The organism is Pseudomonas sp. 05N431 (genome assembly GCF_056397005.1).
The window spans coordinates 1-56,403 of sequence record NZ_JBFTMN010000023.1; the positions used below are offsets into that span (position 1 = coordinate 1).

Annotated in this window: 55 protein-coding genes, 2 tRNA genes and 1 pseudogene (1 of these 58 only partly in view); 39 read left to right on the forward strand and 19 right to left on the reverse strand. The window is 60.1% G+C overall.

Features of this window, described 5'->3' with window-relative positions; genetic code table 11:
- Positions 1 to 695: 695 nt before the first annotated feature.
- Positions 696 to 1,280, reverse strand: coding sequence for a YajG family lipoprotein (locus AC1DIG_RS26355; protein ID WP_477769658.1), 585 nt, complete (start codon positions 1,278 to 1,280; stop codon positions 696 to 698).
- 182 nt (positions 1,281 to 1,462) lie between these two features.
- On the opposite strand from AC1DIG_RS26355, the gene AC1DIG_RS26360 reads away from it, so the two are divergent.
- Together AC1DIG_RS26360 and mqo are read left to right on the forward strand one after the other, a co-directional pair.
- Positions 1,463 to 1,687, forward strand: a complete 225-nt coding sequence (locus AC1DIG_RS26360; RefSeq protein ID WP_477769659.1) for a hypothetical protein — start codon at positions 1,463 to 1,465, stop codon at positions 1,685 to 1,687.
- A 749-nt stretch (positions 1,688 to 2,436) separates the two neighbouring features.
- Complete coding sequence (gene mqo, locus AC1DIG_RS26365) at positions 2,437 to 3,945, forward strand: malate dehydrogenase (quinone) (protein ID WP_477769660.1); 1,509 nt, start codon at positions 2,437 to 2,439, stop codon at positions 3,943 to 3,945.
- A gap of 70 nt (positions 3,946 to 4,015) precedes the next feature.
- Here mqo and AC1DIG_RS26370 read toward each other — a convergent pair whose 3' ends face one another.
- On the reverse strand, positions 4,016 to 4,303 hold the full coding sequence (locus AC1DIG_RS26370; protein WP_054595650.1) for a PA4642 family protein: 288 nt from the start codon (positions 4,301 to 4,303) through the stop codon (positions 4,016 to 4,018).
- A gap of 178 nt (positions 4,304 to 4,481) precedes the next feature.
- On the opposite strand from AC1DIG_RS26370, the gene AC1DIG_RS26375 reads away from it, so the two are divergent.
- The 13 genes from AC1DIG_RS26375 to AC1DIG_RS26435 all read left to right on the forward strand — a co-directional run bounded on the left by AC1DIG_RS26375 (position 4,482) and on the right by AC1DIG_RS26435 (position 16,543).
- The gene (locus AC1DIG_RS26375) at positions 4,482 to 5,162 is read left to right on the forward strand and encodes a GntR family transcriptional regulator (protein WP_216741273.1); all 681 of its coding nucleotides are present in this window, start codon (positions 4,482 to 4,484) and stop codon (positions 5,160 to 5,162) included.
- 106 nt (positions 5,163 to 5,268) lie between these two features.
- A complete protein-coding gene (locus AC1DIG_RS26380) occupies positions 5,269 to 6,204 on the forward strand; it encodes a 4-hydroxyproline epimerase (protein ID WP_477769661.1) in 936 nt (311 codons plus the stop codon).
- Complete coding sequence (locus tag AC1DIG_RS26385; protein WP_477769662.1) at positions 6,201 to 7,316, forward strand: NAD(P)/FAD-dependent oxidoreductase; 1,116 nt, start codon at positions 6,201 to 6,203, stop codon at positions 7,314 to 7,316. Before AC1DIG_RS26380 ends, AC1DIG_RS26385 begins: the two co-directional genes overlap by 4 nt.
- Complete coding sequence (locus AC1DIG_RS26390; protein ID WP_477769663.1) at positions 7,313 to 7,549, forward strand: (2Fe-2S)-binding protein; 237 nt, start codon at positions 7,313 to 7,315, stop codon at positions 7,547 to 7,549. Before AC1DIG_RS26385 ends, AC1DIG_RS26390 begins: the two co-directional genes overlap by 4 nt.
- A complete protein-coding gene (locus AC1DIG_RS26395; RefSeq protein WP_477769664.1) occupies positions 7,546 to 8,814 on the forward strand; it encodes an FAD-dependent oxidoreductase in 1,269 nt (422 codons plus the stop codon). The genes AC1DIG_RS26390 and AC1DIG_RS26395 overlap by 4 nt, the downstream gene beginning before the upstream one ends.
- A 28-nt stretch (positions 8,815 to 8,842) precedes the next feature.
- Complete coding sequence (locus AC1DIG_RS26400) at positions 8,843 to 9,589, forward strand: AraC family transcriptional regulator (protein ID WP_477769665.1); 747 nt, start codon at positions 8,843 to 8,845, stop codon at positions 9,587 to 9,589.
- Between the two features lie 280 nt (positions 9,590 to 9,869).
- Positions 9,870 to 10,688, forward strand: a complete 819-nt coding sequence (locus AC1DIG_RS26405) for an ABC transporter substrate-binding protein (RefSeq protein ID WP_477769666.1) — start codon at positions 9,870 to 9,872, stop codon at positions 10,686 to 10,688.
- A gap of 86 nt (positions 10,689 to 10,774) precedes the next feature.
- Entirely contained in the window at positions 10,775 to 11,440 is a 666-nt protein-coding gene (locus AC1DIG_RS26410; RefSeq protein ID WP_477769667.1) for an amino acid ABC transporter permease, read from the forward strand.
- Positions 11,441 to 11,449: 9 nt separating this feature from the next.
- Positions 11,450 to 12,100, forward strand: coding sequence for an amino acid ABC transporter permease (locus AC1DIG_RS26415; RefSeq protein ID WP_477769668.1), 651 nt, complete (start codon positions 11,450 to 11,452; stop codon positions 12,098 to 12,100).
- Positions 12,093 to 12,815, forward strand: coding sequence for an amino acid ABC transporter ATP-binding protein (locus tag AC1DIG_RS26420; protein ID WP_477769669.1), 723 nt, complete (start codon positions 12,093 to 12,095; stop codon positions 12,813 to 12,815). Before AC1DIG_RS26415 ends, AC1DIG_RS26420 begins: the two co-directional genes overlap by 8 nt.
- 27 nt (positions 12,816 to 12,842) lie before the next feature.
- Positions 12,843 to 13,880 carry a trans-3-hydroxy-L-proline dehydratase gene (locus AC1DIG_RS26425; RefSeq protein ID WP_477769670.1) on the forward strand — a complete coding sequence of 346 codons (1,038 nt, stop codon included), beginning with the start codon at positions 12,843 to 12,845 and terminating at the stop codon, positions 13,878 to 13,880.
- 96 nt (positions 13,881 to 13,976) lie between these two features.
- On the forward strand, positions 13,977 to 14,894 hold the full coding sequence (locus AC1DIG_RS26430) for a dihydrodipicolinate synthase family protein (protein ID WP_477769671.1): 918 nt from the start codon (positions 13,977 to 13,979) through the stop codon (positions 14,892 to 14,894).
- A gap of 56 nt (positions 14,895 to 14,950) precedes the next feature.
- Entirely contained in the window at positions 14,951 to 16,543 is a 1,593-nt protein-coding gene (locus AC1DIG_RS26435; protein ID WP_477769672.1) for an aldehyde dehydrogenase (NADP(+)), read from the forward strand.
- A gap of 16 nt (positions 16,544 to 16,559) precedes the next feature.
- On the opposite strand, the gene AC1DIG_RS26440 is transcribed toward AC1DIG_RS26435, so the two are convergent.
- Both AC1DIG_RS26440 and AC1DIG_RS26445 read right to left on the reverse strand, forming a co-directional pair.
- Positions 16,560 to 17,033, reverse strand: a complete 474-nt coding sequence (locus AC1DIG_RS26440) for a WbuC family cupin fold metalloprotein (protein ID WP_427543193.1) — start codon at positions 17,031 to 17,033, stop codon at positions 16,560 to 16,562.
- 3 nt (positions 17,034 to 17,036) lie between these two features.
- Entirely contained in the window at positions 17,037 to 17,594 is a 558-nt protein-coding gene (locus tag AC1DIG_RS26445; RefSeq protein WP_123582808.1) for a hypoxanthine-guanine phosphoribosyltransferase, read from the reverse strand.
- A 165-nt stretch (positions 17,595 to 17,759) separates the two neighbouring features.
- On the opposite strand from AC1DIG_RS26445, the gene upp reads away from it, so the two are divergent.
- Positions 17,760 to 18,398, forward strand: coding sequence for a uracil phosphoribosyltransferase (gene upp, locus AC1DIG_RS26450; protein ID WP_019693615.1), 639 nt, complete (start codon positions 17,760 to 17,762; stop codon positions 18,396 to 18,398).
- A gap of 2 nt (positions 18,399 to 18,400) precedes the next feature.
- Positions 18,401 to 19,675: a uracil-xanthine permease family protein gene (locus AC1DIG_RS26455; protein WP_477769673.1), complete on the forward strand. Its 1,275-nt coding sequence runs from the start codon at positions 18,401 to 18,403 to the stop codon at positions 19,673 to 19,675.
- Positions 19,676 to 19,806: 131 nt separating this feature from the next.
- On the opposite strand, the gene hemH is transcribed toward AC1DIG_RS26455, so the two are convergent.
- Together hemH and AC1DIG_RS26465 are read right to left on the reverse strand one after the other, a co-directional pair.
- Positions 19,807 to 20,829 carry a ferrochelatase gene (hemH, locus tag AC1DIG_RS26460; RefSeq protein ID WP_477769674.1) on the reverse strand — a complete coding sequence of 341 codons (1,023 nt, stop codon included), beginning with the start codon at positions 20,827 to 20,829 and terminating at the stop codon, positions 19,807 to 19,809.
- Positions 20,830 to 20,842: 13 nt separating this feature from the next.
- Complete coding sequence (locus tag AC1DIG_RS26465; RefSeq protein WP_477769675.1) at positions 20,843 to 21,745, reverse strand: TIGR01777 family oxidoreductase; 903 nt, start codon at positions 21,743 to 21,745, stop codon at positions 20,843 to 20,845.
- Between the two features lie 196 nt (positions 21,746 to 21,941).
- On the opposite strand from AC1DIG_RS26465, the gene AC1DIG_RS26470 reads away from it, so the two are divergent.
- From AC1DIG_RS26470 to AC1DIG_RS26495, 6 genes are all read left to right on the forward strand, one after another.
- Positions 21,942 to 22,928, forward strand: a complete 987-nt coding sequence (locus AC1DIG_RS26470; protein ID WP_216741287.1) for an NAD(P)/FAD-dependent oxidoreductase — start codon at positions 21,942 to 21,944, stop codon at positions 22,926 to 22,928.
- A gap of 164 nt (positions 22,929 to 23,092) precedes the next feature.
- Positions 23,093 to 24,055 (forward strand): YbgA family protein, encoded by a 963-nt coding sequence (locus AC1DIG_RS26475; RefSeq protein WP_477769676.1) that lies wholly within the window; start codon positions 23,093 to 23,095, stop codon positions 24,053 to 24,055.
- Entirely contained in the window at positions 24,056 to 24,985 is a 930-nt protein-coding gene (locus AC1DIG_RS26480; RefSeq protein ID WP_477769677.1) for a MerR family transcriptional regulator, read from the forward strand.
- Positions 24,986 to 26,452, forward strand: a complete 1,467-nt coding sequence (phrB, locus tag AC1DIG_RS26485) for a deoxyribodipyrimidine photo-lyase (protein WP_477769678.1) — start codon at positions 24,986 to 24,988, stop codon at positions 26,450 to 26,452.
- Positions 26,453 to 26,465: 13 nt separating this feature from the next.
- The gene (locus AC1DIG_RS26490; RefSeq protein ID WP_477769703.1) at positions 26,466 to 27,248 is read left to right on the forward strand and encodes an SDR family NAD(P)-dependent oxidoreductase; all 783 of its coding nucleotides are present in this window, start codon (positions 26,466 to 26,468) and stop codon (positions 27,246 to 27,248) included.
- A 96-nt stretch (positions 27,249 to 27,344) separates the two neighbouring features.
- Entirely contained in the window at positions 27,345 to 27,650 is a 306-nt protein-coding gene (locus AC1DIG_RS26495; protein WP_477769679.1) for a YkgJ family cysteine cluster protein, read from the forward strand.
- Positions 27,651 to 27,788: 138 nt separating this feature from the next.
- Here the strand turns inward: AC1DIG_RS26495 and AC1DIG_RS26500 are convergent, their stop codons facing one another.
- The 6 genes from AC1DIG_RS26500 to hemA all read right to left on the reverse strand — a co-directional run bounded on the left by AC1DIG_RS26500 (position 27,789) and on the right by hemA (position 33,156).
- Entirely contained in the window at positions 27,789 to 28,307 is a 519-nt protein-coding gene (locus tag AC1DIG_RS26500) for an acyloxyacyl hydrolase (protein ID WP_477769680.1), read from the reverse strand.
- Positions 28,308 to 28,423: 116 nt separating this feature from the next.
- The gene (murI, locus tag AC1DIG_RS26505) at positions 28,424 to 29,215 is read right to left on the reverse strand and encodes a glutamate racemase (protein ID WP_216741291.1); all 792 of its coding nucleotides are present in this window, start codon (positions 29,213 to 29,215) and stop codon (positions 28,424 to 28,426) included.
- Positions 29,208 to 29,963, reverse strand: coding sequence for a molybdopterin-synthase adenylyltransferase MoeB (locus AC1DIG_RS26510; RefSeq protein WP_477769681.1), 756 nt, complete (start codon positions 29,961 to 29,963; stop codon positions 29,208 to 29,210). The genes murI and AC1DIG_RS26510 overlap by 8 nt, the downstream gene beginning before the upstream one ends.
- Positions 29,957 to 30,787 (reverse strand): peptide chain release factor N(5)-glutamine methyltransferase, encoded by an 831-nt coding sequence (prmC, locus tag AC1DIG_RS26515; protein WP_477769682.1) that lies wholly within the window; start codon positions 30,785 to 30,787, stop codon positions 29,957 to 29,959. Before prmC ends, AC1DIG_RS26510 begins: the two co-directional genes overlap by 7 nt.
- Positions 30,788 to 31,870, reverse strand: a complete 1,083-nt coding sequence (prfA, locus tag AC1DIG_RS26520) for a peptide chain release factor 1 (protein WP_019693629.1) — start codon at positions 31,868 to 31,870, stop codon at positions 30,788 to 30,790.
- The gene (gene hemA, locus AC1DIG_RS26525) at positions 31,867 to 33,156 is read right to left on the reverse strand and encodes a glutamyl-tRNA reductase (protein ID WP_145019834.1); all 1,290 of its coding nucleotides are present in this window, start codon (positions 33,154 to 33,156) and stop codon (positions 31,867 to 31,869) included. The genes prfA and hemA overlap by 4 nt, the downstream gene beginning before the upstream one ends.
- A 216-nt stretch (positions 33,157 to 33,372) precedes the next feature.
- On the opposite strand from hemA, the gene AC1DIG_RS26530 reads away from it, so the two are divergent.
- The 8 genes from AC1DIG_RS26530 (at position 33,373) to ychF (ending at position 40,288) form a co-directional block, all read left to right on the forward strand.
- Entirely contained in the window at positions 33,373 to 35,097 is a 1,725-nt protein-coding gene (locus AC1DIG_RS26530) for a tetratricopeptide repeat protein (RefSeq protein ID WP_477769683.1), read from the forward strand.
- Positions 35,098 to 35,101: 4 nt separating this feature from the next.
- Positions 35,102 to 35,719, forward strand: coding sequence for a lipoprotein insertase outer membrane protein LolB (gene lolB, locus AC1DIG_RS26535; RefSeq protein ID WP_477769684.1), 618 nt, complete (start codon positions 35,102 to 35,104; stop codon positions 35,717 to 35,719).
- 1 nt (position 35,720) lies between these two features.
- The gene (gene ispE, locus AC1DIG_RS26540) at positions 35,721 to 36,572 is read left to right on the forward strand and encodes a 4-(cytidine 5'-diphospho)-2-C-methyl-D-erythritol kinase (protein WP_477769685.1); all 852 of its coding nucleotides are present in this window, start codon (positions 35,721 to 35,723) and stop codon (positions 36,570 to 36,572) included.
- 36 nt (positions 36,573 to 36,608) lie between these two features.
- Positions 36,609 to 36,683: transfer RNA gene (locus tag AC1DIG_RS26545), tRNA-Gln, on the forward strand.
- A gap of 46 nt (positions 36,684 to 36,729) precedes the next feature.
- The gene (locus AC1DIG_RS26550; RefSeq protein ID WP_003171603.1) at positions 36,730 to 37,671 is read left to right on the forward strand and encodes a ribose-phosphate pyrophosphokinase; all 942 of its coding nucleotides are present in this window, start codon (positions 36,730 to 36,732) and stop codon (positions 37,669 to 37,671) included.
- Between the two features lie 142 nt (positions 37,672 to 37,813).
- Positions 37,814 to 38,410 carry a 50S ribosomal protein L25/general stress protein Ctc gene (locus AC1DIG_RS26555; protein ID WP_145019846.1) on the forward strand — a complete coding sequence of 199 codons (597 nt, stop codon included), beginning with the start codon at positions 37,814 to 37,816 and terminating at the stop codon, positions 38,408 to 38,410.
- 169 nt (positions 38,411 to 38,579) lie between these two features.
- Entirely contained in the window at positions 38,580 to 39,164 is a 585-nt protein-coding gene (gene pth / locus AC1DIG_RS26560) for an aminoacyl-tRNA hydrolase (RefSeq protein ID WP_145019849.1), read from the forward strand.
- Positions 39,165 to 39,187: 23 nt separating this feature from the next.
- Positions 39,188 to 40,288: a redox-regulated ATPase YchF gene (gene ychF, locus AC1DIG_RS26565; RefSeq protein ID WP_096509090.1), complete on the forward strand. Its 1,101-nt coding sequence runs from the start codon at positions 39,188 to 39,190 to the stop codon at positions 40,286 to 40,288.
- 185 nt (positions 40,289 to 40,473) lie between these two features.
- On the opposite strand, the gene AC1DIG_RS26570 is transcribed toward ychF, so the two are convergent.
- A complete protein-coding gene (locus tag AC1DIG_RS26570) occupies positions 40,474 to 41,691 on the reverse strand; it encodes an MFS transporter (RefSeq protein WP_477769686.1) in 1,218 nt (405 codons plus the stop codon).
- A 332-nt stretch (positions 41,692 to 42,023) separates the two neighbouring features.
- On the opposite strand from AC1DIG_RS26570, the gene AC1DIG_RS26575 reads away from it, so the two are divergent.
- Positions 42,024 to 44,081: a methyl-accepting chemotaxis protein gene (locus AC1DIG_RS26575; RefSeq protein ID WP_477769687.1), complete on the forward strand. Its 2,058-nt coding sequence runs from the start codon at positions 42,024 to 42,026 to the stop codon at positions 44,079 to 44,081.
- Positions 44,082 to 44,197: 116 nt separating this feature from the next.
- A tRNA-Met gene (locus AC1DIG_RS26580) sits at positions 44,198 to 44,274 on the forward strand.
- A 123-nt stretch (positions 44,275 to 44,397) separates the two neighbouring features.
- Here the strand turns inward: AC1DIG_RS26580 and AC1DIG_RS26585 are convergent.
- Positions 44,398 to 45,501, reverse strand: a complete 1,104-nt coding sequence (locus tag AC1DIG_RS26585) for a DUF2817 domain-containing protein (protein WP_477769688.1) — start codon at positions 45,499 to 45,501, stop codon at positions 44,398 to 44,400.
- 189 nt (positions 45,502 to 45,690) lie between these two features.
- On the opposite strand from AC1DIG_RS26585, the gene ggt reads away from it, so the two are divergent.
- Positions 45,691 to 47,535: a gamma-glutamyltransferase gene (gene ggt / locus AC1DIG_RS26590; protein WP_477769689.1), complete on the forward strand. Its 1,845-nt coding sequence runs from the start codon at positions 45,691 to 45,693 to the stop codon at positions 47,533 to 47,535.
- A 46-nt stretch (positions 47,536 to 47,581) separates the two neighbouring features.
- Here the strand turns inward: ggt and AC1DIG_RS26595 are convergent, their stop codons facing one another.
- Positions 47,582 to 48,415, reverse strand: coding sequence for an alpha/beta hydrolase (locus tag AC1DIG_RS26595; RefSeq protein WP_477769690.1), 834 nt, complete (start codon positions 48,413 to 48,415; stop codon positions 47,582 to 47,584).
- Between the two features lie 102 nt (positions 48,416 to 48,517).
- A complete protein-coding gene (locus tag AC1DIG_RS26600) occupies positions 48,518 to 48,871 on the reverse strand; it encodes a gamma-glutamylcyclotransferase family protein (protein WP_477769691.1) in 354 nt (117 codons plus the stop codon).
- A gap of 174 nt (positions 48,872 to 49,045) precedes the next feature.
- Between AC1DIG_RS26600 and AC1DIG_RS26605 the strand changes: the two genes are divergently transcribed.
- The gene (locus AC1DIG_RS26605) at positions 49,046 to 49,855 is read left to right on the forward strand and encodes an AraC family transcriptional regulator (protein WP_477769692.1); all 810 of its coding nucleotides are present in this window, start codon (positions 49,046 to 49,048) and stop codon (positions 49,853 to 49,855) included.
- Between the two features lie 76 nt (positions 49,856 to 49,931).
- Positions 49,932 to 50,300: a cupin domain-containing protein gene (locus AC1DIG_RS26610; RefSeq protein ID WP_477769693.1), complete on the forward strand. Its 369-nt coding sequence runs from the start codon at positions 49,932 to 49,934 to the stop codon at positions 50,298 to 50,300.
- A gap of 21 nt (positions 50,301 to 50,321) precedes the next feature.
- Here AC1DIG_RS26610 and AC1DIG_RS26615 read toward each other — a convergent pair whose 3' ends face one another.
- The gene (locus AC1DIG_RS26615) at positions 50,322 to 50,753 is read right to left on the reverse strand and encodes a methyl-accepting chemotaxis protein (protein ID WP_237142992.1); all 432 of its coding nucleotides are present in this window, start codon (positions 50,751 to 50,753) and stop codon (positions 50,322 to 50,324) included.
- A gap of 108 nt (positions 50,754 to 50,861) precedes the next feature.
- Positions 50,862 to 51,686, reverse strand: a pseudogene (locus AC1DIG_RS26620) (PAS domain-containing protein); the annotation flags it as partial.
- A gap of 164 nt (positions 51,687 to 51,850) precedes the next feature.
- Here AC1DIG_RS26620 and AC1DIG_RS26625 point away from each other — a divergent pair.
- Positions 51,851 to 52,348 (forward strand): RidA family protein, encoded by a 498-nt coding sequence (locus AC1DIG_RS26625; RefSeq protein WP_477769694.1) that lies wholly within the window; start codon positions 51,851 to 51,853, stop codon positions 52,346 to 52,348.
- 24 nt (positions 52,349 to 52,372) lie between these two features.
- On the opposite strand, the gene AC1DIG_RS26630 is transcribed toward AC1DIG_RS26625, so the two are convergent.
- A complete protein-coding gene (locus tag AC1DIG_RS26630) occupies positions 52,373 to 53,689 on the reverse strand; it encodes an MFS transporter (RefSeq protein ID WP_477769695.1) in 1,317 nt (438 codons plus the stop codon).
- A 205-nt stretch (positions 53,690 to 53,894) separates the two neighbouring features.
- Between AC1DIG_RS26630 and AC1DIG_RS26635 the strand changes: the two genes are divergently transcribed.
- Positions 53,895 to 55,313: a short-chain fatty acid transporter gene (locus AC1DIG_RS26635; protein ID WP_477769696.1), complete on the forward strand. Its 1,419-nt coding sequence runs from the start codon at positions 53,895 to 53,897 to the stop codon at positions 55,311 to 55,313.
- Positions 55,314 to 55,415: 102 nt separating this feature from the next.
- Positions 55,416 to 56,403 carry the 5' portion of an acid phosphatase gene (locus AC1DIG_RS26640; RefSeq protein ID WP_477769697.1) on the forward strand. The gene runs 713 nt beyond the window's last position, so only the first 988 of its 1,701 coding nucleotides appear in the window; it begins with the start codon at positions 55,416 to 55,418; the stop codon falls past the right edge of the window.

A 56,403-nucleotide genomic window follows, 5' to 3' on the forward strand; every position in this document is an offset into this window, starting at 1 on the left:
GACACATCGAGAGGAGGTCGTCGCGCAGCAGACCGTAGGCGATGCCCCCTGATGGACACCGGAGTGAGGGAACGCCGAGCCTAGGCGAGGTGCCGTACGCTTGGGGCGAGACCTTTGGTTACTTTGGGGCGTTTGCCAAAGTGACACGCTGTAAGAGCGGAACCATAAGTGGCCGTTACCGCAGAAATGGATATGTACACCAACGGGAGATTGGTCGGCTGTCAGGCCGCCATCGCAGGCAAGCCAGCTCCCACACTTTTGATTGGGGTACATCCGCAAGAGACTGGTCGGCTGTCAGGCCGCCATCGCAGGCAAGCCAGCTCCCACAGGTTTGATTGGGGTACATCCGCAAGAGATCGGTCGGCTGTCAGGCCGCCATCGCAGGCAAGCCCGGCTCCCACACTTTTGATTGGGGTACATCCGCAAGAGACTGGTCGGCTGTCAGGCCGCCATCGCAGGCAAGCCAGCTCCCACAGTTGAACTGTGTACATCTGCAAGAGGTTGGTCGGCTGTCAGGCCGCCATTGCAGGCAAGCCAGCTTCCACATTTTGATTGGTGTACGTCTGCGGGAGATTGGTCGGCTGTCGGGGCGCCTTCGCGAGCAGGCTCGCTCCCACAGAAAGTCCCCAAAAACCAGCAGGCACAAAAAACCCGGTGCCATCGCTGGTACCGGGTTTCTTGAAGACAACCAACTGTTATTGGGCGAGCATCTGACCCACCGTCGGATCCTTGAACAACCGGGTCAACGCATCGCTCAACACATCGCTCACCAGCTTGGTGTTGGTTTCCTGATTCGGCGCCATACCAAAACGCTGATTCAGCGACGCCGCATAACGGCCGCTGTAACGATGGTTGGCATTCTGCACATCAGAGCGGAAAGCCGCGCCAATAGTCGCCTCAGTTACATACATGCCTTCTTTGGGTGACTGATACGTCAGCTCCGCCAGCGTCACCGTCAACTGCGGCGCGTTGTAAGCGTTAGGCGTTGGCGTGAAACCCAGCAAACGCACAGCCGCTTCGGCCTGGGCCTGCAACTTCGGCAGGATTTGCGCACCTTGCACCGTGATTGCGCTGGTTTCAGGGTACAGGCCACCACGAGTGCCCAAGGTTGGCGACGGACGGCCGTCGACCACCCTCACCACCACTGGCTGACCATGCCCGATCGGCGCCAACTGAGTCGTCAGTTTCGGCTCCGGGGCTAGTTGTTGCGGGCTGTTGGCGCAGCCAACCAGGGTCAAGCTGGTCACAGTGATCAAACCGAACAACAGGCGTTGCAACATGCGCTAATCTCCAGATACAAATACAGACAGTCCCGCAGTATAGCGGTCGGCATACTCTTCGAACCAGCAACCCTGAACACTTGCTGAAGAGATATGCAATGTCACGTGTATCGGGTGCTCCGTAACGCCAGTGTCATGCCACACTGCTAACTTCAAGGCCGTCTCACCTCGAGTGCATTGCCATGCAATTTCTTTGGTCGCTGTTTGCTCCACGCCGCAAATATCGCTACTTTGCCCAGCTCGACAGCAATCAATGCTGCCTGGCATTCAAGCACTGCCAAGTGCCGCCAAAGGGCGATGGTTGGGTGGAAATCGAAGAAATTCGTCTCAACTGGTTGCACCAGCCACTGCCGGCCAGCGCCCGTCTGAGCCCGCTCATTGCTCCTGCACCGTTGCGTGCTGTTTAGTCCACCTGACCGAACGGCTAATAAAAGTCATTAAACACGACCATTTCCCTGCGTTTCTTCGCTACAATCTCCCCCCGATTATAAGGACGTCTCCTGATCGGGCCTCGCAGCATCGTCAATGCGTTTGTATTGACACCCCGCACCGCCCACAGAGAGCCGCCCACACAGATCGAGTGAAGCTGGCGAGCTTGCTGTTTATCCTGCAAACCACCACTTTTCGCGAATCTGCCAGAGCTGTCGTTACGCTCGGTCACTGAGCTGTTTGCCCGTTTTGCCTGCCCTGTATCCCATGGCGGCAATCCATCCGGGCACGGTGCCAGGCTGGGACAGCCCTTTTTTGAGGTTCACGTCTTCAAAAGAGCGTGAAAAAAACGGGTTTTCACAACTTCACAAGAGTGTGGCGAGCAAATGAATAGTTTTGCGTCTGAACATGCACCATTAGCGTCTACAACAGCCCAACGACACAGGACCGAGTACTCCTCAAGAACTGGAGCCTGAAGCCTGTCCACTACGGATTTGGTTGCACAAACGGACGTATCGACCATAAGTCGAATTGCCTCCCGCGCGCTGAAGTGAGTTCATAGGAACCCTGAGCCCGGTAGGTAGCGTCTGTCGAAGTTGCAAAAAATTGCGAAGATTCGGACATGGCGATCCTGGCCATGGGTGACCCGGGGCTCTACAGAGCATGCCCCGTCACGCCTGGCAGCTATGCCGACAATTTGGTGCTGCAGATTTTGGAGACGCGTTAAATGGCGCATAACGAAGCAGTCGACGTAGTACTGGTTGGGGCCGGCATCATGAGTGCCACCCTTGCTGTATTGCTCAAAGAGCTCGACCCCGCGATCAAGCTGGAAGTCGTCGAGCTGATGGATTCCGGTGCCGCGGAGAGTTCCAACCCGTGGAACAACGCCGGTACCGGTCACGCCGGGCTATGTGAGCTGAACTACACGCCACAGGCCGCTGACGGCAGCGTCGACATCAAGAAAGCCGTGCACATCAACACCCAGTTCGAGGTGTCGAAGCAGTTCTGGTCCTACCTGACCCGAAAAGGCACCTTCGGCTCGTCGAAATCCTTCATCAGCCCGGTCCCGCACCTGAGCTTCGTGCAAGGTGAAGCAGGCGTTTCATTCCTCAAGGAACGTTTCAAGGTGCTGAGCAAGCACCACGCCTTCGCCGAGATGGAGTACACCGAAGACAAGGCAAAAATGGCCGAATGGATGCCATTGATGATGCCTGGTCGTCCAGCCGACGAAGTCATCGCCGCGACCCGCGTGATAAACGGCACCGACGTCAACTTCGGCGCCCTGACCAATCAACTGCTCAAGCACCTGACCAGCGCACCCGATGCCCAGGTCAAGTACTGCAAGCGCGTGACCGGTCTCAAGCGTAACGGCAACGGCTGGACCGTCAGCATCAAGGACGTCAACAGCGGCAACACCCGCGAAGTCGATGCCAAGTTCGTGTTCCTCGGTGCCGGCGGTGCGGCCTTGCCGTTGTTGCAGGCTTCGGGCATCGAAGAAAGCAAAGGTTTCGGCGGTTTCCCGATCAGCGGCCAATGGCTTCGTTGCGACAACCCGGAAGTGGTCAAACACCACCAGGCCAAGGTCTACAGCCAGGCAGCGGTGGGTTCGCCACCGATGTCGGTGCCACACCTGGACACCCGCGTCGTCGACGGCCAGAAGTCCCTGCTGTTCGGACCTTACGCCGGCTTCACCACCAAGTTCCTCAAGCACGGTTCGTTCATGGACCTGCCGATGTCGGTTCGCGCCGGCAACATCGGCCCGATGCTGGCCGTGGCGAAAAACAACATGGACCTGACCAAGTACCTGGTCAGCGAAGTGATGCAATCGATGGAACAACGCCTGGAATCGCTGCGCCGCTTCTACCCTCAGGCCAAGGCCGAAGACTGGCGTCTGGAAGTCGCTGGCCAGCGCGTGCAGATCATCAAGAAAGACCCGAAAAAAGGCGGCATCCTGCAGTTCGGTACCGAACTGGTTGCGGCCAAGGACGGATCGCTTGCCGCGCTGCTCGGTGCCTCGCCTGGCGCGTCGGTCACCGTGTCGATCATGCTTGAGCTGATCGAAAAATGTTTCCCGAACAAAGCCAAGGGTGAGTGGGCAGCCAAGCTGGCCGAAATCTTCCCGGCCCGGGAAAAAGTCCTGGAAACCGACGCTGCGCTGTATCGCAAGATCAACGCGCAAAACAACGTCGCGCTGGAACTGGTTGAAGAAAGCAGCGAGACCCCAAGCTTCGCTTGAGGCCCCCGCATAAAAAAAACGCCCCGTTCTCGTTGAGAGCGGGGCGTTTTTTTATGGCTTTTCAAAGATCTTAGCCGCGAGCTTTCTGGATCAACTCGATGTAGTCGGCGGCATTACGCTGATCCTGGATCAGGGCAACGAAGTCCTTGCCGTGCTCGTCCTTGCCATCCAGGTCGTAACCGGCCTCGACGAAGAACGCCAGGAAACGCTCGAAATCGTCGATACGCAGGCCACGGTAGGCCTTGATCAGTTTGTGCAGGGACGGTGAAGTTGCGTCGACCGGTTCAAAATCGAGGAACAATTTGATCTGCGCATCGCCGATCTCGTCACCAATCACCTGTTTCTTATCTTTACGCATTGCCGACTCCAGCTCGCAGACATCTCACGGGGCGGGCAGTTTACCCCTGCCCCGCCCCAAGCCTCAACGACCAGCACTCAATGCGTGCGCCGGGACAATACGCCTGACGGAAAAGCGCTTGGTGCGCCGACGCGCTCGTATACAATATTCGCCATCACGCCTGCCGGGATTCATTCACGTGCCTCTACCCAGCTTCAATGCCCCCAATCTGGGGATTGTGCCTTCAGCTTCGGAAGTCATCGTCAAGCATCTGCGCGAGGCCATCATCGGCGGTCACTTTGCCGAAGACGAACCGATCCGTCAGGACGACATCGCCCGCTTGTTCAACGTCAGCAAGATTCCCGTGCGCGAGGCGCTCAAACGCCTTGAGGCGGAAGGCCTGGTGCAGTTTCAGCGCAACAAGGGCGCGGTGGTGACGAAGATTTCCGAGCCCGAACTGGCGCAGATCTTTGAAGTCCGGGTGCTGCTGGAGGTCCAGGCGATTCGCCTGGCCGTGCCGAACATGACTGAAGCCACGTTCGCCCGTGCCGAAAGTATCTGCGCCGAGTTCCTCGACGAAAACAACATCGGGCGCTGGGCCGAATTGAACTGGGCGCTGCACGCCTGTCTCTACGAGCCGGCGCAACGGCCGTTCCTGCTCAACCTGATTCGCTCGATTCACGACAAGGTCGAACGCTACCTGCGCATGCAGATGAGTTTTTCCGAAGGCAAGGACCGTGCGGACCACGAGCACCGCGACATTATCGCCGCGTGCCGGGCCGGTGACGCCGACAAAGCCGCCGAACTGATCGAGCAACACATCATTGGCGTGTGCCGCACGCTCTATGAACACCTGCCCAATGCCCCCGCGCGAATCTGATCGGGTGTGCCGATTTCGTCATCGGTAACGGTTAAAACCCTCAAGCCATCCCGCGCCTCAAACGCCAGTCTTGCACAGACATTTCCTGTGCAAGGTGGCGCCCTTCATGAAACGTATCCACGTCCTCGACTCTCACACTGGCGGTGAACCGACACGCCTGGTCATTGCCGGTTTCCCGGAACTGGGCAGCGGCACCATGGCCGAACGCAAGCGCCGCCTGGCCGAAGAGCACGACCACTGGCGCACCTCCACGGTGCTTGAGCCGCGCGGCAACGACGTGCTGGTCGGCGCCCTGCTCTGCGAGCCACAGGATCCCGGCGCCTGTGCCGGGGTGATTTTCTTCAACAACAGCGGCTACCTCGGCATGTGCGGTCACGGCACGATTGGCCTGGTGGCCTCGCTGGCGTATCTCAAACGCATCGAGCCCGGCATGCACCGGATCGAAACCCCGGTCGGCACGGTCGAGGCGACGTTGCATGAGGATCGCTCGGTCAGCGTGCGCAACGTCCCCGCTTATCGCTACCGCAAGGCCGTGCAACTGACACTGCCGGGTTACGGCACCGTCAGCGGTGACATCGCCTGGGGCGGCAACTGGTTTTTCCTGATCGCCGAACACGGCCAACGCATCGCCAGCGACAACCTCGAAGCCTTGACCGCTTACACCTGGGCGGTCCGCGAAGCGCTGGAGAACCAGGGTATTCGTGGTGAGGACGGCGGCGAAATCGATCACATCGAGCTGTTTGCCGACGACCCGGTGGCCGACAGCCGCAACTTTGTCCTCTGCCCCGGTAAAGCCTACGACCGCTCGCCTTGCGGCACTGGCACCAGCGCCAAGCTGGCGTGCCTGGCAGCCGACGGCAAATTGCAGCCCGGTGAAGTCTGGCGCCAGGCCAGTGTGATCGGCAGCCAGTTCGAAGCCAGCTACGAACGGCTCGACGAACAACGCATCATTCCGACTATTCGCGGTCGCGCCCACATGAGTGGCGAGAGCCACTTGTTGCTGGAGGAAGACGACCCGTTCGTGTGGGGCATCGGTTCATGAATGCCGACGTTATCGTCATCGGCGCCGGCATTGTCGGCAGTGCCTGTGCCTTCGAGCTGGCGCAACGCGGGCTCGACGTGCTGGTGCTCGACAGCCAGCGCGGCGGCGCCACGGCAGTCGGTATGGGTCACCTGGTGGCGATGGATGACAACCCGGCGGAACTGGCGCTGAGCCAATACTCCATCGAACTCTGGCGGCAATGGGCGCCACGCCTGGACCCCGATTGCGCCTACCGCAATTGCGGCACGCTGTGGCTGGCCGCCAATGACGAGGAAATGGCCGGCGCCGAGCACAAACGTCAGACGCTCAAGGCTCGCGGCATCGACTGCGAAATGCTCGACCCGCGCGCGCTCTACGAAGCCGAACCAATGCTCCGTCCCGGCCTGAGTGGCGCGCTGAAGGTCAGCGGTGACGGCATTCTCTATGCGCCGAATGCGGCTCACTGGCTGCTCAACCAAAACGCCGGGCGGATCATTCGGCGCACGGTGGAAGTTACGCAGGTCGACGGCAACCAGTTGCGCTTGAGCAGCGGCGAGCAGTTGCGTGCCGAAGCGGTGGTATTGGCCAACGGTATTCACGCCACCGAGCTGTGCCCCGACCTGCCGATCCGCCCGAAGAAAGGCCACCTGCTGATCACCGACCGTTACCCCGGCAAGATCCATCACCAGTTGGTCGAGCTGGGCTATGTCACCAGTGCTCACGCCAGCGAAGGCACCTCGGTGGCCTTCAATGCCCAGCCACGTCCGACCGGGCAAATCTTTCTCGGCTCATCGCGTCAGTTCGACACCACCGACTTGAGCGTCGAACCGGCGGTGTTGGCGCGCATGCTGCGTCGGGCGATCGACTATTTGCCGGAACTGGCGGGGATGAACGCTATCCGCAGCTGGACCGGCCTGCGCGCCGCCACAACCGATGGCTTGCCGCTGCTCGGTGAACACCCACAGCAAGCGGGTTTGTGGCTGGCGGCCGGGCATGAAGGATTGGGCGTGACCACCGCACCCGGCAGCGCACAGCTGTTGGCCGCGCAGTTGTGTAACACCACTCCGGCCATCGACCCGACGCCTTACCTGCCGGGACGTTTCCTGACCACCGCACAAGGGTTACGCGCATGATTGAAGTGAGTCTCGACGGCCGCACGGTAGCGGTCGACGCCGGTACAACAGTTGCGGCGCTGCTCTATCTGGCAGGCGACGGCTGCAACCGAACCTCGGTCAGCGGCCAGCGCCGGGCACCTTTTTGCGGGATGGGGGTTTGCCAGGAGTGTCGGGTGAACATCGACGGTCAGCGCCGCCTCGCCTGCCAGACCACCTGCCGCACAGGCATGCGCGTGGAGACCCGGCCATGAACGTCGAGCTGCTGATTATCGGCGCGGGACCGGCAGGCATGGCGGCAGCGTTGGCCGCCGCACCAAGCTGCGCGCGCATCGCCATCATCGATGACAACCCGACACCCGGCGGGCAAATCTGGCGTGATGGCATTAATGCGCACTTGCCGGCCAATGCTCAGGCTCATCGCCAGAAACTGGCAGCGGCAAGTAACGTGCAGGTGTTCAATTCGACACGCGTGGTCGCCTTGGCCGGCCCCAAAAAACTGTTGCTGGAAGACCCAGAGCACGGCTGGATCATCGAGTACGAGCAACTGATTCTGTGCACTGGCGCCCGTGAACTGTTGCTGCCATTTCCCGGCTGGACGTTGCCTGGCGTCACTGGCGCTGGCGGGTTGCAAGCGTTGATCAAGGGCGGCATGCCGGTGGCCGGCGAGCGACTGGTGATTGCCGGCAGTGGACCGCTGCTGCTGGCCAGCGCCGCCACCGCAAAAAAGGCTGGCGCTCAGGTTTTGCAGATTGCCGAACAAGCGCCACTACGTGCCGTCGCCGGGTTTGCCCTGCAACTGCCCAAATGGCCGACTAAATGCCTGCAAGCGATTCAACTGTTCGATCGGCATTACCGCTGCGACAGTCATGTCCTCGAAGCCTATGGCGACAGCCACTTGAAAGGCGTTCGCCTGAACCGCCAAGGCCGGATCGTCGACATCCCCTGTGAGCGGCTGGCCTGCGGCTTCGGCCTGATCCCCAACACCCAACTAGCCCAAGCGTTGGGCTGCGAACTGAAGGACGACGCGATCGCCGTCGATACCAACCAACTCAGTAGCCTGAACGGGCACTATGCGGCGGGCGAATGCACAGGTTTCGGTGGCAGTGAGCTGGCGCTGGTCGAAGGTGCCATCGCCGGATTGATGGCCATCGGTGAAGTACAGCAAGCCCGCGCCCTCTGGCCGCAACGGCAACGCTGGCAAGGTTTCGCCGATCAGTTGCGGCGCAGCTTTGCCTTGCGTGATGAACTCAAACAGCTGGCAACACTCGACACGCTGATCTGCCGTTGTGAAGACGTGGCGCTGTCGGCGCTCAAGGCCTGCACCGGCTGGAACCAGGCCAAACTGCACACCCGCTGCGGCATGGGTGCTTGCCAGGGACGGATCTGCGGTGCGGCGACCCGCTACCTGTTCGACTGGCCACAACCGGCACCACGTCCGCCGTTTTCCCCAACGCGCATCGACACGTTGTTGCAACTGGCCGAGCTTCCCAATGGCGCGTCCGTCACCGTAGAGTAAGGCCCTCATCCCTGCGGGCCGCCACCTGATGACGTTCCCCCTGCCACTGCCCTGTCCCCGCGATCTGCCCGAGCTATTGGGCAGTTTGCAATTGATCACTCCGCTGCTCGATGCCATGCCCGGCGTGGTGTTCTTCATCAAGGACACCGCCGCCCGCTACGTGCTGATCAATCAGACACTGGCCCAGCGCTGTGGTGCCAAAGCCCCCAACACACTCCTCGGCAAGACGGCTGAGCAGGTATTTCCCTCGCACTTCGGCCCGCATTACACCGAGCAGGACCGGCGGGTACTGAGTGATGGCAACCCGTTGAGCGATCAGCTGGAATTGCACCTTTATCCCGGACGCGAACCTGGCTGGTGCCTGACTCACAAACTGGCGCTGCGCGATGCTCAGGGCAGTATCATCGGCATGGCGGGGATTTCCTACGATCTGCTCGCGCCCCAGTCCAGTCATCCGGCTTACGAAAAACTCGCGGCAGTCGACGGGCATATCCGCGAGCATTACGCGCAACACATCGCCCTAGGTGAGCTAACGGCCCTCAGCGGGTTTTCCGTGGCGCAACTGGAACGCCTGTGCAAACGGATCTTCCAGCTGACACCCCGGCAGATGATTCACAAGGCACGCCTGGGCGCGGCCACGCAACTGCTGTCAGGCGAACTGCCGATCACCGAGATCGCCCTGCGTTGCGGCTACACCGACCACAGCGCCTTCAGCCGCCAGTTCAAGGCGCTCACCGGCGTGTCCCCTTCGCAGTACCGCGATAACCATCGCTGACTGTTACCCGTTACTGCGCACCCCGCCAAACCCTGCTCCCTTTTGTGACAGACCCCCGTCTTCGAGGCGTTCGTCTTTGCCGCGTATGTCCCTGGCCGGAATCTGCGTCGCTGGCGGCTGGCGTCTGTTTCGCGCCTTGCAGGCCGCCGAAGGTTTAACCCGATGTGGCTTGCGGTTTTTTGGCACACCCAGTGCATATCAAATATCGTATACGAAATTCCAAATACACATTGAATAAGAACTGCCCAACGCTCGACACCATCCGACAACGAGGCCCCTTATGAAAAATCCTGCATCCGCCGTCTTCATTACCGCCCTGCTGAGCAGCGCGTTCATCGCCCAGGCTCAGGCCGACAAACTCGACGACATCATCGAGTCCGGCAACTTGCGTTGCGCGGTGACCCTGGACTTCCCGCCGATGGGCTTTCGCGATGAGAAGAACACCCCGGCCGGCTTCGATGTCGACTACTGCAATGACCTGGCAAAAACCCTCGGGGTCAAAGCCGAGATTGTCGAGACCCCGTTCCCGGACCGAATTCCGGCACTGGTTTCCGGCCGCGCTGACGTGATCGTCGCCTCCACCTCCGACACCCTGGAACGGGCCAAGACCGTGGGCATGACCATTCCCTACTTCGCCTTCCAGATGGTGGTGCTGACCCGCAGCGACGCCGGGATCAAATCCTACGATGACCTCAAGGGCCACTCGGTGGGCGGCCCGGCCGGCACGTTCGAAGCCATCGCACTGGAAAACGACGTGAAGAAGTGGGCCAACGCCAAAGGCGCTTTCCATGCCTACCAGTCGCTGGCCGACGCGGTGCTTGCCCTGAGCCAGGGACAGATCGACGCGACGACTGTGACCTCGACGGTCGCCTCGTCGCTGATCAAGTCCGGCAAGTACAAAAACCTCAGTGTCGCCGGTACCGCACCGTATGACATCGACTATGTGTCGCTGGGCGCCAAGCGCAATGAGTTCGGCCTGATCAACTACCTGAATCTGTTCGTCAACCACCAGGTGCGCTCCGGACGGTATCAGGAGTTGTTCGCGCAATGGGTCGGCGGCACCGCGCCACAGCTGACGGCCAGTGGCGTGTATCGCTAAACCTGCGCTCCGTGGCAGCGGGCACAGCGCCGGCTGCCACGGGAACTGTGCGCGACTCCATCAGTTGAAACCAAGGAACTCCTTTGATGTTCGACTACACCTTCCATTGGCGCGCCGCCTTCCAGGCGTTGCCGGAAATGCTCGACGGCGCGCGGATCACTCTGGAAATCGCGGTGCTGTCGATGTTGGCCGGCACGCTGATCGCCATGTTCCTGGCCCTCGGCCAACTGTCCGACAAGCGCCTGTTGCGGGCGATGTCCGCCAGTTGGGTGTCGATTGCACGCAACACGCCAGCCCTGTTTCAGGTGTACATCCTGTACTTCGGCCTCGGCGCCTTTGGCATTCACATGGGCTCATGGCTGGCGTTGCTGATCGGCATCACCTTCAACAACGCCGGCTACCTGGCGGAGACCTTTCGCGGCGGCCTCAACGCCGTGCCGGAAACCCAATTGCGCGCAGCCCGCTCGCTGGGCATGAGCGCACCAAAGGCTTATCGGCTGGTGGTCCTGCCGCAATTGCTGCGCGTGGTGTTTTACCCGCTGACCAATCAAATGGTCTGGGCCTTGCTGATGACGTCACTAGGCGTGGTGGTCGGCCTGACCAGCGACCTGACCGGCGTGACCCAGGCGCTGAACGTGAAGACCTTTCGCACCTTCGAGTTCTTCGCCATCGCCGCCGTTCTCTACTTCGTCCTGGCCAAGCTGGTGGTGTTGATCGCCCGCCTGCTGGCCTGGCGTTTGTTCCGGTACTAGGAGGTCTGCATGTACACCTCAAGTTTTACCTCGGGCGACTTCCTCTACCTGCTGCAAGGTGCCGGCACCACGCTGTTACTGACGTTCTGGGCGATGCTGATCGGCACGTTGCTGGGTGTCGCCTGTGGCCTGGTTCGGGCCTTGCTGCCGCGTGTGAGTCTGCCGCTGGCCTGGGTGCTGGACGTGTTTCGCAGTGTGCCGTTGCTGATCCAGTTTGTGCTGCTCAACTCGTTCAAGTCGATCGTCGGCCTGAACTGGAGCGCATTCACCGTGGCCTGCGTGATCCTCGGCGCCTACTCCACCGCCTACTGCGCAGAAATCGTCCGCGGCGGCGTGCTCTCGGTGCCGCCGAGTACGCGCCGGGCTGCTCGCTCGCTGGGCCTCAGTCACCGCCAGGACTTGCTGCACATCGTCTTGCCGATGGCTACGCGGGTGGCGTTTCCGGGCTGGATCAACCTGACACTGGCGGTCATGAAAGACACCTCGCTGGTGCTCTGGATCGGCATCGTCGAATTGCTCCGCGCTTCGCAAACCATCGTCACCCGGCTCCAGGAACCGTTGTTCGTCCTGGCCCTGGCCGGCCTTATCTACTACGTCATGAGCCTGGTGATCGCTCGTCTGGGTGCGCGGCTCGAACAGAGGTGGCAGGAAAATGATTGAGATCGAGAACGTTCGTAAATCCTTCGGCAACCTGGAAGTCGTCAAGGGTGTCGACCTGACCGTGAACAAAGGCGAAGTGCTGTCGATCATCGGCGGCTCGGGCTCGGGCAAATCGACCTTGCTGATGTGCATCAACGGCCTGGAAGCCATTCAGGGCGGGCAGATCCGTGTCGACGGCACGCCGGTGCATGCCAGCGGCACCGACCTGAACAAGTTGCGGCAGAAAATCGGCATCGTCTTCCAGCAATGGAACGCCTTCCCGCACCTCACGGTGATGGAGAACGTGATGCTCGCCCCGCGCAAGGTACTCGGCAAAAGCCGTCAGGAGGCGGAAGAAATTGCCGTGCGGCAGCTGACCCACGTGGGCCTCGGCGACAAGCTCAAGGTGTTTCCGAGCAAGCTCTCCGGCGGTCAGCAACAGCGCATGGCGATTGCCCGGGCGCTGGCCATGTCGCCGGACTACATGCTGTTCGACGAAGCCACTTCGGCCCTCGACCCGCAACTGGTGGGCGAAGTGCTGGACACCATGCGCCTGCTCGCCGAGGAAGGCATGACCATGGTGCTGGTGACCCACGAAATCCGCTTTGCCCGGGATGTGTCGGATCGGGTGGCGTTCTTTCGCGACGGCAAGATCCACGAAATCGGTTCACCGGACCAGGTGATCGGCCAGCCGCGACGCGCGGAAACCGCCGATTTCCTGAAATCGGTGTTGTAACCCACAGTCAGGCCTCAGGAGACAGTCATGCGTTCGAGCAAGATCATTCATGTGGTGAGTTGCCACGCCGAAGGTGAAGTCGGTGACGTTATCGTCGGCGGCGTCGCACCACCACCCGGCGCGACACTCTGGGAGCAGTCGCGCTGGATTGCCGAGGACCAGACCCTGCGCAACTTCGTGCTGAACGAGCCACGCGGCGGAGTCTTTCGTCACGTCAATCTGCTGGTGCCGGCCAAGGACCCACGGGCCGACATGGCGTGGATCATCATGGAACCGGCGGACACACCGCCGATGTCCGGCTCCAACTCGCTGTGCGTGGCCACGGTGCTGCTCGACAGCGGTATTTTACCGATGACCGAGCCGCTGACCCGGCTGGTGCTCGAAGCCCCGGGTGGCTTGATCGAAGTGACGGCCCAGTGTCGCAACGGCAAGGCCGAGCGGGTCGAGGTGCGGAACGTGGTGTCATTTGCCGACAAGCTCAATGCCTGGATCGAAGTCGAAGGCCTCGGCTCGCTGCAAGTCGATACTGCCTATGGCGGCGACAGCTTTGTGATCGTCGATGCCCAGCGCCTGGGTTTCTCGCTGACCGCCGATGAAGCCGCGGACCTGGTCGCCAGCGGTCTGAAGATTACTCAAGCGGCCAATGAACAATTGGGTTTCGTGCACCCGCTGAACCCGGACTGGGAGCATATTTCGTTCTGCCAGATCGCCGCGCCGCTCGACCGCACCAACGGTGTGGCCAGTGCCGCCAATGCGGTGGTGATCCGCCCCGGCAAGATCGATCGCTCGCCCTGCGGCACCGGTTGCTCGGCGCGCATGGCGGTGCTGCACGCCAAAGGCCAACTGGCAGTGGGTGAAGTGTTCATCGGACGCTCGATCATCGGTTCCGAGTTTCGTTGCCGGATCGACAGCACCAGCGAAATCGCCGGCCGTCCGGCCATTATCCCTTGCCTGTCCGGGCGCGCCTGGATCACCGGCACCCACCAGCATCTGCTCGACCCAAGCGATCCTTGGCCGGGCGGTTATCGACTGTCCGACACCTGGCCCGTCGAACTGGCTATTTGAAGCAACGTACCTGGCAAAACCCTTTGAACCCCATGGCACTTTCAGTGCTCAATTTAAACATATACGAAATACTAAAAAGTCATTATCGGAGGCAACATGAGCAAGCACGTTAACTGGAGCGGCGTTTTCCCTGCGGTCACTACCCAGTTCAACCCGGACTTTTCCATCGACTATGAAGGCACCCACAAGGTCATCAGCGGGCTGGTGCGTGACGGCGTGTCGGGGCTGGTGATCTGCGGCACCGTCGGCGAGAACACCTCGCTGAGTACTGAAGAAAAAATCAGCCTGGTGGAAGTCGCCAGGGACGCCGCCGCAGGTCGGGTGCCGGTGATCTCCGGTGTCGCCGAATTCACCAGCGCCAACGCCAGCAAGGTCGCCAAGGAAATCCAGCGCGTGGGCGCCGACGGCATCATGTTGATGCCAGCACTGGTCTACTCCTCGAAACCCTTCGAGACGGCCGCGCATTTCCGTAGTGTTGCCGCCAGCATCGACCTGCCTGTGATGGTCTACAACAACCCACCGATCTACAAAAACGACGTCACCCCGGACATCCTGATCTCCCTGGCCGACTGCGACAACGTCGTCTGCTTCAAGGACTCCTCGGGCGATACCCGGCGCTTTATCGATGTGCGCAATGAAGTCGGCGACCGCTTTGTGCTGTTCGCCGGGCTCGATGACGTGGTGCTCGAAAGCATCGCCGTCGGTGCGGTGGGCTGGGTGTCCGGGATGTCCAACGCCTTCCCGAAAGAAGGCGAGACGCTGTTCCGCCTGGCCCGCGATGGCCGCTTCAAAGAGGCCATGCCGATCTACGAATGGTTCATGCCACTGCTGCACCTCGATGCCCGCCCGGACCTGGTGCAGTGCATCAAGCTCTGTGAGGAACTGATGGGCCGCGGCACGGCGCTGACCCGTCCGCCTCGCCTGGGTCTGCTTGACCACGAACGCAGCGAGGTCGAGGCGCTGGTCAAGGCCGCGCTCGCCAACCGTCCGACCTTGCCGGACGTCGGTCTGTAACCGCCCTAACCCACTGCCGCGCTCGGTATCGAGCGCGGCCATGCCGAGCATTTTTTATGTCAGCCATTATCGGCCACAACTTTATCGGCTTCGGCCGCTGCGCCGCAGGTGATCAGGTCCTGCACAGCGTCGACGCCCACAGCGGTGAACCTCTGCCCTATGGCTTCAGCCAGGCCAGCGCCGAGGAAATCGACAACGCCGCACACTTCGCCGCCACCGCCTACCCGATTTATCGCAACCTGCCAGCCACGGTGCGCGCCGGTTTTCTCGAGACCATCGCCGAAGAAATTGACGCCCTCGGCGACGACTTCATCGCCATCGTCTGCCGCGAGACGGCCCTGCCCGCTGCGCGGATTCAAGGCGAACGGGCACGAACCAGCGGCCAGTTGCGGCTGTTCGCCCGTGTGCTGCGTCAAGGTGACTTCCTCGGCGCCCGTATCGACCGCGCCCTGCCTGCACGCCAACCGTTGCCACGGCCTGATTTGCGCCAATGGCGAATCGGCCTGGGCCCGGTGGCGGTGTTCGGTGCGAGTAACTTTCCACTGGCGTTTTCCACCGCCGGGGGCGATACCGCCGCCGCCCTTGCCGCCGGTTGCCCGGTGGTGTTCAAGGCCCACAGCGGGCATATGGCTACCGCCGAGCTGGTGGCGGCAGCGATCATTCGCGCGGCGCAGCGCAGTGGCATGCCCGAGGGTGTGTTCAACATGATTTATGGCGCGGGTGTCGGTGAGGCGCTGGTCAAACATCCGGCAATCCAGGCAGTGGGGTTCACCGGCTCGCTCAAAGGTGGCCGAGCCCTGTGCGACATGGCCGCTGCAAGGCCGCAACCGATACCGGTGTTCGCCGAAATGTCGAGCATCAACCCGGTACTGCTGCTACCCGCTGCCTTGGTGACCCGCAGCGCAAGCATCGCCAGTGAGTTGAGCGCCTCGATCGTGCTGGGGGGCGGCCAGTTCTGTACCAATCCGGGTTTGATCATCGGCCTGCGTTCGGCAGCGTTCAGCGCCTTCATCGAACAACTCACCGCGCAGATCAACGAAAAACCGCCCCAGACCCTGCTCAACAGCGGTACCCGGCGTAGCTACGAAGGCGGCGTGCAGCGCTTGCTGGAGCATCCACGAGTGACGCGTTTGAGCGGCCACCTTGTGCCAGGCAATCAGGTGCAGCCGCAGTTGTTCAAGGCTGACGTCAGCCTGTTGCTTGAAGGGGATGAGGTGCTGCAAGAGGAAGTGTTCGGCCCGGCCAGCATCGTGCTGGAGGTGGCCGACGAGCGAGAGCTCAGGTTGGCGCTGCAGGCCTTGCATGGGCAATTGACCGCCACGCTGATCGCCGAACCGGAAGACCTTGCGCTGTGCGCGCAGTTGATACCGATCCTCGAACAGAAAGCCGGGCGCCTGCTGCTCAACGGTTATCCGACCGGTGTCGAAGTGTGCGATGCAATGGTCCACGGCGGACCGTATCCCGCGACGTCGGATGCTCGCGGCACCTCGGTCGGCAGCCTGGCAATCGAGCGGTTCCTGCGACCGGTGTGCTATCAGAACTGTCCGGACAGGTTACTGCCGGACGCCCTGAAGAACGCCAATCCGCTGGGGATTTTGCGTCTGATCGACGGGGTGAATACCCGCGAGGAACTGAATCAAGCGGGCTGATGCCCGCTGTTCACAGTCAGTCGAACTGTGCGCGCATCCAGGCCTGATACTCGGCAACGCCAGGCTCGCCTTCGCGGGGAGCCCAGTGCGCATGTTCACCCTCGCCCACCGGACGATAAGGACCGGCCTTGCATTCGAACATCACGCTGTCTGCTTCCAGCACCACCAGACCGTGGTAGACCCCCGTTGGCAGGTCTACCCCCACCGAATCGCCACCGCCCTGCAAGACTCGCTTGGCAACCACCTGGCCCGCGTCATCAAAAACCAGCACCCCCAGACGGCCCTTCAGGACCAACAAGGTTTCAGCCTTGTCGCCGCCCAAATGCCGATGAGGTGGAATGTAGGTCGACGGCTGCAAACCAATCGCCATACGATGGCACGACTCCTCCATCTGATGGAAGTTGTGATGCTGCCGACCACGAGGATTGGCCGCAGCCTTCTCGGTCAGCTCGGTAAACAGTGTTTGATCAAGAAAGCTCGGCGTGGTCATGTCTTACATTCCTTTGACGGCGTAGATCCCGGCGGCGTTGCGCCAGTAGCCTTTGTAGTCCATGCCGTAACCGAAGATGTAGCGGTCGATGCACGGCAGACCGACGAAATCGGCTTTCAGGTCCGGGCGAGCCTTGCGGTCGTGGTCTTTATCGATCAGCACGGCGGTGTGCACAGCGCGGGCGCCAGCATGTTTGCAGAAGTCGATGATCGCGCCCAGGGTGTGACCTTCGTCGAGGATGTCGTCGATGATCAGCACGTCACGGTCGATGAACGAAACTTCTGGCTTGGCCTTCCAGAACAGGTCGCCGCCGCTGGTTTCGTTGCGATAGCGGGTAGCGTGCAGGTAGGACGCTTCCAGCGGGAAATTCAGATGGGTCAGCAGTTTGCCGGAGAAAATCAGGCCGCCGTTCATCACGCAGAACACCACCGGGTTGCTTTCAGCCAACTGATCGTTGATTTGCGCACCGACGCGGGCGATGGCCGCCTCGACTTCAGCTTCGGTGTACAGGCAGTCAGCCTCTCGCATGATTTGACGGATATGCTCGAGATCAGCGGACATGGTGCTCTCCAAGGGGGTGGCGGATTCGGAAAAGCGAGCAAAGGTACGCATCCGGCCGGGTCAGATCAAGCGTTTCTGGACTAACGTACTGTATGTCTATAGGACAACACCCTCGGATAGATTAATCTAGGCCGGTTTTTTTGCCCGCCGCCGGAGCCTTTCCCTATGCCCATCCGTGAGATCCGCCATCCGCTGATCCGACACAAACTTGGCCTTATGCGCCGCGCCGACATTAGCACGAAGAATTTCCGCGAGCTCGCTCAGGAAGTCGGTGCCTTGCTGACCTACGAGGCGACCAAAGACCTGCCCCTTGAAACCTACGATATCGAAGGCTGGTGCGGCACCGTTTCGGTCGAGAAGATCGCCGGCAAGAAAATTACCGTCGTGCCGATCCTGCGCGCCGGCATCGGCATGCTTGAAGGCGTGCTCAGCCTGATCCCGGGCGCCAAAGTCAGCGCCGTGGGCGTGGCCCGCAACGAGGAAACCCTCGAAGCGCACACTTATCTGGAAAAACTGGTTCCGGAAATCGACGAACGCCTGGCAATGATCATCGACCCGATGCTCGCCACCGGCGGCTCGATGGTCGCCACTATCGACCTGCTGAAAAAGGCCGGTTGCAAGGACATCCGCGCGATGGTTCTGGTGGCCGCTCCTGAAGGCATCGCCGCCGTAGAGAAGGCTCACCCGGACGTGACCATCTACACCGCGTCCATTGATCAAAAACTGAACGAACACGGCTACATCATTCCGGGTCTGGGCGATGCCGGCGACAAGATCTTCGGCACCAAGCAGAAGGACGCGTGAGCATGCGGGATGAGTTCAACGACCCGCTCTGGCGCACGGTGCTGTCTGGTGCGCAGATGCTGTTCGTGGCGTTTGGCGCGTTGGTGTTGATGCCGCTGATTACCGGCCTCGACCCCAATGTCGCACTGTTCACGGCGGGCCTCGGGACTCTGCTGTTCCAGGTGGTCACCGGGCGGCAAGTGCCGGTGTTCCTGGCGTCGAGTTTTGCCTTCATCACCCCGATCATTCTCGCCAAGGGCCAGTTCGGCCTCGCGGCGACCATGGGCGGGGTGATGGCGGCCGGTTTCGTTTATACCTTTCTCGGCGTGGCCGTGAAGATCAAGGGCACCGGTTTCATCGACCGTTTGTTGCCACCGGTGGTGATTGGCCCGGTGATCATTTCGATCGGCCTGGCGATGGCGCCGATTGCCGCGAACATGGCGATGGGCAAGGCCGGGGACGGCTCCGAGCTGATTCATTACCAGACCGCCATGATGATCTCCATGCCAGCACTGCTGACGACGCTGATCGTGGCGGTGTTCGGCAAAGGCATCTTCCGCCTGGTGCCGATCATCTCCGGCGTACTCGTCGGGTTTGGCATGGCGTTCTTCTTTGGTGTCGTCGACACCGCGAAGATTGCTGCCGCACCGTGGTTTGCGTTGCCAAACTTCACCGCGCCGGAGTTCAACTGGCAGGCGATTCTGTTCATTGTCCCGGTAGCGCTAGCCCCGGCCATCGAACACATCGGTGGGGTGATCGCGGTCGGCAGCGTGACCGGACGTGATTACCTGAAAAAGCCCGGTCTGCACCGCACGCTGTTCGGCGACGGCATCGCAACCACCGCCGCCGGCCTGCTCGGTGGCCCACCCAACACCACGTACGCCGAAGTGACGGGCGCGGTGATGCTGACCAAGAACTACAACCCGAAAATCATGACCTGGGCGGCGATCTTTGCCATCAGCCTGGCGTTTATCGGCAAGTTCGGCGCACTGCTGCAAAGCATCCCGGTGCCGGTGATGGGCGGGATTCTCTGCCTGTTGTTCGGCTCGATTGCTGCGGTGGGGATGAACACCATGATCCGCCACAAGATCGATTTGGCTGAAGCACGCAACCTGGTGATTGTCTCGGTCACGCTGGTGTTCGGGATTGGCGGCATGCTGGTCGGCACCGGTACCGGCGCGCAGGACTTCGGCCTCAAGGGCATCGCGCTGTGCGCTGTCGTGGCGATTGCGCTGAACCTGATTCTGCCGGGCAATGACAGCTGGAAGCACAAGAAGGCGGATGAACCGTTGCTGTAAATAGCTTGAGATCTTTGCCGCCACAGAGATAGCTATCGCGAGCAAGCTCGCTCCCACAGGGGATCTCCAGTGGACACAGAACTTGTGTAAAACCGAGATCAAATGTGGGAGCGAGCTTGCTCGCGATGCTTTTAAAGGGCCAGCGGCGCTCTTTCGCACAAAGTGTTCAACGCCTGCGCCCAGTGCGGGTCATCGTTGAGACACGGCACCAGCACCAACTCCTCGCCTCCAGCCTCGCGGAACTGCTCAAGGCCACGGTCACCGATCTCTTCCAGGGTTTCGATGCAGTCGGCCACGAACGCCGGGCACATCACCAGAACTTTCTTCACGCCTTGCCTGGCCAACGCATCGAGGCGCGCTTCGGTGTAGGGCTCGATCCATTTGGCACGGCCCAACCGTGACTGGAACGACACCGACCATTTGCCATCCGGCAATCCCATGCGCTCGGCAAATGCTGCGGCGGTACGCAGGCACTGTCCGCGATAGCAGGTCGCGACCACTTCCGGCGGCGCGCCAGCACAGCAATCACCGCCCCCCTCAAAGCTATGGCCCGGGTTGAGCTTTTTCAGGTGCCGCTCCGGCAATCCATGAAAGCTCAGCAACAGGTGATCGTAATCCTGCTCCAGATACGGTCTGGCGCTGGCCACCAGCGCGTCGAGGTATTCCGGCTGATCGTAGAACGGCTGGAGAATCGAGAACTGCACATTCAGTTTCTTCTCGCGCACCACCCGCTTGGCCTCTTCAATCACCGTGGTCACGGTGCTGTCGGCGAACTGTGGATAAAGCGGTGCGAGGGTAACCTTTTTGATCCCTTGAGCAGCCATGCGGGTCAACACCGACTCAATCGACGGCTCGCCGTAACGCATGGCCAACTCGACCGGTCCCTGGGTCCACTGTGCGGTCATCGCTTGCTGCAAGCGACGACTGAGCACCACCAGTGGCGAGCCCTCGTCCCACCAGATCGAGGCATAGGCGTGAGCCGATTGCTCAGGACGCTTGATCAGAATCAGCGAGACCAGCAAACGTCGCACCGGCCATGGCAGGTCAATGACATAAGGGTCCATCAGAAATTGATTGAGGTAGCTGCGCACGTCCGCCACCTGTGTGGAAGCGGGCGAACCCAAATTGACCAGGAGCAACGCGTGATCGGTCATGCAACGTCCTATTTCAGAGGCGGCTGGACACGTTGTCCAGGGCCGCACGCAAATCAGTGAAGCGGAATGTGAAACCCGCCGCCAGCAGGCGCGCCGGTGTCGCCCGCTGACCACCCAGCAGCAACAGTGACAACTCGCCAAGACCGACCTTCAGCACAAATGACGGCATGGGCATTAATGCCGGCCGGTGCAGAATGCTGGCGAGGGTCTTGGCGAACTCGCGATTGCGCACCGGTTTTGGCGCGCACGCATTATAAGGACCGCTGGCGTCTTTCTGATGCAGAAGAAAATCAATCAGGGCGATTTGATCATCGATGTGAATCCACGGCATCCACTGCCGACCATTGCCGATCGGCCCGCCCAGCCCCAACTTGAACGGCAATAACAGCCGCGACAAAAAGCCGCCCTCCGCCGACAGCACCAACCCGGTACGCACCAGCACCACCCGAATCCCCAACGCCTCGGCGCGCTGCGCAGTCTCCTCCCAGGCAATGCACAACTGGCTGGCGAAGTCTTCGCTGACCGGTGGTGACTTTTCGGTCAACTCACGCTCACCGCCGTCGCCGTACCAACCGACTGCGGAGCCCGAAATCAACAACTGCGGTTTCTGCTCACGGCTTTCAAGCCACGCCAGCAGGGTTTCGGTAAGCCTGATTCGACTGTTCCAGAGCAGCGCCTTGCGTCGATGAGTCCACAAGCGATCAGCAATCGGCGCACCCGCGAGATTGATCACCGCATCCACCGGACGTTGGCCGATGTCTTCCAGTCGCCTGACGCCACGTACCTGGGCACCGCACAGTTTGGCGACTTGTTCGGGCCTGCGACTCCACACCGTCAGGCTATGACCCTGGCTCAACCAGTGTCGGCAGAGTTGACGTCCTATCAAACCAGTACCGCCGGTCAGCAATATGTGCATGACTTCTTCCTCGCGTGGCGTTTTACCCTGATCACTAGTCTATTTTTATAAGCAGGGATGTTTCGGATCTGGCAGGTTCTGTGGTTAACAATAGGCCAACCTGCTAGAACGAGAACGCTGAAAGTTATACCAGAAAACAATATTGTATAGGTTTAACCCACGGCGTAGCCTGTACAGAAAGGTAAACGAGGCCCCTATGACTGTACCCATCGCAATCATCGGCACCGGCATCGCCGGACTCTCGGCAGCCCAAGCCTTGCAAGAGGCGGGGTACGTCGTTCAATTGTTCGATAAAAGCCGTGGCAGCGGCGGTCGCATGTCGAGCAAACGCAGCGACGCCGGTGCACTGGACATGGGCGCACAATATTTCACCGCCCGTGATCGCCGCTTTGTCATTGAAGTCCAGCGCTGGCAAGCCAATGGCTGGGTCGCCGAATGGACGCCACAGCTCTACCACTATCAGGGTGGCCAGCTCAGCCCATCACCGGATGAACAGACCCGCTGGGTCGGCACCCCACGCATGAGCGCCATCACCCGCGCGCTGATCGGCGATACGGAAGCGCATTTCGCTTGCCGGATTACCGAGGTCTATCGTGGCGAAGAACATTGGCATTTGCAGGATGCCGAAGGCTTCACCCACGGTCCCTTCAGCCATGTCGTCATCGCTACGCCTGCGCCGCAAGCCACTGCCCTGCTGGCCGCCGCACCGAAACTCGCCGGGGTCGCCGCCGGGGTAAAAATGGACCCGACCTGGGCCATTGCGCTGGCCTTCGACACTCCGCTGGATACACCGATGGAAGGCTGCTTTGTACAGGACAGCCCGCTCGACTGGCTGGCGCGTAACCGTAGCAAGCCGGGGCGCGACACCACCCTCGACACCTGGGTATTGCACGCCAATAGCAACTGGAGCCGACAACATATCGACTTATCCAAAGAGGCAGTGATCGAGCAACTGCACGGTGCCTTCGCCGAGTTGCTGCACGATTCCATGCCCGCACCGGTCTTCAGCCTTGCCCATCGCTGGCTCTACGCACGCCCGGCCAGCAGCCATGAATGGGGCGTATTGGCCGATGCCGACCTGGGTTTGTACGTGTGTGGCGACTGGTGCCTGTCAGGGCGTGTCGAAGGGGCCTGGATGAGCGGTCAGGAAGCGGCTCGTCGCCTGCACGCCCACCTGCAGTGAAGCGCATCAACACCGCACCTCCACTGAAAGATGGGGTAACTACAGAGGTTTCGCCTCCGAGCGAAACCTGTACAAACTATTTGACTTGTACACCTTTGGATCTATGATCAAACCGAGCTGTACAGCGCAAACAGCCTGTACAGGTATAGATCCGAGGTGCCTCCATGCCCAGCGACTCCGCAAGCAAACCGAAAATCGCTGTCAGCGCGTGCCTGATGGGCGCCGAGGTGCGTTACAACGGTGGGCATAAAGCCTCTCCGTTGTGCAGTCGGACCCTCACGGATTATTTCGAGTTCATTGCAGTGTGCCCGGAGGTTGCCATCGGCCTGGGGGTTCCCCGCGAACCGATTCGACTGGTCGGCGATCCGCAGCAACCTCACGCCGTCGGTACGGTTCACCACGAACTGGATGTCACTCAGCCGCTGGCGAACTACGGCCAGCAAATGGCCGGCGCGCTGGGTGATATTTGCGGTTATATCTTCATGCAAAAATCACCGTCCTGTGGCCTGGAGCGAGTCAAGGTTTACCACCCCAACGGCAGCCCGCACGACGGCGGTGCACGCGGCATCTACGCTCAAGCGTTTTGTGCCCGACACCCGGACCTGCCGGTGGAAGAAGACGGTCGACTGAACGATCCCGTACTACGCGAGAATTTCCTGACCCGGGTATTTGCCTACTCAGCCTGGCAGGAGCTCCTGCAAAACGGCTTGAGTCGCAATGGTCTGACCGACTTTCACGCACGCTACAAATACCTGTTGATGGCCCATAACCCACTGCAATACCAAGCCTTGGGCAGGCTCCTGGGTGATATGGGCCAGACCGATCCCAATGAACTCGGCCCGCGCTATTTCCGCGAGCTGATGGCAGCACTGAAAAAATGTGCCACCCGCGGCACCCACACCAATGTGCTGCAACACCTCAGCGGCTATCTCAAACAGGTCATCAGCGCCGAAGACAAACAGGAAGTGCACCATGTGATCGGTCAGTATCGCCACGGCATCGTGCCCTTGGTGGTGCCGCTGACATTGCTCAAGCATCACTTGCGCCATCATCCCGATCCGTACGTTATGCAGCAGGCGTACCTGCAACCGCACCCGGAAAATCTCAGCTTGCGAAATGCGATCTAAATGAAAACCGAACCTGACGACGACCTCGGCGCCGACTATCAACAGGCCCTGGAGGACGGCTGGCTGCCGATCCGCGATGTCGCTCGAATCACCGGCGTCAACGCCGTTACTCTGCGCGCCTGGGAACGCCGTTACGGGCTGATCGTGCCGCAGCGCACGCCCAAGGGACACCGGCTGTTCTCGGCCAAGCATGTGCAACGGATCCATAACATCCTCACCTGGCTCAATCGCGGCGTAGCCGTCAGCCAGGTCAAACAGCTGCTGGAGACGCCACAAGCGTTGCGTGAACCGGTCGGGAATGACTGGCATGTCCTGCGTCTCAAGCTGATGCAGGCGATCAGTCAACTCGCCGAGCGCCAACTCGATGACACACTCAATCAGGCCATGTCGCTGTACCCACCGCGCACCGTGTGCGAGCGACTGCTGATGCCGCTGCTGGACGAACTCGAACAGCGCTGGCAAGGACAGTACGGCGGGCAGATGGAGCGGACATTCTTTTATTCCTGGTTGCGCAGCAAGTTCGGTGCTCGGGTCTACCATAACAACCGTCAGTTGCGCGGCGCGCCGTTGCTGCTGATCAATCACTCCGACTTGCCTCTGGAGCCGCATCTGTGGCTCACCGCCTGGCTGGTCAGCAGTACTGATTGCCCCGTGGAAGTGTTCGACTGGCCGTTGCCGGCTGGCGAACTGGCGCTGGCGGTCGAGCATCTGCAAGCGCGTGGTGTGCTGCTGTATTCCAGCAAGACGATCAATCTCAAACATTTGTCGAAACTTCTGAACAATGTCAGTTGCCCAACGCTCATGGTCGGCCCTGCGGTGTGCATCCACCACGCGGAGTTGTCCGCCAAGACCTCTGAAATAGCCGATTTGTCTCTCGCCGAAGACCTATTGTCGGCCCATCAGGCACTGGTTCAGCGCGGGCTCATTTAAATGCGTGTACGCAAAAACATCCCGCAATTGATCTGGCTGCGCAGCGACTTGCGCGTACATGACAACACCGCCCTTTCGGCCGCCGCAGCTCGTGGCCCGTGCGTGGCGGTATATTTGTTGAGCCCGCAGCAATGGCAGATCCACGACGATGCACCGTGCAAAGTGGATTTCTGGCTGCGTAACCTGCGCGAGTTGAGCCACGCCCTCGGCGAGCTGAACATTCCCTTGCTGATCCGTACTGCCGAGCGCTGGGAAGATGCACCGCAGGTACTTGGCCAGTTATGCACAGAGCTGAACGTCGAGGCGGTTCACGTCAACGAGGAGTACGGCGTGAACGAAAGTCGCCGTGATGCGGCCGTCAGCAAGACTCTCGACGCTGCGGGCATTGGCTTCAACAGCTACCTCGATCAATTGCTGTTCAAACCCGGCAGCGTGCTGACCAAAACCGGTACGTACTTTCAGGTCTTCAGCCAGTTCCGCAAAGCTTGCTACGCCCGCCTGCACGGTGCGTTACCGCGCCTGATTGCCGCCCCGGGGGTTCAGGTGCCAACGGTCATCAACCGCGACCCGATTCCATTGCAGGTCGAGGGTTTCGACACGCCAGGCGAACCTCTGCGCGAACTCTGGCCGGCCGGCGAAGGCGAAGCCCATCGGCGTCTGGAGAACTTCGCCCAAGGGCAGATTGATCACTACAAAGACCAACGCGACTTCCCGGCACAACCCGGTACCAGCCAGCTGTCCGCGTACCTCGCCGCCGGGGTGATTTCGCCACGCCAGTGCCTGCACGCCGCCCTGCAAAGCAATCAAGGCGAGTTCGAAAGTGGCAGCGCCGGTGCTGTCGCCTGGATCAACGAACTGCTCTGGCGCGAGTTTTACAAACACATTCTGGTGGGCTATCCACGGGTCTCCCGACACCGCGCCTTTCGCCCTGAAACCGAAGCGCTGGCCTGGCGCGACGCTCCGGATGAGCTGGCTGCCTGGAAAGAGGCGCGTACCGGGTTGCCGATCATCGACGCGGCCATGCGCCAGTTGCTGGAAACCGGCTGGATGCACAACCGTCTGCGGATGCTGGTGGCGATGTTCCTGACAAAAAACCTGCTGATCGACTGGCGTGAAGGTGAGCGATTCTTCATGCGCCACTTGATCGATGGTGATCTGGCCGCGAACAACGGCGGCTGGCAGTGGAGCGCTTCCACCGGCACCGATTCGGCGCCCTGGTTCCGGATTTTCAACCCGCTGAGCCAGTCGGAAAAGTTCGACGCTGAAGGGGTGTTTATCAAGCACTGGCTGCCGGAGTTGGCGGGGCTGAACAACAACGCTATCCACAACCCGGCGAGCCTGGGCGGACTGTTTGGCGTAGCCGACTATCCGCTGCCAATCGTCGATCTGGGTCAGTCACGCGAACGCGCACTGGCGGCGTTCAAACATTTGCCTTCGCGTCTGGATGCCGGAGCGATACATGGCTGAAAAGGAGAATGGATTGAGTCATGCAACGCCACGGCGATACTGGCTGACAGGAGCCGGCAACGGCATTGGCGCTGCAATGGCCGAAGAACTGTTGAAGTCCGGCGCGCACCTGGCGGTTAGCGCCCGCACGATTGCGCCATTGAAAGTCCTGGCCCAGCGCTATCCGGGACAAGTGCTGGTGGTGGCAGGCAATCTGACCCACAGCCAGACCGTGCGCGAGATTGGCGAGCGTATCCATCAGGAGTGGGGCTCGCTGGACACCGTGATCCTCAACGCCGGCACCTGTGAATATGTTGATGCCAGGCGGTTCGACGACTCGATCATCGAACACGTGGTGCGCACCAACCTGCTCGCCTGCAGCTATTGCATCACAGCCGCCCTGTCGTTGCTGCGCGATGGGATCGCCCCCCATCTGGTGGGTATCTCCAGCTCAGTCACCGACCTGGCCCTGCCTCGGGCCGAAGCCAATGGTGCCTCGAAAGCCGGGATGCGGTATCTGTTTGAGTCCCTGCGCGTCGATCTGGCATCCGAAGGCATCGACGTCACCCTGGTTGGTCCCGGTTTCACCGCCCCCCCGCTGACCGCAAACAGCGATCATCCGATGCCACAGATGTGGTCAGCCGATAAAGCCGCGCGATATGTCGTCGAAACACTCAAGCAACGCCCGCAGGAAATTCGCCTCCTGGCCCTGTCCATGAGTGCACTCTGGCCTCTGTCGACAATGTCCAGGTACGGAAATTTAGTGATCGGAAAACGCATGGTCAGGCGCTCGCCACCGAGTATCGATACACCATAAACAGCTCATGACCAACGCCTGTCGACAGCCTCATTCGCTTGAGCGTCCGTCAGGCCTTTCACACAGTACCGGCGCGCTGCCTTACACTGCGCGCCTATGAACACGATCCCCATCAAGACCATCGCTGAACCGGCGATCACCTGCTCGACCTGCGCAGCCTGCTGTTGCCAGCTCGAAGTCATGCTGATCACCGACACTGGCGTGCCCGAACGTTTTATCGACACCGACGATTGGGGCGGGGAAGTCATGCTGCGCCTGGATGACGGTTGGTGCGCCGCGCTGGATCGCGACAGCATGATGTGCACCATTTATGAAAAACGCCCGCTGATCTGCCGGGAGTTCGAGATGGGTGCACCGGAGTGCATCGACGAGCGCCAAGGGATTGCGACCGCGTATCGCTGAACGAGAAATACAGGCGCTGAAGATCTAATGTGGGAGCGGGCTTGCTCGCGAAAGCGGAGTATCAGTCAGTATCAGTGTTGAATGTTAAACCGCATTCGCGAGCAAGCCCGCTCCCACATTATTAAAAGCAGCCAGTGCTTATAGCGGCATCGTGTAATGCAATGCGTAGCTTTCTATACCATCGTTGGTGACGTTGATATGGGCATTGGAGTAATGCGTCGCGCGAATCCCGATTTCATGCCCGCCAGCAAACCGCAGGCCGAACCCCAATCGATCCTCAAATTGAAAAGCCTCGCCCAACCGGCGGTCGTCCACTTTTTCGTGAGCGAACAGCGCAACGCCGATGCCGGCTTCCAGATAAGGTTTGACGGTTTGCCCGGAAAACTCATAAACGAACACCGGAGAGAACGACAGGCTGTGATTGCTTGCGGTCTTGTCACCATTCCAATAGGTGTACGCACCGCTCCAGTAGCCGGTCACACGCCCGACATCACTCTGCCACCAGCTTTTATCCCAATCCCATTGCAGGCCCAGGCGATAAGTGTGGGTCGAATCGCTGGTCTGGCCAACCGCAAACTCGACGCCAGCCGCTTGTGCGGTAAAACTGTGCCCCAACAACGCGGCCGCAATCGCGGCTAAACAGAACAGTCGCTTCATGAGAAACATCCTTTTCCGAACGATTATGTTTGGTTTTTATGGCTCGACAGTCGTGCTATGAAAATCCACGCTTCAACAGAAATCCGTCCCCGTGAAGCGTTCCCCAAAACGATCGTCTACAGACTGAAGCTTTGCACAACCCCGGCGTTATGCCAGAGCAGCGGCAGGATATTTCTCAAGTGCTCTGGGCTGGCACTGGTCCAGAACTGCGCGTCGCGAGGCGGCCCCTCTGCGAGCAACTCACGCTCGGCCAGCAGGCGCTGGGTTTGCCGGGCAACCGCCGCGCCAGTGTCGATCAGGCTGATGTCGGCGGGGAGCATCTGCTTGAGCAATGGTTTGAGGAAAGGATAGTGCGTGCAACCGAGAATAATCGTGTCACACCCCGCCGCCAGCAGAGGCTCGAGATAACCGGCCAGTAGCTGGCATAGCTCCTGGCTGTGCAGGTCACCGGCTTCGATCAGCTCCACCAACCCTGGGCACGGCTGAGTGATGACCCGCACATCGGTGGCAAAACGGTCGAGCAAGGCAGCGAACTTGGCGCTCTGCAACGTCCCGGTGGTGGCGAGTACACCGACCACGCCACTGCGAGTGGCCGCGGCTGCCGGTTTGACCGCAGGCTCCATGCCGATGATGGGCCAGTCAGGGTAGTCACGACGCAAATCCGCAACACCGGCCACGGTTGCCGTGTTGCAGGCTACGACCAAGGCCTTGGCACCTTGCCGGACAAAAAACTCCGCAACTACGCTGCAACGTTGGCGAATGAATTCGGGAGATTTCTCGCCATAGGGAATGTTCCCGCAATCGCCGACATACAACAGCGATTCATTGGGCAACAATTGCTGGATCTCAGCCAGCACCGACAACCCGCCGACGCCAGAATCGAACACGCCGATGGGCGCTTCACGCATGCCTGCCCCCGCAAACACTGCAGCCTGGATCACGCTTGACCCGCAACTCACGGAACCGCGCCCCCAAGGCATCGATTAATAATAACCGCCCCACCAACGGCTCACCGAACCCGACCAACAGTTTCAGCGCCTCAAGCGCTTGCAGGCTGCCGACCAGCCCCACCAGCGGACCGAGCACGCCGGCTTCGCTACAGGTCAGTTCGGCTTCGCTGCCGTGCCCGTATAAACAGTGGTAACACGGGCTCTCGGCGCGACGCGGGTCAAACACCGACAACTGCCCTTCCAGGCGAATCGCCGCGCCGCTGACCAAGGGTTTTCGCGCTGCCACACACGCCGCGTTCACCGCTTCGCGGGTGGAAAAATTGTCGGAGCAGTCGAGCACCACATCGACCGCCGACACCGCAGCCGCCAACGAGTCTTCGTCCATCGCGGCACGATGAGCGATCAGTTGAATCTCGGGATTGATCGCCGTCAGACGCCGGATAGCCGAGTCGACCTTGCTCAACCCGACGCTGTCGGTGTCGTGAATGATCTGCCGTTGCAGATTGGTCAGATCGACCGTATCGAAATCCGCCAGATGCAACTCACCGACGCCAGCCGCCGCCAGGTACAGCGCGACCGGCGCACCGAGTCCGCCGAGGCCGACGATCAAGACGCGGCTTTGCTTGAGTCGCAATTGGCCGTCGATGTCGACATGTTGCAACAGAATCTGCCGGCTATAACGCAACAGCTCCTGATCATTCAGCACGGTAGACGCCCCAGACTGATACGTTCGTGGCCACCGAGGTCTGTGCGGCTGTGGACCTCTTCAAAGCCTTGGGTCAGCAGCAAATCGCGCACCGCATCGGCCTGATCATAACCGTGCTCGAGCATCAACCAGCCGCCCGCTTCCAGGTGCTGTGGCGCCTGGGCGACGATCAAACGCAAATCATCGAGCCCGTCGGTGCCGGCCACCAACGCGCTGGCCGGTTCGAATCGCACGTCACCGGCGACCAGATGCGGGTCGGCGGAGGCTATATAAGGCGGGTTGCTGATGATCAACGTGTAGCGATGATCTTTCAGCGTACTGAACCAGTGACTGCTCAGCACCGTGACGTTGTTCAGGTTCAGACGCTGACGATTGCGCTCGGCCAGGGCCACGGCCTCGAGGATCCGGTCCACTGCCGTGACTTGCCAGGCTGGACGCTCGCTGGCCAAAGCCAGGGCAATCGCGCCGCTGCCGGTGCCCAGATCGAGAACCCTGGCAGGTGTTGCGGGCAGCAGTTCCAGCGCAGCTTCGACCAGCAACTCGGTGTCCGGGCGCGGGATCAGCGTATGTGGCGCCACTTCCAGGTCCAGCTTCCAGAAACCCTGCTGGCCGAGAATATAGGCCACCGGCTCGCCGGCGCGGCGACGTTGCAGGTACTCGGCAAAGATCAGCGCGGCTTCACTGGGAACGATGCGCTCCGGCCAGGTGTGCAGAAAACTGCGGGACTTGCCCAGGGCCGCGGCCAGCAGCAATTCGGCATCCAGGCGCGCGGTCGGCGAGTCAGGCAGGTCGGCTGCACGTAACAAACTGGCAATGATGGTCATTTATTCACCTATCGCTGCCAGTTGGTCAGCCTGATACTCGGCCAGCAACGGCTCGATCACGGCATCGACGCCACCCGCGAGGATTTCGTCGAGGGAATACAGCGTCAGGTTGACCCGGTGGTCAGTGACCCGGCCCTGGGCAAAGTTGTAGGTACGGATTCGCTCGGAACGGTCGCCCGAGCCCACCAGCAATTTGCGCTCGCTGGCGATGGCATTCGCCGCGGCGCTGGTTTGCTGGTCATTCAATTTAGCCGAGAGCCAGGACATCGCCCGCGCCCGGTTCTTGTGCTGGGAACGTTCTTCCTGGCACTCGACCACGATGCCCGACGGCAAGTGGGTAATCCGGATCGCCGAGTCGGTCTTGTTCACGTGCTGACCGCCGGCGCCGGAGGAGCGATAGGTATCGACGCGCAAATCTGCCGGGTTGATTTCGATCGCCTCCTGTTCGTCCGGCTCAGGCAACACCGCCACGGTACAGGCCGAGGTGTGGATACGGCCCTGGGACTCAGTCGCCGGAACCCGTTGCACGCGGTGCGCGCCGGACTCGAACTTCAGCTTGCCATAGACGTTGTCGCCTTCGACCCGCGCGATTACTTCCTTAAAGCCGCCGTGCTCCCCGATGTTCTCCGACAGAATCTCGACCCGCCAGCCACGCCGTTCGGCGTAACGCGAATACATACGGAACAGGTCACCGGAGAAGATCGCCGCTTCGTCACCACCGGTGCCGGCGCGGATTTCCAGGAACACGTTGCGCCCGTCGTTCGGGTCCTTGGGCAGCAGCATGCGTTGCAGGCTGGCTTCGAGTTCGATCAGTTGCTCTTTGGCTTCGCGGACTTCTTCGACGGCCATTTCGCGCATGTCCGGATCGCTGTCCTTGAGCAGCGCCTGGGCACCTTCGAGATCGCCCTGAACCTTGAGCAGCTGTTTATAGGTGGCGACAATCGGCTCAACTTCCGCGTATTCCTTGGAATAGGTGCGGAATTTGTTCTGATCGGAAATGACTTCGCCATCGCCAAGCAAGGCAGTCAGTTCCTCGAAACGGTCCTGGAGGATGTCCAGCTTATTGAGCAGTGACGCTTTCATTGCGGTTTTTTATCCGAAGAGCTATCCGAATTACCCTCACCGAGGGCAAAGAGTTCCTGGGCCATGGCCAGCGCATCGAGGCGGCCTTCGGCAGTAAGCTTTTTCAACTGTACGCTGGGAGCATGCAACAGTTTGTTGGTGAGGCCACGGGCCAGTTGCACCAGCACGTCTTCCGCACTGCTGCCGTTGGCAAGCAGGCGCTGGGCTTTTTGCAATTCTTCATCACGCAGGCGTTCGCTCTGTTGACGATAGGCCTTGAGCACATCCACCGCCGCCAGTTCACGCAGACGAACCATGAAGTCGTCGGCGCCGATGGAAACCATTTCTTCCGCCGCCTGGGCAGCACCCTGACGGCTCTTGAGGTTTTCGGCGACCACTTCGTGGAGATCGTCGACGCTATAGAGGTAAACGTCGTCCAGCTCGCCAACTTCCGGCTCGATATCCCGTGGCACGGCGATATCAACCATGAAGATCGGTTTGTGCTTGCGCAATTTCAAGGCACTTTCTACCGCGCCTTTACCAAGAATCGGCAACTGGCTGGCGGTCGAACTGATGACGATATCACTGCGCACCAGTTCTGCCGGGATGTCCGAGAGCAGCACCGCGTGGGCGCCAAACTGCTCGGCCAGGATGCTGGCGCGCTCCAGGGTCCGGTTGGCGACCACGATCCGCTTCACGCCCAGCTCATGCAAATGGCGGGCGACCAGGGTAATGGTCTCGCCAGCGCCGATCAGCAATGCCTGGCTGCGCTGCAAATCGCTGAAAATCTGTTTCGCCAGGCTGACCGCGGCAAACGCCACGGACACCGGGTTTTCACCGATGGCGGTGTCGGTGCGCACCTGCTTCGCCGCATTGAACGTGGCCTGGAACAAACGCCCAAGCAGCGGACCAATGGTGCCGGCCTCGCGGGCCACGGCGTAGGCCGATTTCATCTGGCCGAGAATCTGCGGTTCGCCCAACACCAGCGAATCGAGCCCGGAGGCGACACGCATCATGTGACGAACTGCCGCATCATCTTCGTGCACATAAGCGCTGGCACGCAGCTCATCGAGGCTCAAATGGTGATAATCGGCCAACCAGCGCAACACGGTATCGGCAGAAAGCTGATCCTGTTCTATATAGAGTTCACTGCGATTGCAGGTGGAGAGGATCGCAGCTTCGCGGCTGTCGGTGAGTCGGCAGAGCTGCTGCAAGGCCTCAACCAGCTGTTCCGGGGTAAAAGCCACGCGCTCGCGGACGTCTACGGAAGCAGTCTTGTGGTTAATACCGAGTGCGAGGAAGGCCATTCAAGATCGCTGATGATGTCGAGAAGCCGACAATTGTCCTACTTCGCCTGACTCAGAACAACCATTGCCGACTATTGTCCTGATACCTTGCCTCTATACAGGGGCTCGGGCGCCTGCACAGGGATTAAGTTCAACGGCAAATTGACAGGCCGGTTATGTTTGGCCGAAGGCTTGTGTCATGATGATCCGACCGCAGGTTAGTCGTCCTCTTCCCCTATGAATAGATCTTCCGCGTTGCTCCTCGCTTTTGTCTTCCTCAGCGGCTGCCAGGCCTTGGCACCCGTTTCGCCGAGCGGTACCCCGCCGGTCGAAGGCAGCACGAAGGCCCCTGAAAAGCCCAAGGTTTACAGCTCGTTCAGCGAAGACACGATCTTCAGCCTGCTGAGCGCGGAACTGGCTGGCCAGCGCAATCGTTTCGACATTGCCCTGGACAACTACGTGACCCAGGCCGTCAACACCCAGGATCCGGGCATCTCCGAGCGAGCCTTTCGCATCGCCGAATACCTGGGCGCCGATCAGGCAGCGCTTGATAGCTCGCTGATCTGGGCGAAAAACGCCCCGAACGACCTCGAAGCACAACGGGCCGCTGCCGTGCAGCTGGCCCGCGCCGGGCGTTATGACGACTCAATGGCCTATATGGAGAAGGTTTTACAGGGCAAGGGCGATACTCACTTCGACTTCCTCGCCCTGTCCGCGGCCGATACCGATCAGGACACCCGCAACGGCCTGATGAAAAGTTTTGACCGTTTGTTGCTGCGCCACCCGAAAAACAGCCAGCTGATTTTCGGCAAGGCCCTGTTGCTGCAACAGGACGGCGACACCAAGGGCGCACTGGCTTTGCTTGAGAAAAACCCTCCGCAAGACGGCGAAATCGCCCCGATCCTGTTGCGCGCGCGCCTGTTGCAAGCCCTCAGCCGTGGCAAAGAAGCGCTGCCGCTGCTGGAAAAAAGCATTCGCAAATACCCGGACGACAAACGCTTACGCCTGACGTATGCCCGCATGCTGGTCGAACAGGACCGCATGGACGACGCCAAAGAGCAGTTCTCAAGCCTGGTCCAGCAGTATCCGGAAGACGACGAGTTGCGCTATTCCCTGGCACTGGTTTGCCTGGAAGCTAAGGCCTGGAAGGAGGCCAAGGGTTACCTGGAAGACCTGATCGCCCGGGAAAGCCATGTCGACTCGGCCCACCTGAACCTGGGGCGCATTGCCGAAGAACGCAACGACCCGCAAGGAGCCCTGATCGAGTACGCACTGGTCGGCCCGGGCAACGACTATTTGCCGGCGCAACTGCGTCAGTCCGACATCCTGATAAACAACGGACGCACCGCCGAAGCCCAAAGCCGTTTGGCCAGAGCACGCGACGAACAGCCGGATTACGCGATCCAGCTGTATCTCATCGAAGCCGAAACCCTGTCTGCCAACAAGCAGGACGATCGCGCCTGGGCCGTTCTCGACAAAGGCTTGAAGCAGTATCCAGACGATCTGAACCTGCTCTACACCCGGGCCATGCTCGCGGAAAAACGCAATGACCTGGCGCAAATGGAAAAAGACCTGCGACTGATCATCAAGCGTGACCCGGACAACGCCATGGCGCTGAATGCCCTCGGTTACACCCTGTCCGACCGCACCACGCGTTACGCCGAAGCCAAGGCGCTGATCGAGCACGCACACCAGTTGAACCCGGAAGACCCGGCCGTTCTCGACAGCCTCGGCTGGGTGAATTTCCGTCTGGGCAACCTCGATGTCGCCGAGCGCTACTTGCGCCAGGCCCTGGAGCGTTTTCCCGATCAGGAAGTCGCGGCGCACCTGGGTGAAGTCCTGTGGGCCAACGGCAAACAACGCGAAGCCAGACAAATCTGGGGCAAATTCCTCAAGGAACAACCCGACAGCCCTACCCTGCGCAGTACCATCAAGCGCCTGACCGGTTCCGAGACTCTTTAAAATCATGTTTTTGCGCCACATCATCGTTTTCAGCTTCATCGCCCTGCTCGCCGGTTGCGCGGGCTTTGGCGCCCGTGAATCCGTCGAGGGCCACGGCAATCCCGCGCAATGGCGCGAGCACAAACAGCAATTGACCAGCCTCGATGGCTGGCAAATCAACGGCAAGGTCGGTATCCGTGCCCCGAAAGACTCGGGCAGTGGCACCGTGTTCTGGCTGCAACGACAGGACTACTACGACATTCGCCTGTCCGGCCCGCTGGGTCGCGGCGCGGCACGCCTGACCGGTCGCCCCGGCCAGGTGTCGCTGGAAGTGGCCAACCAGGGTCGCTTTGAGGCGTCAACGCCCGAAGCCCTGCTCGAAGAACAGCTGGGCTGGAAACTACCGGTTTCGCATTTGGTCTGGTGGGTTCGCGGATTGCCCGCACCTGACAGCAAAAGCCGCCTGAATCTGGATGCCGACAGTCGCCTGGCCAATCTCGAGCAGGATGGCTGGCAAGTCGAGTACCTCAGTTACATCCAGCAAAACGGTTATTGGCTGCCCGAGCGGATCAAACTGCACGGCACCGACCTTGATGTCACGCTGGTGATCAAGGACTGGCAACCTCGCAAATTGGGGCAATGACATGCCAGCCACTCGCCTGACCCTGCCCTCGCCGGCAAAACTGAATTTGATGCTGCACATCCTAGGTCGCCGTGAAGACGGCTACCACGAGTTGCAGACGCTGTTTCAATTTCTCGATTACGGCGACGAAATCACCTTCGCCGTACGCGATGACGGTGTCATTCACCTGCACACCGAATTCGAAGGCGTCCCTCACGACAGCAACCTGATCGTCAAAGCCGCAAGAAAACTTCAGGAGCAATCCGGTTGTTCGCTGGGCATTGATATCTGGATCGAAAAAATCCTGCCCATGGGCGGTGGAATCGGCGGCGGCAGTTCGAATGCAGCCACCACGTTGCTGGGCCTCAATCACCTCTGGCAACTGGGCTGGGACGAGGATCAACTGGCCACGCTGGGCCTGACGCTCGGCGCCGACGTCCCGGTTTTCGTGCGTGGGCACGCGGCTTTCGCTGAAGGCGTGGGAGAGAAGCTCACCCCTGTAGACCCGGAAGAACCGTGGTATCTCGTACTGGTACCGCAAGTATCTGTAAGTACAGCAGAAATTTTTTCAGATCCGCTGTTGACACGTAACTCTTCTCCCATTAAAGTGCGCCCCGTTCCCAAGGGAAACAGTCGAAATGACTGCTTACCGGTGGTAACAAGGCGTTATCCAGAGGTACGTAACGCTTTGAATTTGTTAGGTAAATTTACCGAAGCAAAACTCACCGGAACTGGAAGTTGTGTGTTTGGGGGCTTCCCAAGCAAAGCTGAAGCTGATAAAGTCTCGGCCCTTCTTACAGAGACCCTTACAGGGTTTGTAGCAAAAGGAAGCAACGTTTCGATGTTGCATCGCAAGCTGCAAAGTCTGCTCTAAAAGAACCGGGTACTGGGTACTCGTTGCAACAGATACAGGGGCGTCGCCAAGCGGTAAGGCAGCAGGTTTTGATCCTGCCATGCGTTGGTTCGAATCCAGCCGCCCCTGCCATTTTCCTATACTCATCCAGGTTACCCTCAGCCTTCAGGTACTGCGCGTGTCCAAGATGATGGTCTTTACGGGGAACGCTAACCCCGATCTGGCTCGGCGTGTCGTACGTCAGCTGCATATCCCTCTCGGTGACATTTCTGTCGGCAAGTTTTCCGACGGCGAAATTACCGCTGAGATCAATGAAAACGTCCGCGGTAAAGACGTCTTCATTATTCAGCCGACTTGCGCTCCGACCAACGATAACCTGATGGAACTTGTCGTGATGGCTGATGCCTTCCGTCGTTCCTCAGCCACTCGAATCACTGCGGTGATCCCCTACTTTGGTTATGCCCGTCAGGATCGCCGTCCGCGTTCCGCACGTGTGGCTATCAGCGCGAAAGTCGTCGCTGACATGCTTACCGTAGTCGGCATCGATCGTGTTCTCACGGTTGATTTGCATGCTGACCAGATCCAGGGCTTCTTCGATATTCCGGTAGATAACATCTACGGCTCCCCGGTACTGGTGGATGACATTGAAGACCAACGCTTCGAAAACCTGATGATCGTGTCCCCGGACATTGGCGGCGTCGTGCGTGCACGTGCTGTTGCCAAATCCCTGGGCGTGGATCTCGGGATCATCGACAAGCGCCGTGAGAAAGCCAATCACTCTGAAGTGATGCATATCATCGGTGATGTCGAAGGGCGTACCTGTATTCTGGTTGACGACATGGTCGATACCGCCGGCACCCTGTGCCACGCGGCTAAAGCCTTGAAAGAGCATGGCGCTGCCAAAGTCTTTGCCTACTGCACACACCCTGTGCTGTCGGGTCGGGCCATCGAAAACATTGAAAATTCCGTGCTGGACGAGTTGGTGGTGACTAACACCATCCCGCTGTCCGCTGCAGCACAAGCCTGTGCACGTATCCGTCAACTGGATATCGCACCGGTAGTTGCCGAAGCGGTTCGCCGCATCAGCAACGAAGAATCGATCAGCGCGATGTTCCGCTAAGGGCCCTGCCCTTCGGATACATCTCGATGACGAAAAGCGCCCCGCCCCGGCATAACCTGTCGGGGCGGGGCTTTTTTGCCCATATCGCCTTTAGCGCTGGTCGCAAACGCTGGGGCGAATGTGGTTATTTTGGAGATACAACATGAACGAATTTACTCTGAATGCTGAAGTGCGTTCCGACCTGGGGAAAGGTGCGAGCCGCCGCCTGCGTCGTCTCGCAAGCCTGGTTCCAGCTGTAGTTTACGGTGGCGAAAAAGCCCCTGAATCCATCAGCATGCTGGCCAAAGAAGTTGCCAAACTGCTCGAAAACGAAGCGGCTTACAGCCACATCATCGAGCTGAACGTTGGCGGCACCAAGCAAAACGTAATCATCAAAGCTCTGCAGCGTCACCCGGCCAAAGGCCACGTGATGCACGCTGACTTCGTACGCGTTGTTGCTGGTCAGAAACTGTCCGCTCACGTTCCTGTGCACTTCATCAACGAAGCTGCTGCAGTGAAAAAAGGCGGCGAAATTTCGCACGTTGTTGCTGAAGTTGAAGTTTCCTGCCTGCCAAAAGATCTGCCTGAATTCATCGAAGTCGACCTGGCTGACGCCGAAATCGGTTCGATCATTCACCTGTCCAACATCAAGGCCCCTAAAGGCGTTGAGTTTGTTGCTCTGGCTCACGGTAACGACCTGGCAGTTGCCAACGTTCACGCTCCACGTGTTGCTCCAGCTGCAGAAGGCGCTGCAGAGTAATTCACTCTGTACGCCGGAGTGAGCAAGTAACATCGCGGACTGGAACGTAGCGAGAAAGCGGGCGGGAACGCGAAGTTTACATCATGGTAAATGAGCATTTTTCGTCCACTTTCGCCGCACACACCTATTGCGACGATGTTATCCACCACTCCAAAGAAGGGCCCCTGACGTGACTGCCATAAAACTGATCGTTGGCCTGGGAAATCCAGGCGCCGAATACGAACAGACCCGGCATAACGCAGGGGCCTTTTTTGTTGAGCGCATCGCGCAAGCACAAGGCGTCAATCTTGTGGCCGATCGCAAATATTTCGGCCTGACCGGGCGCTTCTCGCATCAGGGTCAGGATGTTCGTCTGTTGATTCCAACCACCTACATGAACCGTAGCGGCCAGGCTGTGGCGGCTCTTGCCGGTTTTTTCCGCATCAAGCCTGAAGAAATCCTGGTGGCGCATGACGAACTCGACTTGCCACCCGGCGTTGCCAAGCTCAAACAGGGCGGCGGGCATGGCGGTCACAACGGGTTGCGCGACATCATCGCGCAACTGGGCAATCAAAATACCTTTCACCGCTTGCGGCTCGGCATTGGCCACCCAGGCGTTGCCAGTATGGTTTCAAACTTTGTCCTGGGTCGTGCGCCACGCGCCGAACAGGAAAAACTCGATGCCAGCATCGACTTTGCCCTCGGCGTGCTGCCGGATATCCTCGCCGGAGAATGGAACCGCGCGATGAAAAACCTGCACAGCCAGAAGGCCTGACTCTAACTCCTAGGGGAAACACCATGGGATTCAATTGCGGCATCGTCGGCCTGCCTAACGTCGGCAAGTCCACCCTGTTCAACGCCCTGACCAAATCCGGTATCGCGGCCGAGAACTTCCCCTTCTGCACCATCGAGCCGAACAGCGGCATCGTGCCGATGCCGGACCCACGTCTGGAAGCGCTGGCGGCCATCGTCAATCCAAAGCGCATCCTGCCGACCACCATGGAATTCGTCGACATCGCTGGCCTGGTTGCCGGCGCCTCGAAGGGTGAAGGCCTGGGCAACAAGTTTCTGGCCAACATCCGCGAAACCGATGCCATCGCTCACGTGGTCCGCTGCTTTGAAGACGAGAACGTGATTCACGTCTCCAACAGCGTCGACCCAAAACGCGACATCGAGATCATCGACCTCGAGCTGATCTTCGCCGACCTCGACAGCTGCGAGAAGCAACTGCAGAAAGTCGCGCGCAACGCCAAGGGCGGTGACAAGGACGCTGTGGTCCAGAAAGGCCTGCTGGAGCAACTGATCGCTCACTTCACCGAAGGCAAGCCGGCGCGCAGCCTGATGAAGAACATGGGCACCGACGAGAAAGCGGTGATCAAGGGCTTCCACCTGCTGACCACCAAACCGGTCATGTACATCGCCAACGTCGCTGAAGACGGTTTCGAAAACAACCCGCACCTGGACGTGGTCAAAGCCATCGCCGAAGAAGAAGGCGCCGTGGTTGTGCCGGTCTGCAACAAGATCGAAGCGGAAATCGCCGAGCTGGATGACGGCGAAGAGAAAGACATGTTCCTCGAAGCCCTGGGCCTCGAAGAGCCTGGCCTGAACCGCGTGATCCGTGCCGGCTACGAAATGCTGCACCTGCAGACCTACTTCACCGCCGGTGTTGAAGAAGTCCGCGCCTGGACCGTCCGCGTCGGTGCCACCGCACCACAAGCCGCTGGCGTGATCCACACCGACTTCGAAAAAGGTTTCATCCGCGCCGAAGTCATCGCCTACAACGACTTCATCCAGTACAAGGGCGAAGCCGGTACCAAAGAAGCCGGTAAATGGCGCCTGGAAGGCAAGGATTACATCGTCAAAGACGGCGACGTGATGCACTTCCGCTTCAACGTGTAAAACTCACGCCCAAGAAAAAGCCGCGTTCAGACGCGGCTTTTTTGTATCTGAAAACATCATCCGCCACATCATCGAACAAATGTGGGAGTGAGCTTGCTCGCGATAGCAATCTATCTGTCACATCAACGTCGGATGTGCCGACATCATCGCGAGCAAGCTCGCTCCCACAGGGGATTTGCGCGGCGTCAGATTTTTTTGGTTCTCGGCAAAAAGATCGCCAACACCCCGAACAGCGGCAAGAACGAACACAGCTGGTACACGTATTCAATGCCGTGAATATCCGCCAGATGCCCCAGCAACGCCGCACCAATCCCGCCAAAACCGAACATCAGGCCGAAGAACACCCCGGCGATCATGCCGACATTGCCCGGCACCAGTTCCTGCGCGTAGACCACGATGGCCGAAAACGCCGAGGCCAGGATGAAACCAATCACCACGCTTAAGATGCTGGTCCAGAACAGGTCGACGTGAGGCAGGATCAAGGTGAACGGTGCAACGCCGAGGATCGAGAACCAGATCACCACCTTACGGCCGATCTTGTCGCCAATCGGTCCACCGAAGAAGGTCCCCGCCGCTACCGCCCCAAGAAACAGGAACAGGTGCAGCTGCGAGCTGGCCACCGACAGGTCGAACTTCTCGATCAGGTAGAAGGTGAAATAACTGGTGAAGCTGGCCATGTAGAAATACTTGGAAAACACCAACAGCCCGAGTACCACCAAGGCACTGATCACCCTGCCCTTCGACAGCCCGTGAGTTGCCGCCTGGCCCTGCTTGAGCTTGAACAGGCTCAAGTGGTTGGCGTACCAGCGGCTGATGCCATACAGCACCACCAACGCAAACACGGCGAACAATCCGAACCAGGCGACATTGCCCTGACCGAACGGAATGATGATCGCCGCCGCCAGCAGCGGTCCAAATGCTGAGCCAGCGTTGCCACCGACCTGGAAGGTCGATTGCGCCAACCCAAAACGCCCGCCCGAGGCCAACCGTGCCACGCGAGAAGCTTCCGGGTGAAAGGTCGAGGAGCCGACACCGATCAATCCCGCCGCCAACAGAATCAACGGAAAGCTACCGACCTGGGACATCATCAAGATGCCGACCAGGGTGCAAATCGCTCCTGCCGGCAGCAGATACGGCTGGGGATGGCGATCGGTGTAGTAACCGACCCATGGCTGCAACAGCGACGCCGTGAGCTGAAAGGTCAGGGTGATCAGGCCAACCTGGGTGAAGGTCAGCCCGTAATTGGTCTTGAGCATCGGGTAGATCGACGGCAGCACCGACTGAATCAGGTCGTTGATCAGATGCGCCAGCGCCACCGCGCCGATGATTCGCATGACCAACGGGCTGCTTTGCGAAGTCGCGAGTGCCGGCGATGCGGCCGTTTGAGCGTTACTGGTAGCCATGAGAGTTTCCATACAGCGGATGGGTGTGCACTTGCAGGTGCGTCAATGTGCCATTTTTCAGTGCAGCAATGCCATCCCCTTAGCCTGCTAACGACTTTTAAATAGTCGACATTTAAGTGATAGCGCAAAGCCATGGTCTGAATCTTGCCTTGCTTATCCGCTTCAACGCGGCCCCTTACAAAGGGGATCGAGAATGGGAAGTTTCACCACAGCGCTGGTCCCACATGACCCGTTGAAGTGAACTTTCGAGGCCTTTTATGAGGGCACGGGTAGCGGTCACAACGCCGCGACCGCACGCCATTGGTGCGTGGTGCCCAGAGGAGTAGTCGGGCATGCAGGCTTTTCTGGCACCGGGGATTGGACTGCTTGGGCGTTTCGGTTTCGCCCGCAAGTTTCAGTTGTTGTTTCTGCTGTTTATTCTGCCGCTGGCGGGCAGCCTGTGGATGATTGGCCAGGATTACCGCGACAAGCTCAGCCTGATCGCCGGCGAGCGTGCCGGTGTGCGCCAATTGATAGCGCTCGATGCACTGGACAACCTGCTCGCCGCCCAACGCGACCGCGCCGCCCGCTGGCGCGCCACCGAAACCAATCGCCAGCCAACACCGGCCACTGTCGCCGCGATGGCTGCGTTCGATGCAGTGCAGCCGGCACTGAATCAAGCTGTCAGCGATCTGGGTCATGCACTGACAACCGAAGGGGCCGAAGCCGACACCCTCAGTCGCTATCAAACCCTGCAAACTGCGCTCAATAGCCTGGACTCGAAAAGCCTGAGCAGCGTCGGTTGGTGGCCGGATGGCTACGAACGTTTCACTGCGGCCCTCAGCGCGCTGCAAGCACTGCGCGAACAGATCGCCATGGATAACCGCCTGACCCTGGCTCCCTGGCTGGAAACCTACCTGCTGACGCAGATCTCGACCCAGCACGCGCCCGACCTGATCGAACGGGTCGGTCGCCTCGCCAGCATCGGCCAGGCATCGGTGGTGTCTGGACAGTTCTCACTGCAAAGCCGCCTGCAACTACGCGACCTGCGCGGTCGCATTGGCGACGCTCGCGAGCAATTGATCAAGACTGGCAGCCTGCTCGAAGCACGGCTGCCAAGTGCGTTGCAGGCCTGGGCCGGGCAATACCACGACAGCCTCAAGCATCTGGACGCCGGACTGAAAGGCCTGGATGACGGCATGTTCGGCGCCAGCATCACGCTCAAACCGGAAGACTTCGAACACAACCTCGACGCCCTCCTCTCTGACCTCGCCTCGCTGCGCCAGCAATCGCTGGTGTCACTGGATCAGCGTCTGGATTACTACCACGGCTCGGCCATTCGCCAGTTCATCCTGGTGGCGAGCATCCTCGGTTGTCTGCTGCTGGCCGCGCTGTATTTGTTCATTTGCCTGCAAGCTTCGATCCGCCGCAGCGCCAGCGGCATTACGCTGCTCGCCGAAGCCTTGCGCGATGGCAACCTGAGCCTGCAAGTGCCGGTGCACGGTCGCGACGAGCTGGCAGCGATCAGCACCGCACTCAACGTTGCGGTGGTGCAACTGCGCACCAGTCTGCTGGGGGTCGATCACGAAACCCTGCAACTGAGCAACGCGGTGCGAGCCCTCAATACTCACTCCAGCGAGGCGCTGGGCGAAGTTGAAGCCCAGCAGTTGCAAATCAGCCAGATCGCTGCTGCGGCGACGCAATTGGCCGCAACCTCGCAAGGGGTCGCCCAGAGTTGCGAACACGCCTCAGGCAGCGCTCAGCAAACCCAGCGCATTGCCGCCGAGAGCAGCCGTGACAGCCAACGCACCACCGCGAGCATTCAGCAGCTCAATCAACGCCTGAACGACACCGCCGCCGCCCTTGGCCGGGTCAGCGAACAAGGGCAGCAGATTCAACTGGTGGTGGACACTATTCGCGGCGTGGCCGAGCAGACCAACCTGCTGGCACTCAATGCCGCCATCGAAGCCGCCCGCGCAGGCGAACAAGGCCGAGGCTTTGCAGTGGTCGCCGATGAAGTGCGCAGTCTGTCGCAGCGCACTCAATCCTCCACCGCACAGATCGCCGGCACCGTCGACAGCCTGCGCAGCACCGTCAACGAAGCCGTGAGCCTGATGGAAGCCGCCTGCGGCCAGGCCCAAACCGACGCACAAGCCGTCACCGACCTCGGCGAACGGCTGGGGGAAATCGCCAGCGCAGTGCAAAGCGTCACCGATACCCTGGCGCAAATCGCGACGGCGGTAGAAGAGCAAGCCAGCACGGCCGATGAGGTCAGTGGCAACATCCAGCAAGTCGATCAGGCCGCCGTGCGTTTGCTCGAAGGTGCACGGGCGGTGAACCTCGCGGCGGACACTTTGAGTTCGGGCAGCAAGGCTTTGAGCGAGAATACCGGGCGGTTTCAGCTGGGTTAAAGCTGAAAACCCATCCGTTTTTATGGGGCGGGTTGATAAGCGGTTGAAAGCGTAGAGAAATATTTTGGATTTACGCTTGACACTTCATCGTTACGAGCCAATAATGCGCGCCACTTGGCTACATAGCTCAGTTGGTTAGAGCATAGCATTCATAATGCTGGGGTCCGGGGTTCAAGTCCCTGTGTAGCCACCAAGTACTAAAAACGGCTTACCGAAAGGTAGGCCGTTTTTTTATGCCCGAAGAAAAGTGCCCGGCCCACCGACGGCTCACATTGCACTGTGAGCCGCAGCGTTCATCAAGCTCCGAGGCGTTCGACTATAGCGTGGGCAATGCCGACAACGCCTTTTCCCATATCTGCCGGGTGCGAACCCAGACCATTTCTTGCCAGTCACTGTCGGCGGGATAGAACTGCTCAACAAGATTCAACTTTATCTCGCGCCCCACGGCATCACTCGGATTGCCGTGCAGGTGCAGCCAGTGATCGTCACGCAGATGAGCATGCACCGCTTCTCCCGGGTAGGTGCCGCACTCGATGACAAACGGCATCAGGCGCACCTGCGGCAATGCATCGAGCAGCGCCTGCGAGGTGTAGCCAGTGGCCGATGCCGCAATCCCGGTTTCGCTGTGGGTCTGCGCGCCGGTTTGAATGGTGTAGAGCCACGGACCGTAAGTGGCCTGCGCCTGTTCCAGTGCCGGGTAAGCTGCTTGTGTAACGGTCAGCAGCATCGGATGACCGTACTCTCCCGCGCCGGAGTGCAGGTCAAAACACATCGCGACCTCGGCCTGCGAGAGATGCGCCGCAATGATCCGATGCAAGGTCCGGTTCGACCAGCTCGGCGCCAGCCCCCCGTAAAACAGACCGTCGGGGTGACTGTGCTGACCGCCCTCGACAATCGACATCACTGCCGGCCAGCCATGCTCGCTCAACTGCGCGGCGAGCAAGGCATCGGCGCGCTCACGCTCCGGGCCCTGCAACTGGCTGAAGGCATAAATCGGGTGCAGCGCTGCATAGGCCTGATTGTCGGGCAACGGCCGATCAAAGTTCAGGTGATTGCGGTTCAGGTCGATGTTGTCTTCATTGACACGACGCAGCCACGCCGTGCCCCAGGGGTTGATCAAGTGGATCATCACCACCGCGACATCGGTGGGCAGTGGGCGTTTGCCGAACTCGTTCAGCCAGTTGATCTGGCACTCCGAACCGTAGAAGCCCTCAACCCCGTGGGTGCCGCTCAGCATCACCAGCAGACGCTTTGCATCGGGGTCACCGAGCACCGCCACATCAGTGCTCAAGGACTCGCCAAACGGCCCCTTGAGCGGATGCGGGTATTCGGTCAACGTCGCACCGGCTGCGGTTGCAGCCGCCAGGAATTGTTCGCGCTGCGAACGGTAACTTGGCTGCGTTGGGAACTCGGTCTGCATGTCGGCCTCTTGTTGTTATTGATGTGTTTTTAGCGGAGATCTAGCGCCCCCGACCCTACAGAAAAACCCAACGCCGAAGAAGAGAAAAGGTGCCCATCCGTCGACCAATACGCACAAGACCAGCGTTGCAGCTGACTCCATGCACAGATACAGTCCGTTGATCCTTATCCCACGGACGGAGTGCTCCACGTGTTCCCAGCCTTCCATTTGAACCGCTACCGCCTGACTGCCCTGTCGCTGCTGGCCACCGCGCTGACCCTCGCGGCCTGCAACGCCCCGCCCGCTTCGCCGTCCGTCAGCGCCTTGCCGGTGGCCCCGGAAATCGCCTCGGGGTATCGCACCGACCTGCACACCCAATACGCCTCCAAACATATGGCGGCAGCGGCCAACCCACTGGCAGCCGCAGCAGGACGGGAGATGCTGCGTCAGGGCGGTTCGGCAATCGACGCCGCCATCGCCATGCAAGCGGTGCTGACACTGGTTGAGCCGCAATCCTCGGGGATCGGTGGCGGCGCGTTGATCGTGCTCTGGGACGGTAAGGCCGTACGCACCTACGACGGCCGCGAAACCGCACCCGCTGGCGCGACTGAAAAGCTCTTCCTGCAAGCCGACGGTAAACCCATGCCATTCCCCGATGCGCAGATTGGTGGTCGTTCGGTCGGAACACCGGGGGTGTTGCGTGCATTGGAGCTGGCGCATAAGCAGCACGGCCGCCTTCCATGGGCGAAGCTGTTCGAGCCGGCCATTGCCCTGGCTGAAAAGGGCTTTGCGATCTCGCCGCGCCTGCACACCATGATCGCCTCTGATCCGTTCCTGCCGCGCTCTCCCGACATGGCTGCGTACTTCCTGAATGCCGATGGCAGCCCGAAAGCCGTAGGCACGCTGCTGAAAAACCCGGCACTGGCCAAGGTCCTCAAACGCGTAGCTACAGAAGGCCCGGATGCGCTGTATCAAGGTCCGATTGCTCAGGAGATCGTCGCCAAGGTTCAAGGCAATTCCAACCCCGGTAGCCTGTCGTTGAACGACCTCAACGGCTACAGCGCCAAAGAGCGTGCCCCGCTGTGCACCGACTACAAACGCTGGCAAGTGTGCGGCATGCCGCCGCCATCGTCGGGCGGGATCGCCGTGGCGCAGATCCTCGGCACCTTGCAGGTACTCGAAAGCTACGACAGTCGCTTCACTCTGGCGCGACTGAAACCACTCAAGAGCAACAAACCGGCGGGTCTCGAACCCGCGCCTGAAGCCGTGCACCTGATCGCCGAAGCCGAGCGCCTGGCGTACGCCGACCGCGCGCAGTACGTCGCCGACTCGGACTTCGTGCCGGTTCCGGTCGCCGGTCTGGTCTCCCCCGCCTACCTGGCCAGCCGCGCAACGTTGATCAGCGATCGCAGCATGGGCAGTGCCAAACCCGGCACGCCACCGGGCATTCAGGTGGCCTACGCCCCCGACCGCTCACCACTGCGGATCTCCACCTCGCAAGTGGTTGCCGTCGACGATCAGGGCGGTGCCGTGTCGATGACCACCACCGTTGAAGCCGCCTTCGGCTCGCACCTGATGGTGCAGGGTTTCATGCTCAACAATCAGATGACCGACTTCTCGTTCATCCCCGAAGAAAACGGCCAACTCGTGGCCAACCGTGTCGAACCCGGCAAGCGCCCGCGTTCATCCATGGCACCGACGCTGATCTTTGATCGCCAGAGCGGTGAACTGGTCGCAACAGTCGGCTCGCCCGGCGGTTCGCAAATCATCGAGTACGTCGCCAAGTCGGTGGTCGGCATGCTCGACTGGAACCTCGACCCGCAAGCCGCCATCAGCCTGCCCAACTTCGGCAGCCGCAACGGTGCGACCGAACTGGAACAAGGCCAGTTCAGCCCGGCGCTGATCCAGGCCCTCAAGGACAAAGGGCACGCGGTCAACGAAATCGACATGACCAGCGGCACCCAGGCCATCGTTCGGGTGCGGGATGCGCAGGGCAAAACCTCATTGGCCGGTGGCGCCGACCCACGGCGTGAAGGTGAAGCGCTGGGGGATTGATCGGGACTGGAAATGACAAAGGGCTTACCGCGAGGCAAGCCCTTTTTTATTGTCTGGCGCCAGCACACTGGATCGGCCGATCCCGCCAGCCGGCCCACGCCTTGTCCAACCCCTCGGCATGGGACACGCCCGGCAAGACCACCACTTCAAGACAATCAGCCTGCCCCAGTGCTCGACTATAACTGTCGAGCAGGGCTGGCGGCACGATGGAGTCGTCAGCCCCGACCAGATGCCGCTGCCGAACATGAGCCAGGCGCGCTCGGTTATCCAAAGGCTCCAGCGAGCCCTTGAGCGGGCTGAGGTTCAGTCGCTCGGCCCACAACCTGGGGCTGAGATTACCGGCCAGGGTTTGCACCTGAGCAATATCGTCGCGGCGCGCCGCTAGCAGCAAGGCCAACGCAGCACCGCCGGAATAACCGATCAGCTCAAAGTCCTGGTTGCCATAGCGGCTTTTGATCTGGTTCAACGCCTGATCGAGACTGTCCAGAACCTCGGGAGAAAAGCGCCGCTCGGTCCACAGAACCGGCACGCACCCAGGCGCACTGACGAACTGACAAGGACGCGATAGGTAAAAACTCGGCGTCGAATCACTGAACGCCATCCCGGCCATCAGCAACTGCTGTGGGCTGGGGTCCAGGCTCGGCTGGGAGGCCGTCGCCCAGGCATGGCCGTCCCCTTCCAGGTAAAGACGGATCCGGCTGGTATCGGGACGCTTCAGCGGTGTGCTCAACATCAGCGGAAAAGCTCGAGTGGCGATGACTTCCACCTGCTGGCCTCGCTCTGACGCCAGCGCTTCCAGAGACTGCCTGGGCGACTGGCAACCACTCAGCAAAGCGCCGAGCAACAACGCAGTCGTCAAAACACCTGGTTTGCGCTTCATCTGCTGACTCCAATACATACGGACGCAGGCCTGGCCCTCTTCTGCGTTAGCACTGTCGTGGCCATACAACGAAAGACTCAAGCAACGTCCACCCTCGCCAACTCAGGCACTCACATACACCCACGCCTCGATCCCGGATGCCAGCACCACGCTGACCCGTTTGTAATCCGAGACTTCATAGCGGTCAGCAGCCGCCAACTCCGCGGGCGTGATCCGGAACACCATACCCGGAATCGGCGCACTGTCCGCACCGCCGGGGCGCAGGATCGGATGGTGAGTCTTGCCGCTGGTGGCCAATACTTCGGGATCGGTAATTTCGACCCAGGATTGCTCGTAACCGAGCATCTGGTCTGCACTACCGGACAATTCGCGACCGAAGTTGGCGAGCTGCACGGCCTTATCCTGCAGGGTTCCGTAGGAAAACAGGTAGACCTGCGTATTGCTGGAATCGGTCATCAGCGAACCTCGTCTCTAAAAGTAGCGCGTCTTAACACGGCAAGCGTAACCGGTTAAAGACTCAGTTCCTGAGTAAAAACGCAGATGGATCAATCAACCGGTTATCCGGCTGACAGTCAGCCCGCACCTGAGCTACCGTGTTCGTCACCGAACACCCGGCCACGAAGACTCCCCATGGGCAAGCAGAAAATCCTCACCGACTGGTTCCAGCGAGCCCCCGATTCGGGCGGGCTGGAGCGTATCGAGGCGTTTTTTTCGGGCCATGGTTACGACCTTCATCGTCACGACACCTATGCCATTGGCCGCACACTGTCCGGCGTTCAGAGCTTTCAGTATCGCGGCGGATGGCGGCATAGCTTGCCGGGCGGGACCATGGTGTTGCACCCCGACGAAGTCCACGATGGCGAGGCTGGTACCGAGGACGGTTTCAAATACCGGATGCTTTACGTCGAGCCCGCGCTGATCCAGCAAATGCTCGGCGGCCAGCCGTTGCCCTTTATCAAGACCGGCATTTCCACTGATCCGCGCTTGTTCGCGGCGACCGAAGTCTTGCTGCAGAGCATCGATCGCCCTCTCGACCCATTGGAGCAGCAGGATGCACTGTTTGATCTGGCACAGGCCATGAGCGCCGTATCGGGAGTATCCGCACATCGCGAAAACTTCGATTACCTGGCGGCAGAACGCGCTCGCGAGTTCATGCACAGCGCCCTCGACCAAACGGTGACCCTGGATCAATTGGCCGAACACAGCGGGCGCGATCGCTGGAGTCTGTCTCGGGATTTTCGCCTGCTGTTCGGTACCAGCCCCTATCGTTACCTGACCATGCGCCGCCTGGATCTGGTGCGTTCATTGCTGATGCAGGGCGAGTCGCTGACCAACGCCGCGCTGATCGCAGGCTTCAGCGATCAAAGCCACATGACCCGGCAGTTTGGCAAAACTTACGGTCTGTCTCCCGCCCGCTGGATGAAAATGCACCGCCGCTGAGCCGCGCACAATCGTGCAAGAAGCGCACTGCTGCGCGGGTTACGGTGGGCTCACAATCACCAACGGGAGCCGTACCATGCAGCCGCATCAAAGCCTGAATTTTGCCAACAAGCTGGCGCAGATCAACGAACACTGGTCGCCGCGGGTCATCGCCGAAATGAACGACTACCAGTTCAAGGTGGTGAAGTTGCTGGGAGATTTCATCTGGCACGATCATCAGGACACGGACGAGACGTTTATCGTCCTCGAAGGCCAACTGCGTATCGATTTTCGCGATGGCCAGGTGCTGGTGTCCCAAGGCGAAATGTACGTGGTGCCCAAGGGCGTCGAGCACAAGCCGTTTGCCGAACAGGAAGTCAAACTGCTGCTGATCGAACCCAAGGGCGTGCTCAATACCGGGAGCGAAGGTGGCGAGCGTACGGCGCTGAATGATCTTTGGATCTGACGAGGTTCACTCGAGTCGCGCTTACGTCGACAGCTGATTGGCGAACTGCCCGACTGCGTTGACTACCTTCTGCGCACCATCCTGGATCTCGACGATCACCGTGCCCGCCTCGGCGGCCAGCGCCAAACCTTGTTCGGCCTGGAGCTTGCCATCCGTCATCAGCACCACGGCATCGCGCGCCATGTCCTGGTTCTGACGCACTACACCAACAATTTCGTCGGTGGCTTTGCTGGTGCGCGAAGCCAGTTGCCGGACCTCGTCCGCCACCACTGCGAAACCTCGGCCCTGCTCACCGGCACGGGCCGCTTCGATGGCGGCGTTGAGCGCCAGCAGGTTGGTCTGTTCGGCAATGCCGCTGATGGTTTTGACGATGGTGCCGATCACCAGCGACTGTTCGTTCAGCGCCTCGATACCTTCGCCAGCCTGCTGCATGTGCTTGGCCAGCTCACGCATCACGTCCACCGCCTGAGTGACCACGGCGGTGCCGCGTTGTGCACAATTGTCGGTCTGCAATGAGGTGCTGTAAGCGATGTTCGCCGCTTCGGCAACCGCTTGCTCCTGATTGACCTGATCGGTGATCACGGTGGCGAACTTGACCACTTTGTAGAGCTTTTCGTTGGCGTCGTGCACCGGGTTGTAAGACGCTTCGAGCCAGACCACTCGGCCATGACTGTCGACACGTTTGAAGCGGTCGGCCACGAACTCGCCGGCGTTCAAGCGTCGCCAGAAGTCCTGATACGCGGAGCTGTTGTACTCCTCAGGCTCGCAGAACATGCGGTGATGTTTGCCTTTGATTTGCGCCAGGCTGTAACCCATACCGTTCAAGAACCGCTCGTTGGCCGCCAACACATTTCCGTTGAGGTCGAACTCGATGACGGCTGTCGAACGAACCAACGCGCCGATCAGGTTCTCGTGTTCACGAGACGCTTCGATGGTGCGGGTCAGGTCGCTGGAGTAAATCGAGAAGTGTTTGATCCGGCCGTCCGAACTACGAATCGGCTGGGCAATAGAGCGCAACCACGCTTCTTCACCATTGCCTCTGAGCAAGCGCACGGCGCCCGCGAAGTGCTCGCCACGGGTCAGGGCATTCTTGAAGCGCAGGTGAAACTCATCGGTTTTGACATGGGCCGGAACGATCTCTTCGAGGTGCCGGCCAATCAGGTCATTGCCCTTGTAGAGCATTTCCTGGGCGAAATTCTGGTTAATCGATTGCACCCGCCCATCAGGGTCCAGGGTGAGCACGAGCATCTCGCTTTCCAGGCTTTCCTTCACTTGTTGAAGGCTGGAGAGTTCCTCGCGAAGAGCCGACAGCTCCTGCTTCAAGCGTTTATTGAACATTGCGATGCACCGATGGGCAGGGTTGAGAGCGTCCTTCAGACTTACCATCGGCCTTACCCGGCTTTTCTGAAGAGCTTTGCCGGGTTGTCCTACAAAAATAGTTGGCAGCTGGCCACCATGCGCCCGAAATACCTCAAAACCGGTGTTTTGAGGGGTGATTCAACACGCTATAGTCTGCGCTGCACCACCGCCACCTACAGGGGAATCGACGCATGGATCAGTCACGCAGAGCACTATTCGATGGTATCGCCCAACAGCTGGGGCACCGCTTCGACGGTGAAATGCGCATTGGCGGCAACTACGTGCCTGCGGTGCAAAACGGTGATGAGGTGTACATCAGCGGACAGATTCCACGCATTGAAAATACGGTAATGGTCATGGGCCGGGTCGGTGCCGAGGTGTCGTTGGAACAAGGCCGGCATGCGGCGCAGATCTGCACGATGCGCGCATTGGCGGTCCTTACGCAGCTGCTCGGCAACCTCGAACGCATCAAGAAGATCTTGCGCATTAATGTCTATGTGCAAAGCGCCGCCGACTTCACGCAACAAAGTGAAGTCGCCGACGGTGCGTCGGAGGTGCTTTACCGGATTTTTGCCGAAGCCGGTGCGCACACACGGACCTCGGTAGGCGTGTACCAGTTGCCGAAAAACGCCTCGGTCGAAGTCGATATGATCGTCGCGCTCGAGCCTGAACTCGCACAGCGTGGGTAAGACCGGCCTTACGACTGAAGTGCCTCAGGGACTGCAGGCCACGCCAGCCGCATGATCGACCCGTGGCAGGCGTGAGCCGAAGTACAGCGCCGCGCCAATCCCGGCCGCCCCCATCACCGCACAGAACATCACGCAGATCCATGGGCTCCACGGCATCAGGCCAATCAGCAACAACGGCGTGATACTGGCCCAAATGGCGTAGGCGATGTTGTAGGTGAAGGAAATCCCCGAGACACGAATCCGCGCCGGGAACAGATTGACCATCACCGACGGCACCGCGCCGACCACCCCGCAACCCAGACCGGCAATGGCATAGGCCAGGCCAATCCAGTGTGCACCGCCAATCAGGCTGGTGTAGAGCACGCCAATCCCCAACGGCAGCAGCAAGCTATAGAGCATCACCGTACGCCAGGCGCCGATACGGTCGACGATCAACCCGGCGATCACGCAACCAATGTTCAGAAACACAATGCCCAGACTGCTCAGGGCGAAGGTATGGCTGGCGGTCATCCCGAAAGTTTTTTGCATCATGGTCGGGGTTATGACGACGAAGGTCACCACCGCCGAGGTCAGCACGCAGGTGAGAATCACCGCCGGCAGCATTGCCAGCCGATGCTCACGCAACACTGTGCGCAGCGGCAGCTCGACATGCCGTTCGCGACTTGCCTGCATGGCCATGAACACCGGGGTTTCATTCAACCAACGACGCAACCAGACGCCAATCACCCCGAATACTCCACCTAACAGAAACGGGTAACGCCAGGCGTAATCGAGGATCTCTGTCGGTGTGTAGACCTGCGCCAGCAAGGTCGCGGTCAACGCGCCGATCAAGTAACCAAAGGTCAATCCGGCCTGCAGAAAGCCCAAGGCATACCCCCGGTGCCCGGCCGGTGCGTGCTCGGCCACGAACACCCAGGCGCTAGGCACTTCACCGCCCACCGCCGCGCCCTGCAATACCCGCAGCAGCAACAACAGCAACGGGGCGAAATAACCGATCTGGGCGTAGGTCGGCATGATCCCGATCAGCAGGCACGGCAGCGCCATCATCAGGATGCTCAGACTGAAGACCTTCTTGCGCCCCAGCCGGTCAGCGAAGTGCGCCATCAGAATCCCGCCCAGCGGCCGCGCCAGGTAACCGGTGACAAAAATCCCGAAACTTTGCAGCAGACGCAGCCACTCGGGCATTTCCGGAGGAAAGAATAGCTGGCTGAGGGTCAGGGCAAAAAATACGAAGATGATGAAGTCGTAGATTTCCAGTGCCCCGCCAAGCGCAGCCAGGCCCAGGGTCTTGTAGTCAGACCGGGAGAATGGCGCAGGTCGAGTGGCAGCGGTGGCAGTCATAAAAACAGGCTCTGAAATAGGCAAAAAAAATCACGGCGCCCATGGTCTACGCAAAAACGCGTTCGAACAACCCGTTAGACCATAGTCCCACATCAGCAAAAGAGCGCCGCAAAACCCTCTTGATTGATTTACTGTTTATGTCTGACCGCAAGGGCCCGCGCGGCCCGGTCCGCACCACAATAAACATAAAAATCGAGGTACTCCTGTGGCCGCTGCAATCGAAGATAGCCGCTCCGCCCGCTTTGCCCTGCACTGCTCGAACTTTGCCGAACGCTGGTTTCCCGACTCCTGGGTGTTTGCCGCGCTCGCGGTCATTATCGTTGCCGTGGCCACCATGATCATGGGCGCCAAGCCCACCGATGCCGCGATGGCTTTCGGTGACGGCTTCTGGAGTCTGATCCCGTTCACCATGCAAATGGCCTTCGTGGTGATCGGCGGCTACGTGGTCGCCAGCTCGCCACCGGCGGTGAAACTGATCGACCGCCTGGCGCGCATCCCGAAAAACGGTCGCTCGGCCGTGGCCTGGGTCGCGCTGATTTCCATGGTCGCGTCATTGCTCAACTGGGGGCTGTCGCTGGTGTTTGGCGGTTTGCTGGTGCGTGCATTGGCGCGTCGTACCGATTTGCGCATGGATTACCGCGCCGCCGGTGCCGCCGCTTACCTGGGGCTCGGCGCAGTCTGGGCACTGGGACTGTCTTCATCGGCAGCGCAGTTGCAGGCCAACCCGGCCAGTTTGCCGCCGTCAATCCTGTCGATCACCGGGATGATTCCATTCACCCAAACGATTTTCCTCTGGCAGTCCGGCGTGCTGTTACTGGCGCTGATCGTGGTCTCGTTGATCATCGCCTATGCCACCGCCCCTGGCCCGAACTCCGCCCGTGACGCCAAGGCCTGCGGCATCGACCCAAGCTTTAGCCTACCGGCACCACAGCCACGCACTCGCCCTGGTGAATGGCTGGAATACAGCCCGATACTGACTATTTTGCTGGTGCTGCTGGCGGCCGGATGGCTGTTTCACGAGTTTGCGACCAAACCGGCGATCAGCGCGATTTCGGGCCTGAACACCTACAACTTCCTGTTCCTGATGCTGGGTGCACTGCTGCACTGGCGCCCGCGCAGTTTCCTGGATGCGGTGGCTCGCGCGGTGCCGACCACGACGGGCGTGATGATCCAGTTCCCGCTGTATGGCTCGATCGCCGCACTGATGACCGTGGTCAAAGGCGCCGACGGCCAGACCTTGGCGCACCACATCTCGACCTTCTTCGTCAGCATCGCGTCCCACGACACCTATGCCCTGCTGATGGGCGTGTACTCGGCGATCCTCGGCTTCTTCATTCCGTCCGGCGGCGGTAAATGGATTATCGAAGCGCCATATGTGATGCAAGTCGCCAACGACCTTAAATACCACCTGGGCTGGGCCGTACAGATCTACAACGCCGCCGAAGCCCTGCCCAACCTGATCAACCCGTTCTACATGCTGCCGCTGCTTGGCGTGCTCGGTTTGAAGGCGCGGGACCTGATCGGGTTTTCGTTCGTGCAACTGCTGGTGCACACGCCACTGGTGCTGTTTCTGTTGTGGGCGCTGGGGACGACGCTGACATATGTGGCGCCAGTGATGCCTTAGTAAAAAGGGGTCTGAAACCCTCTTGTCACCTAGCCGTCATATCTCGCTGCTAGCGTCCAGCCGAAATATACGGCAACACTTTTCCGCAAAACAGGATTCAGGATGAACGACGACAAAGCCGGCAACGACGCACCTCCTCCAGCAGACGATAGCCCTGCCGACACCAGCCGTCGGCGCTTTCTGGGGGGCGTTGCCGTCCTGGGTGTCGGAGCGACGCTGAGCGCGTGCGGCAACACTGGCGACACACCGGGCAAGCCGGAAGAGCGGCCGCTGTCGCCTGCCGAGCTGGACAAGGCGTTGCACGATCAGGTGAAAAACGTGGTGGTGATCTTCGCCGAGAACCGCAGTTTCAATAACCTGTTCGGTGACTTCCCAGGCCTTGAAAAACCATTGTCAGCGCTCAAACCTGAGAGTTATCAACAGCGCGACCGAGATGGCAGCCTGCTGGAAACCTTGCCGCCGGCCTGGGGTGGCGTGCTGCAGATCGGTCCGCAAACTCTTGATGGCGTGACCTATCCGAACGAAACCCAATTTCAGGAGCACTTGCCCAACGCCCCCTACGCCCTCAAAGGCCCGAATGGCGAAGACTTGCCGTTTGGCCTGGTGACGCGGGATCTTTGGCATGTGTTCTATCAGAACCAGATGCAGATCAACGGCGGCAAGAACGATCGTTTTGTCGCCTGGGCCGACTCGGGCGGCTTGACCATGGGGCATTACGCCCAAAGCCGTTATTCCCTGCGTCTGTGGGACGTGGCCCGGGAGTTTGTGCTCTGCGACAACTTCTTCCAGGGTGCGTTTGGCGGCTCGTTTCTCAACCATCAATACCTGATCAGTGCCGCTGTGCCGTTTTACCCGGATGCCGCCAACTCGGTGGCCAAGGCGCAAATCGCTTCGCTGCAAAGCGATGACCCGCTCGACACGCGCCTCAAGCCGCTGGAGAAATCCCCGGCCAGCGCCATGACCGGTCCACCGCAGTTCGGCCCCAGCGCCCTGACCCCGGATGGTTACGCGGTCAACACCATGGCCCCGCCTTATTGGCCGACCTGGATCCGCGACCCGGAACGCCCGGAATACGCCAAAGCCGATCTAC

Coding starts and splice junctions, on each gene's coding strand:
- mqo (WP_477769660.1), top strand. CDS start 2,437: ATGGCGCATAACGAAGCAGTCGACGTAGTACTGGTTGGGGCCGGCATC.
- AC1DIG_RS26420 (WP_477769669.1), top strand. CDS start 12,093: ATGATTGAGATCGAGAACGTTCGTAAATCCTTCGGCAACCTGGAAGTC.
- hemA (WP_145019834.1), bottom strand. CDS start 33,156: ATGGCCTTCCTCGCACTCGGTATTAACCACAAGACTGCTTCCGTAGAC.
- AC1DIG_RS26605 (WP_477769692.1), top strand. CDS start 49,046: ATGGGCAAGCAGAAAATCCTCACCGACTGGTTCCAGCGAGCCCCCGAT.
- AC1DIG_RS26585 (WP_477769688.1), bottom strand. CDS start 45,501: ATGCAGACCGAGTTCCCAACGCAGCCAAGTTACCGTTCGCAGCGCGAA.
- AC1DIG_RS26385 (WP_477769662.1), top strand. CDS start 6,201: ATGAATGCCGACGTTATCGTCATCGGCGCCGGCATTGTCGGCAGTGCC.
- AC1DIG_RS26575 (WP_477769687.1), top strand. CDS start 42,024: ATGCAGGCTTTTCTGGCACCGGGGATTGGACTGCTTGGGCGTTTCGGT.
- AC1DIG_RS26440 (WP_427543193.1), bottom strand. CDS start 17,033: ATGACCACGCCGAGCTTTCTTGATCAAACACTGTTTACCGAGCTGACC.
- AC1DIG_RS26370 (WP_054595650.1), bottom strand. CDS start 4,303: ATGCGTAAAGATAAGAAACAGGTGATTGGTGACGAGATCGGCGATGCG.
- phrB (WP_477769678.1), top strand. CDS start 24,986: ATGCGTGTACGCAAAAACATCCCGCAATTGATCTGGCTGCGCAGCGAC.
- AC1DIG_RS26380 (WP_477769661.1), top strand. CDS start 5,269: ATGAAACGTATCCACGTCCTCGACTCTCACACTGGCGGTGAACCGACA.
- AC1DIG_RS26630 (WP_477769695.1), bottom strand. CDS start 53,689: ATGACTGCCACCGCTGCCACTCGACCTGCGCCATTCTCCCGGTCTGAC.
- AC1DIG_RS26495 (WP_477769679.1), top strand. CDS start 27,345: ATGAACACGATCCCCATCAAGACCATCGCTGAACCGGCGATCACCTGC.
- AC1DIG_RS26610 (WP_477769693.1), top strand. CDS start 49,932: ATGCAGCCGCATCAAAGCCTGAATTTTGCCAACAAGCTGGCGCAGATC.
- AC1DIG_RS26465 (WP_477769675.1), bottom strand. CDS start 21,745: ATGCACATATTGCTGACCGGCGGTACTGGTTTGATAGGACGTCAACTC.
- AC1DIG_RS26430 (WP_477769671.1), top strand. CDS start 13,977: ATGAGCAAGCACGTTAACTGGAGCGGCGTTTTCCCTGCGGTCACTACC.
- AC1DIG_RS26600 (WP_477769691.1), bottom strand. CDS start 48,871: ATGACCGATTCCAGCAATACGCAGGTCTACCTGTTTTCCTACGGAACC.
- hemH (WP_477769674.1), bottom strand. CDS start 20,829: ATGACCGATCACGCGTTGCTCCTGGTCAATTTGGGTTCGCCCGCTTCC.
- AC1DIG_RS26435 (WP_477769672.1), top strand. CDS start 14,951: ATGTCAGCCATTATCGGCCACAACTTTATCGGCTTCGGCCGCTGCGCC.
- AC1DIG_RS26410 (WP_477769667.1), top strand. CDS start 10,775: ATGTTCGACTACACCTTCCATTGGCGCGCCGCCTTCCAGGCGTTGCCG.
- AC1DIG_RS26360 (WP_477769659.1), top strand. CDS start 1,463: ATGCAATTTCTTTGGTCGCTGTTTGCTCCACGCCGCAAATATCGCTAC.
- AC1DIG_RS26355 (WP_477769658.1), bottom strand. CDS start 1,280: ATGTTGCAACGCCTGTTGTTCGGTTTGATCACTGTGACCAGCTTGACC.
- upp (WP_019693615.1), top strand. CDS start 17,760: ATGCCCATCCGTGAGATCCGCCATCCGCTGATCCGACACAAACTTGGC.
- AC1DIG_RS26475 (WP_477769676.1), top strand. CDS start 23,093: ATGCCCAGCGACTCCGCAAGCAAACCGAAAATCGCTGTCAGCGCGTGC.
- AC1DIG_RS26400 (WP_477769665.1), top strand. CDS start 8,843: ATGACGTTCCCCCTGCCACTGCCCTGTCCCCGCGATCTGCCCGAGCTA.
- AC1DIG_RS26455 (WP_477769673.1), top strand. CDS start 18,401: ATGCGGGATGAGTTCAACGACCCGCTCTGGCGCACGGTGCTGTCTGGT.
- AC1DIG_RS26395 (WP_477769664.1), top strand. CDS start 7,546: ATGAACGTCGAGCTGCTGATTATCGGCGCGGGACCGGCAGGCATGGCG.
- AC1DIG_RS26595 (WP_477769690.1), bottom strand. CDS start 48,415: ATGAAGCGCAAACCAGGTGTTTTGACGACTGCGTTGTTGCTCGGCGCT.
- AC1DIG_RS26500 (WP_477769680.1), bottom strand. CDS start 28,307: ATGAAGCGACTGTTCTGTTTAGCCGCGATTGCGGCCGCGTTGTTGGGG.
- AC1DIG_RS26530 (WP_477769683.1), top strand. CDS start 33,373: ATGAATAGATCTTCCGCGTTGCTCCTCGCTTTTGTCTTCCTCAGCGGC.
- AC1DIG_RS26445 (WP_123582808.1), bottom strand. CDS start 17,594: ATGTCCGCTGATCTCGAGCATATCCGTCAAATCATGCGAGAGGCTGAC.
- prfA (WP_019693629.1), bottom strand. CDS start 31,870: ATGAAAGCGTCACTGCTCAATAAGCTGGACATCCTCCAGGACCGTTTC.
- prmC (WP_477769682.1), bottom strand. CDS start 30,787: ATGACCATCATTGCCAGTTTGTTACGTGCAGCCGACCTGCCTGACTCG.
- AC1DIG_RS26390 (WP_477769663.1), top strand. CDS start 7,313: ATGATTGAAGTGAGTCTCGACGGCCGCACGGTAGCGGTCGACGCCGGT.
- AC1DIG_RS26405 (WP_477769666.1), top strand. CDS start 9,870: ATGAAAAATCCTGCATCCGCCGTCTTCATTACCGCCCTGCTGAGCAGC.
- lolB (WP_477769684.1), top strand. CDS start 35,102: ATGTTTTTGCGCCACATCATCGTTTTCAGCTTCATCGCCCTGCTCGCC.
- ispE (WP_477769685.1), top strand. CDS start 35,721: ATGCCAGCCACTCGCCTGACCCTGCCCTCGCCGGCAAAACTGAATTTG.
- AC1DIG_RS26625 (WP_477769694.1), top strand. CDS start 51,851: ATGGATCAGTCACGCAGAGCACTATTCGATGGTATCGCCCAACAGCTG.
- AC1DIG_RS26570 (WP_477769686.1), bottom strand. CDS start 41,691: ATGGCTACCAGTAACGCTCAAACGGCCGCATCGCCGGCACTCGCGACT.
- ychF (WP_096509090.1), top strand. CDS start 39,188: ATGGGATTCAATTGCGGCATCGTCGGCCTGCCTAACGTCGGCAAGTCC.
- AC1DIG_RS26555 (WP_145019846.1), top strand. CDS start 37,814: ATGAACGAATTTACTCTGAATGCTGAAGTGCGTTCCGACCTGGGGAAA.
- AC1DIG_RS26480 (WP_477769677.1), top strand. CDS start 24,056: ATGAAAACCGAACCTGACGACGACCTCGGCGCCGACTATCAACAGGCC.
- AC1DIG_RS26615 (WP_237142992.1), bottom strand. CDS start 50,753: ATGCGTGAGCTGGCCAAGCACATGCAGCAGGCTGGCGAAGGTATCGAG.
- murI (WP_216741291.1), bottom strand. CDS start 29,215: ATGCGTGAAGCGCCCATCGGCGTGTTCGATTCTGGCGTCGGCGGGTTG.
- AC1DIG_RS26415 (WP_477769668.1), top strand. CDS start 11,450: ATGTACACCTCAAGTTTTACCTCGGGCGACTTCCTCTACCTGCTGCAA.
- AC1DIG_RS26470 (WP_216741287.1), top strand. CDS start 21,942: ATGACTGTACCCATCGCAATCATCGGCACCGGCATCGCCGGACTCTCG.
- AC1DIG_RS26425 (WP_477769670.1), top strand. CDS start 12,843: ATGCGTTCGAGCAAGATCATTCATGTGGTGAGTTGCCACGCCGAAGGT.